This window comes from Neisseria sp. P0001.S005, assembly GCF_051963715.1.
Genome location: NZ_JBQCTZ010000001.1, coordinates 75,677 through 124,139, shown reverse-complemented (window position 1 = coordinate 124,139; position 48,463 = coordinate 75,677). Strand labels below are relative to the sequence as shown.

Annotated in this window: 56 protein-coding genes and 1 pseudogene; 14 read left to right on the top strand and 43 right to left on the bottom strand. The window is 50.1% G+C overall.

Annotated features, from left to right (window positions below; genetic code table 11):
• Both ACTHSP_RS00720 and ACTHSP_RS00715 read left to right on the top strand, forming a co-directional pair.
• Positions 1-1,260 (top strand): SLC13 family permease (locus ACTHSP_RS00720; RefSeq protein ID WP_440345450.1); only part of this gene is annotated, 1,260 nt, incomplete at its 5' end.
• Positions 1,261-1,377: 117 nt separating this feature from the next.
• Positions 1,378-1,887 carry a peptidylprolyl isomerase gene (locus tag ACTHSP_RS00715; RefSeq protein ID WP_440345449.1) on the top strand — a complete coding sequence of 170 codons (510 nt, stop codon included), beginning with the start codon at positions 1,378-1,380 and terminating at the stop codon, positions 1,885-1,887.
• 76 nt (positions 1,888-1,963) lie between these two features.
• Here the strand turns inward: ACTHSP_RS00715 and ACTHSP_RS00710 are convergent, their stop codons facing one another.
• On the bottom strand, positions 1,964-2,461 hold the full coding sequence (locus tag ACTHSP_RS00710) for a YbhB/YbcL family Raf kinase inhibitor-like protein (RefSeq protein WP_002232090.1): 498 nt from the start codon (positions 2,459-2,461) through the stop codon (positions 1,964-1,966).
• Positions 2,462-2,648: 187 nt separating this feature from the next.
• Between ACTHSP_RS00710 and ypfJ the strand changes: the two genes are divergently transcribed.
• Positions 2,649-3,488 (top strand): KPN_02809 family neutral zinc metallopeptidase, encoded by an 840-nt coding sequence (ypfJ, locus tag ACTHSP_RS00705; protein WP_107857149.1) that lies wholly within the window; start codon positions 2,649-2,651, stop codon positions 3,486-3,488.
• A gap of 121 nt (positions 3,489-3,609) precedes the next feature.
• Positions 3,610-4,992 (top strand): phosphomannomutase/phosphoglucomutase, encoded by a 1,383-nt coding sequence (locus ACTHSP_RS00700; RefSeq protein ID WP_440345448.1) that lies wholly within the window; start codon positions 3,610-3,612, stop codon positions 4,990-4,992.
• 104 nt (positions 4,993-5,096) lie between these two features.
• Here ACTHSP_RS00700 and rpe read toward each other — a convergent pair whose 3' ends face one another.
• Positions 5,097-5,777 carry a ribulose-phosphate 3-epimerase gene (gene rpe / locus ACTHSP_RS00695; RefSeq protein ID WP_440345447.1) on the bottom strand — a complete coding sequence of 227 codons (681 nt, stop codon included), beginning with the start codon at positions 5,775-5,777 and terminating at the stop codon, positions 5,097-5,099.
• Positions 5,778-6,054: 277 nt separating this feature from the next.
• Between rpe and ACTHSP_RS00690 the strand changes: the two genes are divergently transcribed.
• Positions 6,055-6,483, top strand: a complete 429-nt coding sequence (locus ACTHSP_RS00690; RefSeq protein ID WP_049351356.1) for a Spy/CpxP family protein refolding chaperone — start codon at positions 6,055-6,057, stop codon at positions 6,481-6,483.
• 65 nt (positions 6,484-6,548) lie between these two features.
• On the opposite strand, the gene ACTHSP_RS00685 is transcribed toward ACTHSP_RS00690, so the two are convergent.
• Complete coding sequence (locus tag ACTHSP_RS00685; protein WP_440345446.1) at positions 6,549-7,415, bottom strand: ATP-binding protein; 867 nt, start codon at positions 7,413-7,415, stop codon at positions 6,549-6,551.
• 17 nt (positions 7,416-7,432) lie between these two features.
• Positions 7,433-8,047, bottom strand: a complete 615-nt coding sequence (locus ACTHSP_RS00680) for a riboflavin synthase subunit alpha (protein ID WP_049351358.1) — start codon at positions 8,045-8,047, stop codon at positions 7,433-7,435.
• Positions 8,048-8,172: 125 nt separating this feature from the next.
• Here ACTHSP_RS00680 and ACTHSP_RS00675 point away from each other — a divergent pair, with 125 nt between their 5' ends.
• The 3 genes from ACTHSP_RS00675 to ACTHSP_RS00665 all read left to right on the top strand — a co-directional run bounded on the left by ACTHSP_RS00675 (position 8,173) and on the right by ACTHSP_RS00665 (position 10,544).
• Complete coding sequence (locus ACTHSP_RS00675; RefSeq protein WP_440345445.1) at positions 8,173-9,018, top strand: 23S rRNA (adenine(2030)-N(6))-methyltransferase RlmJ; 846 nt, start codon at positions 8,173-8,175, stop codon at positions 9,016-9,018.
• Positions 9,019-9,148: 130 nt separating this feature from the next.
• Positions 9,149-9,502 (top strand): hypothetical protein, encoded by a 354-nt coding sequence (locus tag ACTHSP_RS00670; protein WP_049329677.1) that lies wholly within the window; start codon positions 9,149-9,151, stop codon positions 9,500-9,502.
• A gap of 67 nt (positions 9,503-9,569) precedes the next feature.
• Positions 9,570-10,544, top strand: a complete 975-nt coding sequence (locus ACTHSP_RS00665; protein WP_049329678.1) for a class 1 fructose-bisphosphatase — start codon at positions 9,570-9,572, stop codon at positions 10,542-10,544.
• Between the two features lie 143 nt (positions 10,545-10,687).
• Here ACTHSP_RS00665 and waaF read toward each other — a convergent pair whose 3' ends face one another.
• Complete coding sequence (gene waaF / locus ACTHSP_RS00660) at positions 10,688-11,707, bottom strand: lipopolysaccharide heptosyltransferase II (RefSeq protein WP_049329679.1); 1,020 nt, start codon at positions 11,705-11,707, stop codon at positions 10,688-10,690.
• A 274-nt stretch (positions 11,708-11,981) separates the two neighbouring features.
• Positions 11,982-13,445 (bottom strand): IMP dehydrogenase, encoded by a 1,464-nt coding sequence (guaB, locus tag ACTHSP_RS00655; RefSeq protein WP_003678893.1) that lies wholly within the window; start codon positions 13,443-13,445, stop codon positions 11,982-11,984.
• Between the two features lie 189 nt (positions 13,446-13,634).
• On the opposite strand from guaB, the gene ACTHSP_RS00650 reads away from it, so the two are divergent.
• Positions 13,635-14,060, top strand: a complete 426-nt coding sequence (locus ACTHSP_RS00650) for a DUF4124 domain-containing protein (protein ID WP_049329680.1) — start codon at positions 13,635-13,637, stop codon at positions 14,058-14,060.
• A gap of 70 nt (positions 14,061-14,130) precedes the next feature.
• Here ACTHSP_RS00650 and ACTHSP_RS00645 read toward each other — a convergent pair whose 3' ends face one another.
• From ACTHSP_RS00645 to ACTHSP_RS00465, 37 genes and pseudogenes are all read right to left on the bottom strand, one after another.
• Positions 14,131-15,459: an anaerobic C4-dicarboxylate transporter family protein gene (locus ACTHSP_RS00645; protein ID WP_440345452.1), complete on the bottom strand. Its 1,329-nt coding sequence runs from the start codon at positions 15,457-15,459 to the stop codon at positions 14,131-14,133.
• 222 nt (positions 15,460-15,681) lie between these two features.
• A complete protein-coding gene (locus ACTHSP_RS00640) occupies positions 15,682-17,256 on the bottom strand; it encodes a glycosyltransferase family 2 protein (RefSeq protein WP_049329682.1) in 1,575 nt (524 codons plus the stop codon).
• Positions 17,257-17,529: 273 nt separating this feature from the next.
• A complete protein-coding gene (gene lysC, locus ACTHSP_RS00635; RefSeq protein ID WP_440345451.1) occupies positions 17,530-17,724 on the bottom strand; it encodes an Rz1-like lysis system protein LysC in 195 nt (64 codons plus the stop codon).
• Positions 17,681-18,025: a hypothetical protein gene (locus ACTHSP_RS00630; protein ID WP_440345444.1), complete on the bottom strand. Its 345-nt coding sequence runs from the start codon at positions 18,023-18,025 to the stop codon at positions 17,681-17,683. Before ACTHSP_RS00630 ends, lysC begins: the two co-directional genes overlap by 44 nt.
• On the bottom strand, positions 18,006-18,167 hold the full coding sequence (locus ACTHSP_RS00625) for a hypothetical protein (protein ID WP_440345443.1): 162 nt from the start codon (positions 18,165-18,167) through the stop codon (positions 18,006-18,008). Before ACTHSP_RS00625 ends, ACTHSP_RS00630 begins: the two co-directional genes overlap by 20 nt.
• Positions 18,167-18,709 (bottom strand): NlpC/P60 family protein, encoded by a 543-nt coding sequence (locus ACTHSP_RS00620; protein ID WP_440345442.1) that lies wholly within the window; start codon positions 18,707-18,709, stop codon positions 18,167-18,169. The genes ACTHSP_RS00625 and ACTHSP_RS00620 overlap by 1 nt, the downstream gene beginning before the upstream one ends.
• A gap of 61 nt (positions 18,710-18,770) precedes the next feature.
• The gene (locus tag ACTHSP_RS00615; protein ID WP_440345441.1) at positions 18,771-22,085 is read right to left on the bottom strand and encodes a hypothetical protein; all 3,315 of its coding nucleotides are present in this window, start codon (positions 22,083-22,085) and stop codon (positions 18,771-18,773) included.
• Positions 22,069-22,449: a hypothetical protein gene (locus ACTHSP_RS00610; protein ID WP_440345440.1), complete on the bottom strand. Its 381-nt coding sequence runs from the start codon at positions 22,447-22,449 to the stop codon at positions 22,069-22,071. Before ACTHSP_RS00610 ends, ACTHSP_RS00615 begins: the two co-directional genes overlap by 17 nt.
• A 1-nt stretch (position 22,450) precedes the next feature.
• On the bottom strand, positions 22,451-22,771 hold the full coding sequence (locus ACTHSP_RS00605; protein WP_440345439.1) for a hypothetical protein: 321 nt from the start codon (positions 22,769-22,771) through the stop codon (positions 22,451-22,453).
• Positions 22,772-23,075: 304 nt separating this feature from the next.
• Entirely contained in the window at positions 23,076-23,504 is a 429-nt protein-coding gene (locus ACTHSP_RS00600) for a hypothetical protein (RefSeq protein WP_440345438.1), read from the bottom strand.
• Positions 23,505-23,517: 13 nt separating this feature from the next.
• Positions 23,518-23,829 carry a hypothetical protein gene (locus ACTHSP_RS00595; protein WP_440345437.1) on the bottom strand — a complete coding sequence of 104 codons (312 nt, stop codon included), beginning with the start codon at positions 23,827-23,829 and terminating at the stop codon, positions 23,518-23,520.
• Positions 23,830-23,877: 48 nt separating this feature from the next.
• Positions 23,878-25,836: a hypothetical protein gene (locus ACTHSP_RS00590; protein ID WP_440345436.1), complete on the bottom strand. Its 1,959-nt coding sequence runs from the start codon at positions 25,834-25,836 to the stop codon at positions 23,878-23,880.
• Positions 25,820-26,167, bottom strand: coding sequence for a hypothetical protein (locus ACTHSP_RS00585; RefSeq protein WP_440345435.1), 348 nt, complete (start codon positions 26,165-26,167; stop codon positions 25,820-25,822). Before ACTHSP_RS00585 ends, ACTHSP_RS00590 begins: the two co-directional genes overlap by 17 nt.
• Positions 26,168-26,170: 3 nt before the next feature.
• Complete coding sequence (locus ACTHSP_RS00580; RefSeq protein ID WP_440345434.1) at positions 26,171-29,221, bottom strand: host specificity protein J; 3,051 nt, start codon at positions 29,219-29,221, stop codon at positions 26,171-26,173.
• A 10-nt stretch (positions 29,222-29,231) separates the two neighbouring features.
• Positions 29,232-30,023, bottom strand: a complete 792-nt coding sequence (locus ACTHSP_RS00575) for a tail assembly protein (protein WP_440345433.1) — start codon at positions 30,021-30,023, stop codon at positions 29,232-29,234.
• A complete protein-coding gene (locus ACTHSP_RS00570) occupies positions 30,020-30,769 on the bottom strand; it encodes a C40 family peptidase (protein WP_440345432.1) in 750 nt (249 codons plus the stop codon). The genes ACTHSP_RS00575 and ACTHSP_RS00570 overlap by 4 nt, the downstream gene beginning before the upstream one ends.
• Entirely contained in the window at positions 30,766-31,485 is a 720-nt protein-coding gene (locus tag ACTHSP_RS00565) for a phage minor tail protein L (RefSeq protein WP_440345431.1), read from the bottom strand. The genes ACTHSP_RS00570 and ACTHSP_RS00565 overlap by 4 nt, the downstream gene beginning before the upstream one ends.
• On the bottom strand, positions 31,482-31,814 hold the full coding sequence (locus tag ACTHSP_RS00560) for a phage tail protein (RefSeq protein ID WP_440345430.1): 333 nt from the start codon (positions 31,812-31,814) through the stop codon (positions 31,482-31,484). Before ACTHSP_RS00560 ends, ACTHSP_RS00565 begins: the two co-directional genes overlap by 4 nt.
• 18 nt (positions 31,815-31,832) lie before the next feature.
• Positions 31,833-35,036, bottom strand: coding sequence for a phage tail length tape measure family protein (locus ACTHSP_RS00555; RefSeq protein ID WP_440345429.1), 3,204 nt, complete (start codon positions 35,034-35,036; stop codon positions 31,833-31,835).
• On the bottom strand, positions 35,029-35,331 hold the full coding sequence (locus ACTHSP_RS00550) for a DUF1799 domain-containing protein (protein WP_231992126.1): 303 nt from the start codon (positions 35,329-35,331) through the stop codon (positions 35,029-35,031). Before ACTHSP_RS00550 ends, ACTHSP_RS00555 begins: the two co-directional genes overlap by 8 nt.
• Positions 35,332-35,348: 17 nt before the next feature.
• On the bottom strand, positions 35,349-35,666 hold the full coding sequence (locus ACTHSP_RS00545; protein ID WP_440345428.1) for a phage tail assembly chaperone: 318 nt from the start codon (positions 35,664-35,666) through the stop codon (positions 35,349-35,351).
• A gap of 71 nt (positions 35,667-35,737) precedes the next feature.
• Positions 35,738-36,286: a phage tail protein gene (locus ACTHSP_RS00540; RefSeq protein WP_440345427.1), complete on the bottom strand. Its 549-nt coding sequence runs from the start codon at positions 36,284-36,286 to the stop codon at positions 35,738-35,740.
• A gap of 161 nt (positions 36,287-36,447) precedes the next feature.
• Positions 36,448-36,786, bottom strand: coding sequence for a hypothetical protein (locus ACTHSP_RS00535; RefSeq protein WP_440345426.1), 339 nt, complete (start codon positions 36,784-36,786; stop codon positions 36,448-36,450).
• Positions 36,767-37,288: a hypothetical protein gene (locus tag ACTHSP_RS00530; RefSeq protein ID WP_440345425.1), complete on the bottom strand. Its 522-nt coding sequence runs from the start codon at positions 37,286-37,288 to the stop codon at positions 36,767-36,769. The genes ACTHSP_RS00535 and ACTHSP_RS00530 overlap by 20 nt, the downstream gene beginning before the upstream one ends.
• On the bottom strand, positions 37,272-37,604 hold the full coding sequence (locus ACTHSP_RS00525) for a phage head closure protein (protein WP_440345424.1): 333 nt from the start codon (positions 37,602-37,604) through the stop codon (positions 37,272-37,274). Before ACTHSP_RS00525 ends, ACTHSP_RS00530 begins: the two co-directional genes overlap by 17 nt.
• 54 nt (positions 37,605-37,658) lie before the next feature.
• Entirely contained in the window at positions 37,659-38,279 is a 621-nt protein-coding gene (locus ACTHSP_RS00520; protein WP_440345423.1) for a hypothetical protein, read from the bottom strand.
• A gap of 53 nt (positions 38,280-38,332) precedes the next feature.
• Positions 38,333-38,734: a DUF3310 domain-containing protein gene (locus tag ACTHSP_RS00515; protein ID WP_440345422.1), complete on the bottom strand. Its 402-nt coding sequence runs from the start codon at positions 38,732-38,734 to the stop codon at positions 38,333-38,335.
• Positions 38,735-38,736: 2 nt separating this feature from the next.
• Positions 38,737-38,958, bottom strand: coding sequence for a hypothetical protein (locus tag ACTHSP_RS00510; RefSeq protein WP_440345421.1), 222 nt, complete (start codon positions 38,956-38,958; stop codon positions 38,737-38,739).
• A gap of 207 nt (positions 38,959-39,165) precedes the next feature.
• Positions 39,166-39,483, bottom strand: coding sequence for a head-tail connector protein (locus tag ACTHSP_RS00505; RefSeq protein ID WP_440345420.1), 318 nt, complete (start codon positions 39,481-39,483; stop codon positions 39,166-39,168).
• Positions 39,480-39,779, bottom strand: coding sequence for a hypothetical protein (locus ACTHSP_RS00500; protein ID WP_440345419.1), 300 nt, complete (start codon positions 39,777-39,779; stop codon positions 39,480-39,482). Before ACTHSP_RS00500 ends, ACTHSP_RS00505 begins: the two co-directional genes overlap by 4 nt.
• Positions 39,780-39,867: 88 nt before the next feature.
• Positions 39,868-41,093: pseudogene (locus ACTHSP_RS00495) on the bottom strand (phage major capsid protein).
• Positions 41,094-41,105: 12 nt separating this feature from the next.
• Complete coding sequence (locus tag ACTHSP_RS00490; protein WP_440345418.1) at positions 41,106-41,951, bottom strand: head maturation protease, ClpP-related; 846 nt, start codon at positions 41,949-41,951, stop codon at positions 41,106-41,108.
• Positions 41,923-43,164, bottom strand: coding sequence for a phage portal protein (locus ACTHSP_RS00485; protein WP_440345417.1), 1,242 nt, complete (start codon positions 43,162-43,164; stop codon positions 41,923-41,925). The genes ACTHSP_RS00490 and ACTHSP_RS00485 overlap by 29 nt, the downstream gene beginning before the upstream one ends.
• Positions 43,165-43,172: 8 nt before the next feature.
• Complete coding sequence (locus ACTHSP_RS00480) at positions 43,173-44,756, bottom strand: terminase large subunit (protein WP_440345416.1); 1,584 nt, start codon at positions 44,754-44,756, stop codon at positions 43,173-43,175.
• A 98-nt stretch (positions 44,757-44,854) separates the two neighbouring features.
• Entirely contained in the window at positions 44,855-45,442 is a 588-nt protein-coding gene (locus tag ACTHSP_RS00475; RefSeq protein ID WP_440345415.1) for a terminase small subunit, read from the bottom strand.
• Positions 45,443-45,628: 186 nt separating this feature from the next.
• Entirely contained in the window at positions 45,629-45,889 is a 261-nt protein-coding gene (locus ACTHSP_RS00470; RefSeq protein WP_440345414.1) for an HNH endonuclease, read from the bottom strand.
• 208 nt (positions 45,890-46,097) lie between these two features.
• A complete protein-coding gene (locus ACTHSP_RS00465) occupies positions 46,098-46,478 on the bottom strand; it encodes a hypothetical protein (protein WP_440345413.1) in 381 nt (126 codons plus the stop codon).
• Between the two features lie 259 nt (positions 46,479-46,737).
• Between ACTHSP_RS00465 and ACTHSP_RS00460 the strand changes: the two genes are divergently transcribed.
• From ACTHSP_RS00460 to ACTHSP_RS00440, 5 genes are all read left to right on the top strand, one after another.
• Positions 46,738-46,956 carry a hypothetical protein gene (locus tag ACTHSP_RS00460; protein WP_440345412.1) on the top strand — a complete coding sequence of 73 codons (219 nt, stop codon included), beginning with the start codon at positions 46,738-46,740 and terminating at the stop codon, positions 46,954-46,956.
• A gap of 49 nt (positions 46,957-47,005) precedes the next feature.
• Positions 47,006-47,347, top strand: a complete 342-nt coding sequence (locus ACTHSP_RS00455) for a hypothetical protein (RefSeq protein ID WP_440345411.1) — start codon at positions 47,006-47,008, stop codon at positions 47,345-47,347.
• A gap of 155 nt (positions 47,348-47,502) precedes the next feature.
• On the top strand, positions 47,503-47,706 hold the full coding sequence (locus ACTHSP_RS00450; RefSeq protein ID WP_440345410.1) for a hypothetical protein: 204 nt from the start codon (positions 47,503-47,505) through the stop codon (positions 47,704-47,706).
• Between the two features lie 43 nt (positions 47,707-47,749).
• Positions 47,750-48,109, top strand: coding sequence for an anti-CRISPR protein AcrIIC2 (locus ACTHSP_RS00445; RefSeq protein WP_440345409.1), 360 nt, complete (start codon positions 47,750-47,752; stop codon positions 48,107-48,109).
• Positions 48,102-48,311 carry an XRE family transcriptional regulator gene (locus ACTHSP_RS00440; protein ID WP_440345408.1) on the top strand — a complete coding sequence of 70 codons (210 nt, stop codon included), beginning with the start codon at positions 48,102-48,104 and terminating at the stop codon, positions 48,309-48,311. Before ACTHSP_RS00445 ends, ACTHSP_RS00440 begins: the two co-directional genes overlap by 8 nt.
• Positions 48,312-48,463: the final 152 nt, after the last annotated feature.

Genomic DNA, 48,463 nt, shown 5'->3' with positions numbered 1-48,463 from the left:
GCCAACAAAGGTATCGCGCTGTTGATTTTCGTTGCGGCACTTTGGTTTACCGAAGCCGTACACATTACCGTTACCGCACTGATGATCCCTATCCTTGCCGTTGTACTCGGTTTCCCGGATATGGACATCAAAAAAGCGATGGCCGGTTTCTCCGACCCGACGATTTACATCTTCTTCGGCGGCTTCGCGCTTGCAACCGCCCTGCACATGCAGCGTCTCGACCGTAAAATTGCCGTCAGCCTGTTGCGCCTATCCCGTGGCAATATGAAAGTTGCCGTGTTGATGCTGTTTGCCGTTACCGCCTTCCTGTCTATGTGGATCAGTAACACTGCGACTGCCGCGATGATGTTGCCTTTGGCAATGGGCATGATGAGCCACCTCGACCAAGAAAAAGAACGCAAAACCTACGTTTTCGTCCTGCTCGGTATCGCCTACTGTGCCAGTATCGGCGGTTTGGGTACCGTGGTAGGTTCTCCGCCGAACATGATTGCCGCCAAAGCGCTGAACTTGGACTTCGTCGGCTGGATGAAGCTCGGCCTGCCGATGATGCTGTTGATTCTGCCGCTGATGCTGTTCTCCATGTACGTCATCCTCAAACCTAATTTGAACGAGCGCGTGGAAGTTAAAGCCGAATCTATCCCTTGGACTTTGCACCGCGTTATCGCGCTGTTGATTTTCTTGGCAGCCGCCATCGCTTGGGTATTCAGCTCCAAAATCAAAGCCGCATTTGGCATTTCCAACCCCGATACCGTTATCGCCCTGATTGCCGCCGTTGCCGTCGTCGTATTCGGCGTGGCGCAATGGAAAGAAGTTGCCCGCAATACCGACTGGGGTGTATTGATGCTCTTCGGTGGCGGTATCAGCTTGAGCGCGTTGCTGCAATCTTCCGGCGCATCTGAAGCTCTGGGTCAGCAAGTTGCTTCCACGTTCTCCCACTCTCCTGCATTGCTGGTGATTTTCGTGGTTGCCACCTTCATCATCTTCCTGACTGAGTTCACCAGTAACACAGCTTCCGCCGCCCTGCTTGTGCCTATTTTCGCCAGCATCGCCGCGCAAATGGGTCTGCCCGAACAAGTCTTGGTATTCGTCATCGGTGTCGGCGCATCTTGTGCCTTCATGTTGCCGGTTGCCACACCGCCTAACGCGATTGTGTTCGGTACAGGCTTGATTAAGCAACGCGAAATGATGAATGTCGGCTTATTGCTGAATATCCTCTGCGTGGTATTGGTTGCTCTGTGGGCTTATGCTGTACTGATGTAAACCATCGACTAAGTAACAAGGCCGTCTGAAAGAATATTTTTCAGACGGCCTTGAAGTTTCTCGTTCAGACACAATTTAACGAATGATTCAAAACCGGATTCTAACGAAAGGAAACCCATGATTATCCTGCACACCAACAAAGGCGACATCAAAATCGAACTCGATTTCGACAAAGCCCCCGTTACTGCTAAAAACTTCGAGCAATACGTTAAAGACGGCTTCTACGACGGCGTAATCTTCCACCGCGTCATCAAAGGCTTCATGATTCAAGGCGGCGGCATGGATGAAAACATGAACGAAAAAGAAACCCGTGATCCGATTCAAAACGAAGCGTCCAACGGTTTGCCTAACGAAAAATACACCATCGCCATGGCGCGTACTTCCGATCCTCATTCTGCCAGCGCGCAATTCTTCATCAACACTGCCGACAACGCTTTCCTGAACTTCCGTTCTAAAGAGCTGTACGGCAAAACCGTCGTTCAAGACTGGGGCTATGCCGTATTCGGTAAAGTCGTTGACGGTTTTGATGTTGTCGATGCCATCGAAGGCGTTTCTACTAAACGTCACGGCTACCACGACGACGTACCGAGCGACCCTGTTATCATCACTAAAGCCGAAGTGGTTTAATTGACTTGATTTCCCATAAAAACAGCCTGTCCGAATTAAAACCGGACAGGCTGTTTTTCAATAATGACGCATACCATCACACATCATAAGTACCAACCACGCATGCCGAATCCAACACATGACCCTGCATGGCAAAATGCAGCTCATTAAAGCGGAAACCGCGCGGCAAATCCAAAACGGTATCCAGCGCGTACACAATCAGTTCATAACGATGGCGGTTGTTCGGTGGTGCCATACCGCCGTAAAACGAGGCCTCTTCGATTTCAAATTTACCCAACGCGCTCGCCCAAGTGTTCGCACCCTGCGTAAAATCTGTTGCAGAAATACTTTCATTTTCTGCCACGGAAGTACGTTTCAAATCCGAAATCAACCAATGTGTCCATACGAAACCCGATGCCGAAATGGCATCTTTGTCTTCCAACACCACGGCAAACGATTTTGTTCCTTCAGGTGCATCTTCGATCTCAAAAGGAATCGAATAAGAAGGCATACCGCTCGGGCTGAACTGGCTGCCGCGCTTGCCGTATTTGTCTTCAAATTCGCCGTTGACAATAGCTTTACTGCTGACTTTCATCTTAATATCTCCCAATAGTAGGTTTATTCATTCTAACCAACACCAAGGCCGTCTGAAAGATACTGCCGTTTTCACTTTCCCGATGTCGCATTTTCAGACGGCCTCAAGCAATATTCACAATTCGATCAAACACATTTGACATTCCATAGTATAATCCGCCGCATGAAAACTACACAGGATACGCATTATGGATTGGAAAGGTCGTGAACAAAGCCAAAACGTCGAAGATCGCCGCGGAAGCCGTGGCGGTGGTGGCGGCAAAACACCGGGCATACTCGGCATTATCGTGGTTTTGGTCGGCGCATATTACGGCGTGGATTTGAGCGGTTTGGTTGGCGGCTCATCTTCGATGGGCATCCCTACCCAGCAAGCCTCCCGACTTGACAGCCAACAAGAAGCCGAATTGAACGAACTGTCCCGCGTTGTCCTTGCCGATACGGAAAAAGCATGGAGTAAATATTTCCAGCAGCACGGCCAACGCTATACGCCGGCAACCATGGTGTTGTATGAAGGCGGTACGTCCACCGCCTGCGGTACGGGCCAATCTGCCATGGGTCCGTTTTACTGCCCGGGCGACCAAAAAGTTTATTTGGATTTGAGCTTCTACGAAGACATGCGCACCAAACTCAAATCTGCCAGCGATGCCGCATTTGCCTACGTTATTGCCCATGAAGTCGGCCATCACGTTCAAAACCTGCTCGGCATTCTGCCTAAAGTCCACAAAATGCAACAACAAGTCGGCAAAAAAGAGGCCAATGCCCTTTCCGTTAAACTCGAATTGCAGGCCGACTGCTTCGCCGGTATTTGGGGACACTACGCCGTCAACAACAACATCTTCAAAGCAGAAGACATTCAAAAAGCGATGCTGGCCGCCGAATCCGTCGGCGACGACCGCTTGCAGAAACAGGCTCAGGGCTATGTCGTTCCCGACAGCTTTACCCATGGCTCGTCCGAAGAACGCATGACTTGGCTCAAACGCGGCTTGGAAAGCGGCGATATCAACCAATGCAACACTTTCAACAATTGATTCGTCCAAACAACACTGTTCTTTGATGTAACGACAAAAGGCCGTCTGAATTCTTCAGACGGCCTTTTAGCCGTGTTAGAATAACGCCTATTATTTTCCCTTAAATTCAAAGGAAATCCACATGGCAAATATCGCCCGCGACATTTTCAAAGCCTACGACATCCGGGGTATCGTCGGTAAAACCCTGACCGACGAAGCTGCCTACTTAATTGGCAAAGCCATTGCCACCAAAGCCTCCGAAAAAGGCATTACCCGTATCGCACTCGGTCGCGACGGCCGTTTGAGCGGTCCCGGCCTGATGGCACAAATTCAACGCGGTTTTACAGACAGCGGCATCGATGTCCTCAACGTTGGCATGGTTGCCACCCCTATGCTCTACTTCGCAGCCATCAACGAATGCGGCGGCAGCGGCGTAATGATTACCGGCAGCCACAATCCGCCCGATTACAACGGTTTCAAAATGATGCTCGGCGGCGACACGCTCGCAGGCGAAGCCATTCAAGAGCTTTTAGCTATTGTTGAAAAAGACGGTTTTGTTGCCACCGATAAACAAGGCAGCGTAATCGAAAAAGACATCTCCGGCGAATACCACAACAACATCGTCGGCCACATCAAGCTCAAACGCCCGATGAAAATCGTGATTGACGCGGGCAATGGTGTCGGCGGTGCATTCGCGGGCAAACTCTACAAAGGCTTGGGCAACGAAGTGACCGAACTTTTCTGCGAAGTAGACGGCAATTTCCCTAACCACCACCCTGATCCTTCCAAACCGAAAAACCTGCAAGACCTCATCGTCGAGCTTAAAAACAGCGATGCCGAAATCGGCTTGGCATTTGACGGCGATGCCGACCGCTTGGGCGTGGTCACCAAAGACGGCAACATCATCTATCCAGACCGCCAACTGATGCTTTTCGCGCAAGACGTGTTGAGCCGCAATCCTAAAGCCAAAGTGATTTTCGACGTCAAATCCACCCGTCTGCTCGCCCCTTGGATTAAAGAACACGGCGGTGATCCCGTAATGGAGAAAACCGGCCACAGCTTCATCAAATCCACCATGAAAAAAACCGGCGCACTGGTTGCCGGCGAAATGAGCGGACACATCTTCTTTAAAGAACGCTGGTTCGGCTTCGACGACGGTATGTATGCCGGCGCACGCCTCTTGGAAATCCTGTCTGCCTTCGACAATCCGTCCGAAGTATTGAACAAGCTGCCACAAAGCATTTCCACTCCGGAACTCAACATCGACCTGCCCGAAGGCAGCAACGGCCACAAAGTGATTGAAGAGCTGGCTGCCAATGCCAAGTTTGAAGGTGCGACCGAAATCATCACCATCGACGGCTTGCGCGTTGAATTCCCCGACGGCTTCGGCCTGATGCGTGCTTCCAATACCACACCGATTTTGGTGTTGCGTTTTGAAGCGGATACGCAAGAAGCGATTGAACGTATTCAAAACCAATTCAAAGCAGTCATTGAAAGCAATCCTGCATTGAAATGGCCGCTGTAAGGGTTTAGGCTAAAACAAAAGGCCGTCTGAAAATTATTTCAGACGGCCTTTAATATTAAACATTGATTATTTAAAGTTTGGAAACTAAGAATATCCCGGCTTGGTTATCCGACTTGCGCCAACTGTTGGCGCATTTCATCGATAACGGCTTTGTAATCCGGTTTGCCAAAAATCGCCGAACCGGCGACAAACGTATCCGCACCCGCCGCCGCAATTTCAGCAATATTGTCTGTTTTCACGCCGCCATCGACTTCCAATGCGATATGGCGGCCGCTTTGCCGTTCATACTCGTCCAACATCTCGCGCACTTTGCGGATTTTCACCAGTGTATTCGGGATAAAGCTTTGTCCGCCGAAGCCCGGGTTGACCGACATCAGCAACACCATATCCAGTTTGTCCAAAACGTTTTCCAGAATATTGACCGGCGTGGCAGGATTCAATACTAAGCCTGCCTGGCAGCCGTATTCTTTAATCAAACCCAAGCTGCGGTCGATGTGGCGGCTGGCTTCAGGATGAAAGGTAATGATATTGGCACCGGCTTTGGCAAACGCATGAATCAAATCGTCAACCGGCTCAACCATCAAATGCACATCGACCGGCACGGTTGCATACGGTTTCAAAGCCGCGCAAACCATAGGGCCGAAAGTCAGATTCGGCACATAATGATTGTCCATCACGTCAAAATGAATCAAATCCGCACCGGCGCGGATCACTTCGGCAACCTCTTCGCCCAAACGGGCAAAATCAGCGGACAAAATACTGGGTGCAATACGGTAGTCGGCCATGTTTATTCTCCTAAAGTGTGTTCCTTTGTCATTATCGCATTTTTAACCCTATGTTGTATGCTGCCGACAATATCTCTGCCGTCATTTTTATGAATTTACATTTCATATACATTAATGAAACTTATAATCACATAGTAAGGCTTTGAAAATAAATTATTAGATTACATATATGTGCAAAAAAATCTAACATCATTAACAAAAGTTAACTGCATTGATACTGCCTTTCACACGCTTATCGGTTATATTTCCAAACCTGATGAAACATTAGGAAAACACCGTGTCTGTTGCACTTTCCCGCTATCCGACTTTTATTTTCTTAGCACTCGCCCTACTCTGTTCCAGTCTGCCTGCACATGCCGATCCGTTTCTGGCCACTTTGAACGACTTCCACCCGAATTGCGACATCCGACAGCTCAATTTATCCGCCGACCAACACGCCGCCCTGCGCCGCCTGCGTACCGACTTCAAACAAATCAACGATAAAGCCTACCGTAAAACCGTACGCTCCGACCGCAACCGCCGTCAAACCATCATCAAAATCCTCTCCGGCGACTCATTCGACTCAAACGCCACTCGCGATTATGTTGAAAACCGCTACCTCTCCAGCATGGACTATGCGGTGGATGAAATGGAAATCCAATACCGCTTCTATCATCTGCTCAATCCACGCCAACGCCAGCAATGGTTGTCTTCATGCTTGCGCTAATAAATCAATAAAAATACAGAAAGGCCGTCTGAAACCATATTCAGACGGCCTTTGTTTTTTCAACCTTAATCCAGCACTCTTTCTTCCGACAACCGGCCTGCCCAGTCGCAGGCAAACTGCCATGCCGAACGGCCTGAACGGCTGCCACGCATTTGCGCCCATTGCAACGCGGCTTGGCGCGCTGTATCGTCAAAAGGCACATTGAAATCGTCCAACCAGTTGGCTACGGCGGTCAAATAATCGTTTTGATCGAAAGGATAAAAACTCAGCCATAAGCCGAAGCGGTCAGAAAGGGAAATTTTCTCCTCGACGGCCTCTTTCTGATGGATTTCTCCGCGAATGCCCGTAGTACCGCCGTTTTCATCCATGTATTCAGAAATTAAATGACGGCGGTTGGAAGTGGCATAAACCAAAACATTGGTGCAACGTTGCGACAGTCCGCCGTCTAAAGCAGTTTTCAAGGCTTTATAGGTTTCATCACCAGTTTCAAACGACAAATCATCGCAGAAAACGATAAATTTCTCGGGACGTTCGGACAACAGCGTCAATAAAGCCGGCAAGCTGATTAAATCGCTTTTATCCACCTCAATCAGTCGCAGGCCGCGCTCGGCATATTCGTGCAACAACGCTTTAACCAAGGAAGATTTGCCCGTACCGCGCGCGCCGGTCATCAAGACATTATTTGCCGGACGGCCTGCCAAAAATTGCTCGGTATTGCGTTTCAGCCTGTCGGTTTGCGAACCGACTGCCGCCAATCTGCTCAAAGGAAAGGTATGCGGACGCGGCAGGCTTTCCAAAATGCCTTTTTTGCCCACGCTGTGCCAACGGTAGGCCAAAGCGCGCCAGTCGGTTTTACCGGCTTCGTCAGGCAGGATTAAATCAAGACGGTTTAAAACGGAATTAGCTTTTTTCAAAAAATTGGATAATTTCATTTCGGCTTTCTTTTTTTTCAGACGGCCTTTTGAGCCAATACACGCATCACGGTATCGACAACGGCTTGGGTTTGCGGATCGATTTCAATATTGATGGGGTCGCCTTCTTTGCGGCTGCCAAACAGGGTACGCTCCAAAGTCTCCGGAATCAGGTGTACGCAAAATTCGCTGTCGCTGACTTCGCCTATGGTCAGGCTGCAACCGTCCAAACCGACAAAACCTTTGGTCAGGATGTAGGGTTTGAGGTTTTCCGGCAGCTCAAACCAAACTGTGCGGTTGAACTCGCTGGATTCAATACGGGAAATTCGGGTAACCGCCATCACATGGCCGCTCATCAAATGACCGCCGATTTCATCGCCAAACCGCGCCGCGCGTTCCAAATTGACACTGTCACCGACTTTCAAGCTGCCGAGATTGGTTTTGCGTAAGGTTTCGTCCATCAAATCAAAGCTGACTTTGTTGCCGTCGATTCGGGTAATGGTTAGGCAACAGCCGTTGTTGGCGACAGAGGCGCCGGTTTGCAGATTGTCGGCGATTTCGGGGGGCAGCTCGACAGTGTGGGTACGAAAGTCGGGCGAAGGTTGGGCGATGTCTGTAATTTTGCCCATGCCTTGTACTATGCCTGTAAACATGATGTCTTCTTTCCGATGGTACAATAAGGCGGATATTGTAGCATTTTCCAGGCACAAAGGCCGTCTGAAAGCAGTGATGGCGATGGTTTGGGGTATAATCGGATTTTTATTTCCGCAGCCCGATCATGCTCAGCTACCGCCACGCCTTCCATGCCGGCAACCATGCCGATATGCTCAAGCACTTTACCCTCTTTCTCGTCCTCGAATATTTCAACCGTAAAGACAAGCCCTATTGGTATATCGATACGCACAGCGGTGCCGGTTTGTATGATTTGAGTGGCGATGAAGCGCAAAAAGTCGGCGAATACAAACAAGGCATTGCGCTCTTGGAACAAGCTGACAAGCTGCCTGCCGAATTGGCCGAATTTGTAGGCCGTCTGAAACAAATACTGCCGCAAGACAATCTTTACTGCGGCTCGCCTTGGCTGGCACAGGCACTCACGCGCGACAGCGATAAAATGCGCCTCTTTGAGCTGCATCCTGCCGATTTTGTCCATTTGCAAAACAATATGCGTGAAGTCCGTCCTGCGCGTAAAGTACAGCTCAGCCAAGCGGACGGTTATCAAGGCTTGATTTCATTATTGCCTCCTCCGCCCCGCCGCGCCACAGTCTTGATTGATCCGCCCTACGAAGAAAAACAAGACTACCGCCGTGTCGTCCAAGTTTTGAAAGATGCTTTAAAACGCTTTGAAACCGGCTGCTACATGGTTTGGTATCCCTGCCTGAGCCGCGAAGAAAGCCGCAAACTGCCGGACGAACTCAAAAAAATCGCTCCCGACAATTATCTGCATGCCGAGCTCCATGTCCATACGCCACGCAGCGACGGCTTCGGTATGCACGGCAGCGGTATGTTCGTCATCAATCCGCCCTATATGCTTGCCGAACAGCTGCAAAACAATCTGCCCGAACTTTCCAAAATTTTGGCGCAAGATGCCGGCGCGCATTATGTATTGGAAAGCAAAACGAAATAAACGCTGTCGTCTGAACGCATACCCAAGCGCTTCGATGTTTCCGCCAGACCTGTTCGGACGGCCTTAACCCTTTATACTTAAGCCCTTTTCCACTACAATTCACAACATAACAATTAACGGCCGTCCACTCATGAATATACGCACACCCCTAGCCTGCACGCTCCTGCTTTGCGCGTGCAGCGAATCAGTAAAAAACGAATTTAAAGAAGAATTTACCCAAAGTTTTCGCACCGAATTTGTCCGCTCGGCAACCGAAGCCTGTGTAGAAAAAGCTTCCGGGAAAAGCCCGTTTGATTCCGCGACTACTGAAAAAATCTGCCGCTGCATCGGCGAAAAAACAGTCGACCAAATCAATCCTGAAGAAGCGACCTCTCTTTTGAGCGGCAGCGACTCCATGAGCGACGAGCTGAAAAAACGCATCAAAGACACCAGCATCGCCTGCACTAAAGAAGTTTTAGGCATGGCCGACAGCAAAACCAAATGAACACGCCGTTTTCAGACGGCCTGAAATTGAAAAATATTCGATTCAAACTTAGAAAAAGAGTAAAACCATGAATACATTGAACCAATTCTTAGCCCAACACCTGCCCGAACACAAACTGCCACAAGAGCTGGCGAGCGTACTGGAATCCGTAGCCGCCGCCTGTTTGGACATCAACGCCAAAGTCCGCCTCGGCGCGCTTTCCGGTGTTTTGGGCATGGCAGGTACCGGCAACATCCAAGGCGAAGACCAAAAGAAACTTGACGTCATCGCCAACAACATCATGATTGATGTTTTAAAAGCCAATGCCAACATCGCAGGCCTTGCCAGCGAAGAAGAAGATACCTATGTCGCCACACACGAAAATGGCGGCTATTTGGTATTGTTTGATCCGCTGGACGGCTCTTCCAATATCGACGTCAACATCTCCGTCGGCACCATCTTCTCCATCTTGGCGAAACCTGAAGGCAAATTAACTACCGAATCCTTCCTGCAAAAAGGCCGCGACCAAGTGGCTGCAGGTTATGTTTTATACGGTCCGCAAACCCAACTGGTACTGACTGTCGGTCACGGCGTATTCGTCTTCACTCTGGACGATGCCAACCAATTCCTGCTGACCAAAGAAAATCCGCGCGTTCCCGAATCCACTAAAGAATTCGCCATCAATATGTCCAACCAAAGACATTGGTTCGCCCCTGTTCAACAATACATTGACGAATTGCTGGCAGGCGAAACCGGCGTACGCGGCAAAAACTACAATATGCGCTGGGTAGCCAGCATGGTTGCCGAAATCCACCGCATCCTGATGCGCGGCGGCGTATTCATGTATCCGCAAGACAAACGCGACCCATCCAAACCGGGCAAACTGCGCCTGATGTACGAAGCCAACCCGATGAGCCTGCTTATGGAACAAGCCGGCGGCGCATCAAACAACGCCATCGAAGCCATGCTCGACATCCAACCTACCGGCCTGCACCAACGTGTTGCCGTATTCATGGGCAGCCGCGAAGAAGTGGAATACGTTTATAATCTGCATCAAAAATAATCAGATGTATTGATTTCAAACCCAAAAAGGCCGTCTGAAATATGATTTTCAGACGGCCTTTTGTTAAAAAATAAAAGAAACAAAAAATCAAAAGGGCAGATTCAAATCTACCCTTTGCTGTGTTCCATCTAATCTTTATTGGATTACGCCGAACGAGCCAGCTCTTCCGCCGCTTTTTGCACCCTATCCGGTGTCAGCTTGTTCAAACAATCCGTGTGCCCCAACGGACATTCGCGTTTGAAACAAGGCGAGCAATCCAAATTCAAGCTGACGATTTTTGCCTTTTTGCTTAGAGGCGGCGTATGGTCAGGGCTGGATGAGCCGTAAACTGCAACCAATTTCCGATCAAGCGCGGCCGCAAGGTGCATCAGACCACTGTCGTTGCACACGACCGTATCGGCGCAAGACAACAGATCAATCGCCTCCGAAAGATTGGTTTTGCCGCAAAGATTGGTACACAGGCCGTCTGAAAGTCGGTTGATTTCATCTGCAATATCAAAATCTTTTTGCGAACCAAACAGCCAAACCTGCCAACCCTCGGCCAAATATCGGCGGCCAAGTTCGGCAAAATGACGCGCAGGCCAACGCTTGGCCGGGCCATATTCAGCGCCGGGACAAAATGCCAAAATCGGTTTATCCGTCGCCAAACCATGTTTTGCCAAAGCGGCTTGACGGCTTTCGGGATCAATCGTGAAACAGGGATTATCAGAATGCCCGTTGAAATCCGCTTGGGTCGGATGCGCCAGCGCAGTATAGCGGTCAACCATCAGAGGCAATGCGGCCTTATCCAACTTGCGGATATCGTTCAGCAAAAAATAGCGCGACTCGCCGACGTAGCCCGTACGCTGCTTAATACCCGTAGCCAAGGCAATGATGGCGGATTTGAGCGAACCAGGCAAAACAATCACTTGATCATAGCCTTCTTTTCCCAATTCACGCCCGATACGCCAGCGTTTTTTCAATTCCAACGCACCATGTCCAAACGGATTTTCTATTACACGGTTGATTTCAGGCATACGCTCAAATACGGCCATCGACCATTTGGGCGCAAAAGCATCAATGGTGCAGCCGGGATGCAGCTCATGCAAACGGCGATAAAGCGGTTGGGTCATGACACAGTCGCCAATCCAGCTTGGGGTAATAATCAGGATTTTTTTGGACATAATGGAATGTGTTTTTAATTTTGGCTTATTGTAATACGATTTTTAAAAGGCCGTCTGAAACTCGGTTCAATCACCTTGAGCAGAACGTACTATTTGATACATGTCATTTCAGCGCGTGAAGCGTTTGTCTTCCCAATTTATCCGGCAAGTTTTGAAAATACCCAACCTGAAACACCAGACCAAACAGCGGTAAGCAATATTCTCTTCATTTTTAAAACCTTATAAAAACAGAAAGGCCGTCTGAAATATTTTCAGACGACCTTTTTATACTGGTTTAACGATGGTAGTTAGGCGCTTCTTTAGTGATTTGTACGTCGTGAACGTGGGATTCGCTCATACCGGCAGAAGTGATTTCCACAAATTCTGCTTTTTCGTGCATTTCAGCAATATTGGCGCAACCCAAATAACCCATACTGGAGCGCAGACCACCGGTCAGCTGGTGGATGATGTTCACAATCGGACCTTTGTAAGGAACGCGGCCTTCGATGCCTTCAGGAACATATTTGTCTGTGCTGTCGGTTTTGTCTTGGAAGTAGCGGTCGGCAGAACCTTGGCTCATCGCACCCAACGAACCCATGCCGCGGTAAGACTTGTAAGAGCGGCCTTGGTAGAGTTCGATTTCGCCCGGTGCTTCTTCCGTACCGGCAAACATACCGCCGAGCATGACGCTGTATGCACCTGCTGCCAGAGCTTTGGCAATATCGCCGGAGAAGCGGATACCGCCGTCGGCAATCAGGGGAACGCCTGTACCTTTAAGGGCTTCGGAAACATTGTGAATCGCAGTCAGTTGAGGCACACCCACGCCTGCTACGATACGGGTCGTACAAATCGAGCCAGGGCCGATACCGACTTTAACGGCATCCGCACCTGCAGCGACCAAATCCAAGGCGGCTTTGGCAGTCGCGATGTTGCCGCCGATGACTTGGATGTGCGGATAGGTTTCTTTGACCCAGCGCACACGATCGATAACGCCTTGGCTATGGCCGTGGGCAGTATCGACCACAATCACGTCCACACCGGCTTCCACCAATGCTTTGACGCGCTCTTCGGTATCGCCGCCGGTACCTACCGCGGCACCGACGCGCAGGCGGCCTTCGGCATCTTTGTTGGCATTAGGGAATTCGGTTGTTTTCAGAATATCTTTAACTGTAATCAGACCTTTGAGTTCGTCTTGGTCGTTCAATACCAAAACGCGCTCAACTTTGTGCGCATGCATGATTTCGCGGGCTTCATCGATGCTGGTACCTTCAGGAACGGTAACCAAACGGTCGCGAGGGGTCATGATGGCTGAAACCGGCAGATCGACACGGTTTTCAAAACGCAGGTCGCGGTTGGTCACGATACCGACCACTTTGCCGTTTTCAACAACAGGCAGACCGGACATTTTGCGTTTGCGTTGTGCGCGCATTTCTAAAACTTCGCGGATCAATGCGGTCGGCGCAACGGTAACGGGATCTTTTACCACGCCGCTCTCATGGCGCTTCACTTTGGAAACGGCACGCGCTTGCAGCTCCGGCGTCATGTTTTTATGGATAATGCCGATGCCGCCTTCTTGAGCCATAGAAATGGCCAGACGCGCTTCGGTAACGGTATCCATTGCAGCAGAAAGTAGAGGGAGGTTGAGCGTGATATCGCGGGTGAGTTTGGTTTGAAGTTTGACATCTCGAGGCAGCACGTTTGAGTGCGCTGGAACCAACAAAACGTCGTCGAAAGTATAGGCTTTTTCTACAATACGCATGATGCTCGGTCTTTCAGTTTGTGCAAGATGCACGGCATTATATCACACCGGCTTGATGCTAACATTGGCAATACATGTTTTAACGTTATTTTTTTACATCATTTGATCTGAGGTACAAAAATATGCCAACGCATTGCAGTTTCAAGTAAAATAGGTTCGATGAGAACATCATTTACATAAGGGAAACCCATGAAATCTTCCGTACTCAAAACCTGTCTGACAGCAGCCCTTCTCTCTTCCGCCGCCCTGACCGGCGCGGCCGAGGTTTACACTTGGAAAGGCACGTCGGGCAACAGCTATTCCGATACGCCAAACCGTCTGCAACCGAAGCGTTCCGGCGTGGTCAACATCCGCACACACAACGTCAAACCTGCCGTTGCGCCTGCTGTTTCGGCATCTGAACCAGTTGCCGAGCAGCCCAACGAACAGGTTGCGGAACAAAACAAACAAATTGAAGAACGCAATAAAAAAATCGAAGAGCAAAACCGCCAAAACAAGCTGGAAAACTGCAAAATCGCCAAAATCAACCGCCAAGTCGCCGAAAGCGCACGCTTGGCCAATCGCGACAGCCTGATTAAGCAATACCAAAACGACGTCAATAAATACTGCAATTAAGCTCTCGGATAACAATATCAAAAAGGCCGTCTGAAATTTAATTTCAGACGGCCTTTATTTTTTCAGCCTATCAATAATACAGCTGAACCAACAACAAGCCGATGGCTAAGCTGAATGCCATGCTCAACAGGCCTGGAATCATGAAGCTGTGGTTGAAGATAAATTTGCCGATTTTGGTCGAGCCGGTTGTATCGAAGTCAATAGCGGCAATAATCGGGCCGTAGTTTGGTATAAAGAAATAGCCGTTTACCGCAACGAATGTGCCGATAATGATGGGCGCTAGAATCCCCAGTTTGATGGCGATTGGGAAGAGCGTCGCCACTGTCGCGCCTTGGCTGTTGACCAATACCGACAAAATAAACAGGGCAAAGGCAAAGGTCCATGGTGCAGACTCAACCAAATGGCTGACGGTCGATTCCACTTCTGTTAAGTGGCCGTTCATCAAGGTATCGCCCAACCAAGCCACGCCAAACACCGCAATTACGGCACGCATACCGGCATGGAATACCGAACCTCGGGTAATCGCATCGCCATTGGGTTTACACGCCAAAATAATCAGCGCAGAAGCAGACAACATCACGATTTCAATCGTATGCGCCATACCCATAGGCTTGATCGCGCCATCGTGTTCAAAAGCCGGACGCAACTCAGGCAGCGCACCCATCACGACCACCAGCAATGCCGCAGTCAAGAAAATACCGACCGACAATTTGGCTTTCGGCGAAATGACGACATCGGTTTGTTGTTCCTCCACATCGATGTATTCTTTCACATAATTCGGATCTTGTAGCAAAGCCTGATAATGCGGATCGTCTTTCAACTCTTTGCCCAGTTTGTTTACGAACACGCAAGCCAAACCGATACCCAAAATCGTGGACGGAACGGTAACTTTCAACACGTCCGCCATCGTGATGTGCTGCGGCTCAAGCATGGTGACGCAGGCAACAACCGCGGCGGCAATCGGGCTGGCGACAATCGCAAATTGGGAAGCGATAACCGCCATCGTCAGCGGACGGGAAGGACGGATGCCATTGCGACGGCTGACTTCGGCAATCACGGGCAAGACCGAGTAAGCCACATGGCCCGTACCTGCCAAGACGGTAAAGGTGTAAGTTACCGCCGGCGCGATAAAGGTGATGTATTTCGGATTGCGGTGCAACACGCGCGTGGCAATCTTAATCATATAGTCCAAACCGCCGCTGGCCTGCATGGCCGCCGCGGCAGAGACTACCGCCATAATCATCAGCATCACATCAATCGGAGGGCTGGTCGGCTGCAGATGGAAACCAAAAGACAATACGGCCAAGCCGATACCGCCGAGCACGCCCAAACCAATACCGCCAACCTGCGCACCAATCAGGATACACAGCAGCACAATGGCAAACTGGATAAAAAACATAGTTGACATAACAACTCCCAAAATCCGGCCTTGACCGAAATAAAATTACAAACACTCGAATTATAGAGCAAACCCTCTGTCCTAACCATACTTTACCGAACTATACATACTGATTTACATCAAATAAATAATATTCTCATTTACCCGCTAGGTTTTTAAAAATACAAAAAAGGCCGTCTAAAGATTTTCAGACGGCCTTTATGATTTAAAAAGATGATACGGCTATTTTCCAGCTACTTCTTCATCTTTTATAAAATCCGATACGCCATGAACACAGCGGATTTTGCGTTCCGACAACGTTGCCTCCAATAAAGCATCGTTTTGCGGCAAAGAATCGCGTTCTGCCTCATTGTGCCAGAGGTGGTACGCAATACCGGCAAATTTCAGATTATGGCGTTTCATACCGTTATGATAGCAACGGGCGACAAATTCGCTGTCCTCCCTGCCCCAGCCGACAAAGCTATTGTCAAACCCGTTGACGGCAAGCGCATCGCTGCGGAAAAAGCCCATATTGCAAGTTTTGATGCCTTTGTGTTTGCGGTTGCCTTTTCGGCCTGCCAATTTGGCCAAACAACGGCAGCGCAGGGCGGACAGCCGTTTTTCTATTCCCGAGCTGAACATAGACAAGGCAGGCAAATCGCCTTCGTCCAAAATATCCTGCGTTTTATCCTCAGTCAAAATCACGCGGGAACCCTGTATCAGACGGCCTTTTCGGGCAATCTTCAAATGATCGGCAATAAAAGACGGATCCAAGACCATATCGCCGTCAATCAACACAATATAATCGCTTTTCGCCTGCGCCAGCGCACGGTTGCGCGATTCGGCGGCACGAAAGCCTCTATCGGGCTGCCATGAATGCTTAACAGGAATGCTTGTCCTACGGCGGATAAAATCAACCACTTCGGCGGTTTCCTGCCTTGAGCCGTCATCCGCGACAATAATCTCATCCGGCAGGCGGGTTTGCGATAAAGCCGATTTCAACACCAGCTCCAAAGCATCGGGGCGGTTGTAGGTGGTGATGATGAGGGAGACGGTTATCGTGCGGTTGCGCTCGTAGAGTTTGACATATTTGTAATACGAACCTTGCGCATTGGACACTGAAATCGTCAGCCCGTCCGCCCCATAAGCAAAACCGCGTTTGAGCAGATAATTCTTCACAAACGATACGCCGCCATGCAGCAAAGCCTTAAACGGCGAACTGTCTTTCTTAAAGCGGTTTTCTTCCGCATACAGTGAGCTGTACTGCTGCATTTTCTGAATCAGCCCTTCGGCGTTTTCAAAAGAATAATGTTTCAGACGGCCATCAAGTTGTTTAACCTTGGCTTCCTGCGGCAACACCAAAGACTCATGCACCTGACGGTCGGAAAAACGGGTAAATCTGCGATGGTAAAGGCGCGGAATAATATCCGGATACCAGCCGCAGCCTTTAATCAGTCTGCCGTGGTAATGGTTCAAACGGGAAAGCGAAAAGATGTGTTCCTTCTCATTTTCCAAAACGGCCGCACGAATGGATTCGATTAAAGCTTCATCCGCCACTTCATCACTGTCTATGCTGAAAATCCAATCGTTTTGCGCCAGTCTGGCCGCCAGATTTTTCATCGGGCCAAACCCGATAAAGTCATGCTTGTAATAGCTGGCATTCGGAAAGCCCTTGGCAATTTCAAAAGTACGGTCGGTCGAGCCGTTGTCCAACAACAGGACTTCGTCAAAGTCTTTCAGCGCACTCAAAACTTCTGAAAGATAACGTTCTGAATTTTTTACCAACATGGCGGCGGTTGCCGGAATTGTGTGCATCATAAAAAGGCCGTCTGAAAAAGGAAGCTGTATTTTAACCGATATACCGCTACAATATGTCCTCCTTTTTTCAGACGGCCTGACTCATGCAGCTTATTCTTGCCCCCATGCAGGGTAATATAGAATTTTATTAAAGTAATTTAAAAATCAGGTATTTGAATAAACTTTAGAAAAAATGGTGCAAAAAAGGTGCAAATAAAATAAAGATATTTTCAAAACCTCTTGCAATACCGCGTATTGAGAAAAAGGCCGTCTGAAACTTAGACGGCCTTTGTTTTATTTGAGCGTGTCAGATAACGCCTTATGCCGCGCTTTGCAGTCATTGTATAGCCCAATGACTTGCAACGACCACGGCAACACGTCCGCGCCTGTTCCGCCCTCAAGCTTAGGCAGGTTCGGGCATGGTTGCACCAAGTCGGCCGGCGGTTTAATTGCCGTCGGCAATGGCGGCGTTGATGACTGACAGCCCATCAGAATCAAGACAGACATTCCGGTAGGTAGTTTTTTCAATAATTTTAGGTACTTGGACATAGCGCACCCTTTCCTTTTCTTCACGCACGGCTTTGCCGGTCTGATATGCATCGGACAATTCACGGTCTTGCTTCGCCTTTTCAATCGCGGAATCTTTCAGACGGCTTGAAATTTCAGCCGCCATTGATTCACGTCCGCGCTTGTATTGGGCGGCATGGTCGTATCGCCACGCGCCCACAATCAGCACAAAACAAACCGCGATCAGAATCAGCTTCCAATTTTTAAGTAGCAGGCTGTTCATAGGTTTTCAACATCGCTTGGTAGTTTTTAATTTCGCTTTCGGCAAGCTCAAACGCTTTCAGGTCTGCTTCTTCGCTCGCCTGTTTGCGCTTCTCTTCCCATTCGGCGATACGCGCTTTCAGAAACTCGACAGGATTCATCATCACGCCTCGCTTGCACCATGCGCGGCGGTTGCCGTAATAGATGGCAAAACATAACGTTCGGGCGTGGGGCTTGATGGCACCGCCTTGCCATCAACCAATTTAGACGGCCAGTAGTAGCCATCAATGTCTGCGGCGTTAAATGGCACAACAGACACGGTATTGCCTTGGTTGCCACCAAGTCCCAAAATCTGACCTTTTGCATTTTTGCCGACCACAAAGAACACATGGCCACCGCCTTTTCGGGATTTGACCGCAATGCAACCATAAGCAGGTTTTTCCAGCTTCGTTAGCCCAGCACTTGCCCACGCTTTGGCACGGTACCAATCCTTAATGACCGCGCGGCCACTCTTGCCTAAGCAATAACCAACAAACAAGCCACACCACGGCGTTTCATCTTCAAAGTACCAAGACTTTGCCGCGCCGGGAAATGTCACCATATCTTTCAGCCATTGAACGATTGTCGGGTTATGCGCTTTTGTGCCGACAACTTCTTTCAAGCCGATGTGTTTTCTTGCTTCTTTAATCCATTCCAACTCTTGCATTTTTCGTTCTCCAAATAAAAAAGGCCGTCTGAATTTCAGACAGCCTTGTTAGGTTTAAAAATTAAGATGTAGCGATACCATACTCAGTCATCAGCGCAGTAACTTTTTCTGAGACTTTGCTGATATCCCCCTGAACAAACTCGATGCCTGCACCAATAATGACATTACGTCCTAGATTTCCGGCATGATTCATACCGAAACGAATCTTATTGAACGCTTTATCAGCACCTGCTTTGACGGGGATGACCGCAACGTACCACTTGTTGTACGAGTACACCTGAGTAGCGGAAATTGGCTTACCATCGATGGTCGTACCCTCGAATGAGCGCAACTTGAATCCCGCCTCATCGTTTGTACTTACTAAGCCATCATTAATAATACTTCTATCGTTCAGGATGACTGCTGAGAACCCTGAACCCGCGGCGCCGCCCGAAAGCTGCTTGAATGGGAACACAATCGCGGAATCAGACGAACCATCAGAAGTCAGCCCCTCAGACTCAATGAATCGAATACCTTTACCCTCACCGGCAACCAAGGAACGCATGATTTTATGACCACCGTCCTCACCAAACGCACCAGCCCAGTCTAATGGCTCCCCGGCTCTTTCTGCATTATTCAAGGTTTTCAGCTTGGCAATATTATTGCTGCCAACAGCCTCCGCCGCCGTCGCTGCCAATCCATCAAATGTGAACTTGACGGAAGTTGTAGATTTGGCAGCAGGCGGTTGAGTTGCAGGCTGACCATCTCCCTCTGTTTTAGGAGATTCGGCAGGGTTAGCGGGCTTAGTATCTGTCGCCGTACCACTACTTTCGCCCTTACCGACATTCAGCTTGGCAACAGCCGCTGCAACGGCGGCATCAATAAGCGCCTGAACTTCAGTTTTCGTCAGTCTGACATTCGCCACCGCAGTGCCGTTAGCAGTCGTAGTATTACGGAAAACATGGTCAGTAAATGCCCCTGTTCGTTGATCCCATGTTTTATTGTTGTCGTGACAACAATCGGTATGCGTACCCGTTTGATAGAATCCCTGGCTTGCTATACCGCTACGATGAACATAGGCGACATCTGAGACATAAGGCTTCGCGGGAGTATCCCCCTTGGTATAAGGCGTAGTATCCAAACGGTTGTCTCGAACGGTACAACCCGTCAGGTTGCCCGTCAAAAACTGGCGGGCATAGTTACCATCAGGGCTATTTCTGGCAGTATTATTTGTAAAATAGCTGCCATCGATTGTACCGTATCTGTTTTCTGCACCTATCATATAGGCATAGGTCGAATCATTGACGAAACCTTCAAATACCGCACCACTACCGCTTCCAGATGGATCGATGGCCTCTATTCTCAGGCTTTTCTCATCGGAATATTTCGTCCCACTGGCGGTAATACGAATACCCGTAATCACACCATTTGCGACCGTGCAGATTGCCGCCGCGCCGCGCGCTCCTTCGCCGCCGCCTGTAATCACAATCTTGGTATCCGCACTGTATCCGCTGCCGCCATTTTTGATAGAGATATTGCTTAAATAGCGGAGGCCGAACGCCTCACCAAACGGCAGGGCAAAGGTGCAGGAATTATCCGAAATCGTGAATCGGTTGTGACCGAAATTACACGGCACGCCGCGCGGAGCATAAATGCGGTTGTTTTGGACAGTGATATTGGCACGCAACCACCACAAATCATTATCTTTTCTGGCTTTTACCCCTGTCGCACCGTTAATCAGGAAAATACCATTCATGCCGCTGATAAATTCATTGTCTTTAATGACAATATTGGATTCCTGATATTTAAAGCTGCTATTGTCTGCGCGACCGCCCTTAGTGGTGTCTTGCGCAAAGGTTTCCTCGATGACGACACCCGCACCGTAGTAAAGGCACGATCCACTATTGCCGATGATTTGGATATTATTGCCGGTATGGGCGTCAACAACTTTACGCGCTGCGAAACCGAAGTGGTTGTTAATGAAGCGGATACCAATTTGCGGCAGGTATCGGCTCGTCCACAACCAATAGCCCGGGTCAACGGTAACTTGACTGTTGTCGCGGGAATGCTCTACCGAAGCATCCGGATGTCCGACACGACCTTGCAGACAGTTCATACCTTCGACAGTAACACCAACGCCACGAACAACGCCAACACCGCCGATATAGTTGTCAGACATGAAGCCGCCATAAACTTTGCAGTCATAGCAGACCATTTTTTCGCGGATAGCAGTATCAATGTCTCCACCGTCCACATCACGACAATCTCTGGTAGAGTACAGCCCAAACTGCACCGCATTACCCGTCATACCACGAACGTCAAAGTCCCAGATGACCAAGTGGTAAGCATCATAAATCAACCAGCCGTTTGCCGAAGACCCGCGCTGACCGCCGCTCCATTTCCCCCACTTCTCAGACACAGTGCCGTCTTCCTGCGGGAATTCATTTTTTGTACCGTCGGCGTTCCAATAACCACCGACACCCAAATCAACTTTTTTTGACTGTTGACGTTCGTATTCTTTGATTTTTGCCCATGTCAAATCATCAGGTTTTTTAACATCCTGTACTTGAGCAGCATTATTACGGTAACGGGCGAGGTCATGTAAAAGGCGTGTGGTATTGAAACCTAAGTCATACAACCCCTTATCCGCATATCCATAGCCAATATGCGGATTTTCGGGCGTCCATCCATCAATCGGCGCAAACAACCCCTGACGACCACCGACATAGCCTTTTTCCATCCAACGGCGGGTACGGATAACACCGCCATGCATAATAACGTTACCTTCGCCGCCGTCCATCTCGAACACGTTGACGCCAAAGGATTCGGCAATAAACATGACGCCACGGAAGTCGAAGTAACAATTAGACTTATTGCGGATATAGATACACGGCTGCGCGCCGTCAATAGTCAGAGTCATACCTCCGACCGTGACTTTTCGACCGTCTGCACCAAAAACGTCAGGCTTATAACCCACGTTTTTATCGACGCTAAAAACCGACCCCTGACGAGCGGTAATATATGACCCATTGGGGATACGGTCGATGTATTCGGTAACGGCGCGGCTGATTACAGCAGCTTCGGCAGGAGTCTGTTTATTGGTTTTGAAGAAGCCAGACAAGACTTTTTCGCGCAATTCTTCAGTCAGCGCGTCTTCGAGGTAGTACACGCCGCGCTCGACCGCCAGCTTCATACCTGTTTCGTGCTTGGCTTGCAAAGCCGCCAATTTGGCAGCAGTCTCAACTTCGGATAGCGCGCTGTTTACGGCAGTGGTGATTTTGGCGGGAGCGGCCATTTCTTTCGCTTCTGCCGCCGTATCCTTCGCCGCCTTCGTACCCTTAGCAATCGCCGATAACGCCTTTTCCAAATTATTCAATTCTTTAGCCATTTGTTTCACCTAAATCTTTCAAAATATCCGCCAACGCATCGTTGCTAACCCCACTATTGTCTGTTGCCGGTTGTGTTGGGGCAGGAGTGGGCGTTACCGCCGCACCGTTACCCGTGCCAGCCTGATTGCCGCCTTGGTTTGCCAAGCCAAGACGTATCAGTTCGGCAGATACCGTTGCCGATACGATTCTTTTGACTTCTTCGTCCGAAACACCGACCGACAACATGTCCAAAAACTGCTCGTAGGTCATCCCTTCCGGAAGAGTGCCGTTTTTCAAACCCTCTTCGTAGATACTTTGGCGACCTTCAATCACGATGGGCAGGTTTTGCACCACCGCACCAACGACCGTACCGCCCGTCTGTTTAATCGTCATATCAAACCCCTAAATCAGCCGCCAGTTTCAGACGACCTTCAAAAATCACTTTCACCACGCCGCGAACGCTGACCTTGACCTCATAATCGGCAACAGACCATTGCAGCGGCTTGGTATCAGACGGCTTCAAATTCACAGACAACCCATCATCCGTGACCGCCAAATCAAACCGCATCGGCAATCCATAAATCGGTCGGATATTCAAAACCGCCGACTCAATAACGGAAAGCTTTAAAAGCTTGCCCGACGCATCCACAGGGCGAAATAAAAGCGGCTCCGAAGTGCCGCGTTTTAGCTCGAAATCAACCTTGGTAATACTCATGGGAACACCTAAAAAAAGCCGTCTGATTTTCAGACGGCGTTTTGTTTACTATGCCAAAATTTCCACTTCCGGCTTCGCCAAGTGCGTTGCCCGAAATACAAGCAAATGCCGATATCCAAGAATTGCTTGCCCATCGTCGGCGACATCCCGACCGAACATGCCTTGTAAAACGTCCAAATAGACCCGCCCAAAATAAACAAAAAAGCCCAGCCTTCAAAATCCCAAACGCTGCGCTTTCGCTCGTTTAATCGGCAAATCATCATATACGCGGCCAAGGCCGCAGGGACAACTGACAAAACCAACATCATTTCTTCTTCCTCCGCGTCAAACGGACGCTCAAAATCCAATCGACAATCTCGTCGGCGTGCTTCTCAAATGACGGCCACAACACCCGCATCACCTTCAAAACCAACTGCCAGCACAAACCGACCACGACCGGCGCGGCGACATGCGCCAATGGCGTTTTTTGTTCCGCCACTGCCGGCATTTCCGCCGCTGCCGTACCAAGCACGATATGCGTCAACACAGGCGCGAGCGCACCGCCCAACAAGCCGCCGATAACGGTATAGGATACCGCCATCCATCGGCTTTGAGGCGCACTGACCATCGTTACCGCCGCCGAAGCCATCGCCCCAAGGACGACAGCGTCAATCGGCATACCCAAAAAATGACCTGCCGCGACCGTACCCCCTAAAGTGTACATAGCGACAGGCGTGACCAAGGGTTCGGACATTTCCCCACTCCCGTTATTTACTTTCAATAAGCTCTGCCCCTGCATAAGGGCTGTTTGCATTTTCCGCCGATGCGACAGACGTCAGCGCCCAGTCAATAAAATCAACCCCGCGCGGCGGTGCGCCGCTCAACGTCAACTGCAACGAACTGACTGCACGTTTACCTTGCTCGAAACAAGCTTTGTCATACCAACTTCCGATTGTAACGGAATAAATTTTGTAGGCGTAATCTAAAGACATAGACGTCACTGTATGAAATTCAACCGGCACTCCGGTTTGTTCGTCTGCCATGCTCTTTAGAATTCCAACCAACTGTTTTTCAGCCATAGGGATCTCCTAAAAAAATACCGCCTAAACCATTTAGACGGCAATACATTAAAAATTAGGCGACTGGCACATCACCCAATTCTCAGGTGCAGGTTCGCGGCTCATATCTCCATGATTGGCTGCCTGAGGAATTAAAATTTCTAACGAATGATCAGAATGTCGGTATCCGCAACCACCCCAAAAAACAGCCTCACCATATCGACTGGTATTGTAGTTCAGCAGATTTCCCAACTGATTCATCAATGCAAAAGCGCTTTGGAACTCATTTTCCTGTCGCTGCGCCCATTCATTTCCCATTTGCTCATACCATGCGCCCGCCGCATTACTTCTTGCCAAAGATTCAGTTTGCAACTCTTTGGCCAGAGCATCTTCAGCCTTCTGAACATGCTCCTGATAATACTGAGTCTCAGAAACAGGATTTGCTTTACTATAAAAAACAACATCACCTGCACGGACGACCTTTGAAATTTCGAGCATCTTATTATATTGCCGATAAGAAACCGCCAAATTTTCCGACATCCGCGCATTAAATGCCGACAACAGTCCGACATTAAAAGACTGCCATCGAGTCAACCCAAACCTTGGATCACCATCCCAAGCATCCTTTAAATAGTCAGAATATTTGTAATTCAAAATCGGCTGATACCGAGGGATATTATCCAAATTCCAACGAAACACCTCATCAGGAGTAGGCGACGGTGTGCGGATTCCATGAGCCTGCCAAAGGCTATGAACACCCGCGCTCATACCTGGTTTAATTTTCTGACCAAGCAAAGCGTCCACAGACTCAAAGCCCATTATTCCAACAGGCTGACAGACACGGTTGAACAAATAACCACCAGTAACAACATATTTGTATCCGCCCCCGGACTCGATCTTCTGAATTGCACTCATTGCGGGATTCACATTCCCTAACAACTTTAAAGGCTTCATACTGCTGTTGTACTGCTCATACTTCAACTCGGCGTCATGAGTGCCCTCCAAATAAGCCGTCAACTTTTGGCGCAAAGACACATCCTCGCCGCTTGTCAGTGTGCCAATCATATTAAACACACTATCGCGCGGCTCATTTTTATTGATGTGCGAAGTAAAAAACCATCTTGCCCGCTCAATCTGACCCGTTATCAAATCAGATGGGCGGGCAGGCAGTCCAAAAGCCTCTGCCGTTGCCGCCGAATCCCCCTTCGCCATCACATAATTGAGCAAAGGCGGCGAAGGGTTATACATATCAAGGCCAAACTCATCATATTGCATCACTGTCGAGCAACGGCACAAATACTGGTATGGCAAGCCGGCTGTTTCATAAAAAAATATCTCCAATTCCGTGCCGCCAGTCATCTCAACCATCAAATATCCGGCACCCAGCGAAACATTGCTATATCCGCTATGCTCATGGACGACAGTTGCCTTACTGCGAAAAGACATGGTAACCGGCATCCCAGAAACAGCATTCTGCCGCAACTTGGATTCTCTCAACACAAAATTTCGCTTTTCATCATCAGATAACTGACCCTGAATATGCTTTCTCAACAATGCCGCATTTTGAATATCCCCGCCGGACTTCAAAGCATGGCACATCAATTCCGCCATCTCCCATTTTTCAGCATCATACCCACTGCCCCATCCGTGGATAACTGACGGGATAATACCTTTCGCATTACGCAATAAACCAACACCGCCATACAACGGCAATAAAAAGCGAATGCCCTGATTGAGCGAGTTATAAAACCCCGACGACAAAATCGCGCCAGTAGGACGGTCAAACCGAATCGGCTCAATTGCGCCCAAATGCGCTGCAAACGGCAAATTTTTACTACCGTCCCCAATGGTCAATTCTCGACCATCTTCGGCAACAACCCTAAGCAAAGACGGATGGACACCCTGATTAAATGGGTAACGCAATTTCAGACGACCTATATATCTCGGTACAAACACACCGTAATTACATAAATCAACCCCGCTGTCGTTATAAATCGACAGCCCCCAGTCATCAGTTGAAATAGCCATAAAGCAAATTCCGTCCAGCAAACGCACCGCCGCCAAAATACATATCAGGCCAGTTGCGAGAGTGATAAAAATTATGCGCCCAGCAAAGCATCCCGTTTTTGATATAAACAGGCGACAAATGCTCGACATCCGCAGGACCGTTTGAATGCGACTGAGGCATTAAAAAGATACCTTTAAAAAAATGGCGGCGAGGGAAAAGCATATCGATAGGAACCATCCCCGTCTCAGCATTGCCAAGATACAGGATACCTTCCACAACCAAAGACGATTCCAAATTCAAATCAATCTGATTACCCTCGCTATCGAAGCAAAATAACCCATAGTCAGTCATAAACTACCTTAATCCGGGTCGATACCCTAAAAGAATACGCAACCCGCCCGTACTGTCTCGCGCGACAAACCCATGTTGATTCATGATGACGCTACCGCCGCCCGCAGAGACGGAAGACTGAAATCCGCCGTCAGGATTGACGGCAAAAGTCCCCATCCGCAGCGTACCGGCAATAATAGTCGGAGATTGAATCGTCTGACTTGCCGCAATATGCCGCCCATGAATCGTACCGTCTGCAATCAAATCGCCGTTCAAACCAAGCGTAGAGCGTCCGTTTTTTACCTCAACAACCATTGCAGGCACAATCTGATTACTGTTTGGATCGACAAACATAACCTTATCGGCCATCATCATGATATGACCTTCGGCGGTCTTGCTGTCCGCACCTACCGCAATACCGGAAATCGCCCGCCGACCATTGCCGAATGCTTGAGTCTGTAACGAATACAGGCTCTTCATATTGCCTTCCAAGTCACTGACGACCTTTTTAACCTCGGTAACGACTGCCGTATCAAGTTGCAGCGTTTTGACTTCTTGCTTGACCTGTTCGGAAATTGCCCGACGGTCTGCCTCGCCCAAACCTTTCGGCTGATTGACCAAAGCAAACAAATCACGCGACAGCTCGTCTTGAGTGATGCGACCACGCATCTGCGCCAAAATCGGAGCAGGGTCAGGGTCAGAACGACCCGACACAGCGGCGGAAAACTCCCCCGTATTACCGGCATTATCGACAATACGCACCCAAAAATAAAAAGCGTCTGTTACCGAAACACCTGCAAGCGTGTAGGTCGTTTGCGGATACGCAACCGTCGCCAATTTTGTTGCGGCTTCAAAATTATTTTCCCGCGCATACCAAATTTCAGACGACACATTTTTCATGACCGTATCGGGCAGATACCAGTCGAGCTGTACCGCGTTCATCTTAGCCGTTGCCCGAACGCCGCTTACCGTGTAATCAACACTCCAGCCTTTCTCAATCGGCTCAGACAACACCCCGCGCGCATTCCGCCCGCGGATTTCAGCCCGATATTGACCGTTTGGCAAGTTTTCAAGCGAAATTTCAGCCGTCTGAGCATCAGGAATATGCCGATACAGCTTATTATTGCGATAAATCTTAATATCATAAGATAAAACACCGCCGTCAGCAGTTAAGTTATCCCACGAAATTAACAACTTATCTCCGTCCGACTTCACATCAGGCAAAGACAGTTTCGGCACAGCTCCGTGAAGCGTCGTAACATCTGCATCAAACCGCGCGCGGTTATCCACAGCCTTGTATTTTTTCGGGTCGTGCAAAATGCCCGAAACCTCGAAAGTGCCGTCATCGGCATTTTCTTTTGTCCCGATAACCCGATACAGGCGCGGTTTGACGCGCCCCATCAATATCCAAGTACCGCCCGCCTCAACATCGACAGCCTCGGCAAGCTCCAAGCGGTTTTTCTCAGGCTGCGCCATCACTTTCAGCGACTTGATACCCGCCGCCGTCTCGACAGACAACTGCTTACCGACCGCATCATCGACATCACGGTCAAGCGTGACAGACAGCCCCGAAACAGCGACCAAACGGCCCGATACTTCCGCGCCCGCATAATCATTGTCCATAATTTGTACAACGTCATACGGCAAATGGCGCAAGCCCTCACGTCCGACGGTAAACTTGATTGCCGACTGTTGCCGCAATTCCGTTTCCAACATCCACGCGCCGTATCGCGCCGCCTGACCGCGCGAATCGCAGCCAAACGCCGTAATTTGCTTGATGTTCAAGCCGTAGCGTTTGATTGCCTGTTGGTCCTCGACGTATTCCGTTTTCGTGCGGTATCCGTCGTATTTGTCCACATACTGCACGATGACCGCCGTCGTAACAGACTTGTACGGAACGCCCGAATACGCAAACAGCCCGTCTTTGACATTGCTGTTGTTATACATGGCAACCGGATCAGAATCAGCGTCCATCACCAAAGAAAAACGGCTGCCATCCCAAACAGGCAGTCCGCGGAACACGCTCGCCAAATCCAGCAGGAACTCGCCCGCTTGACGGCGATTGGTAATGTAGGCATTACAAACAAAACGCGGCTCCTTGCCGCCGAAGCCGTCATCGACCAACTCATCGCAATATTTCCCGACTTGGTATAGCGTCCATTTATCAATATCAGCAGATTTGAGACGGCGCGCCAAAGTCGAGTAGCGCGGCTGCGTCAACACATCATAAAAAACCCAAGCCGGATTGTTCGTCCAAGCCTTTTTAAACGAGCCGTCCCAAACCGTCCCCGAATACGTCCGTTTATCAGGGTCATAGTTAGACGGCACATTAACCAACATCCCGTCAATCAGATAATTTCGGCGCGGATTGTTGCTGCCGAACTGATCCGAATCCATCGCCAACGCCGCCAAAGCCGTATGCGGATAGCTCAATTTCGCATCGATAATCTCGACATAGCTGGCGAAATACGTTTTATTGACGACCTTGTCCGTCGTACTGTCGGGAGTAGGGCGCGAAACGCGAATATTGAACGGTGCAGACGGCAAATTTTCAAACAACACATCCTGATAATATATGCCGCTTGATTTTTCAGCAAATTCAACCGTCTTAGACGCATGAACACCCTTATTGTCAATAACTTCAACAACCATAGCCGTTTGCGCCGGATTCGTATCGCCGTTGTCCTCGACGCGGTAATTTCGCTCGACGCCGACCGTTACCCGCAGGCGGCTGACCAACTCATCAGACACCGCCCGCACCACCTGCGCGCGGTTTTTGACCTCGACCGACACAGGCACGGCACGCTCCGAAGCATCAAAGCCCGGAATATACGTTTGGTCGGGCGTACCGCGCTGAAAGAAGCCAACCACGCCCTTAAAATTAAAAGACCCGTCAGGATTCTGCACGGGCGTATCATCAAAATAGACAGACTTCCACGGCTTATCGTTGCCATTGGCGAAACCTCTGATTTCGCCCTCACAAATCGCATCGATAATCCGTAAAGACTGCGCCGAATTCAACGTATTCGGAGCTTCATACGGCGTAGATGCGCCGCCACCTGATTTACCGCCCATTCCAAAATCCTCAATCTACCGTATAAACCGCCTCGTAATTCATCGCGCGGACGGAGTCGTTTTCAAAATCCGTATTGTATTTCTGACCGTTCGGCGCAGTTGCCGCAATGCCAGTAACAAAAGTTTTCTTCATGCCCAACGTCAAATCCACCGCCATCGGGTCGGAATTGCCATTAGGATTTTTGATTTTCGCCGCATCAAAAACCATACGGACGACGCTGTTGCCGTTTGCCGCCGTACTGTTGCCCTCAATCCGTCGAGATTCGATACCCTGCGACACCACGCGGCTGCCACAATAAATACGGCCATAGGCAAGTGGCATCGACTGCCCTTGAGCCGCCGTATTGCTCAGATTCGAGAACGAGCTGTTCCGGCTGCTTTCAACGCCTTTTCCCTGTTCAAATTTCGGCGGCTTAGTCAGCATTTGAGCCACGCCGCCAGCAACCATACCGACACCCGCCACAACAAGACTCGCACCGCCCGACCAACTCGTCAGCGCACCGACAACAATCAGCGCCGCGCCTAAAACCGTCTGAATGATTCCGCCGTTTTTGCCCGCGCCTTGAACGCGCGGCACAATATGCAGAACACCTTCGGCAGGCTGACCGAATCCGCTTTTCAATTCGCCCTCAGACCAATCGCGCCGACCGAAACGCACCTGATAAAACCCCTGCCGCAGCTTTTGCCGCAACGCTGGAATCTGCACCGTCAGCGCGTGAACCGCCTCAGCAGGGCTGGCAACCTGCAAATCAAAACGGCGGCCGCATTCGCGCAAACCGCCGTACAAACACACTGTAATCATAAATCCACCGAATGCAGCAAATCATTTTCAACCGCCTGCAACATTTCAGGCTCAAACTCAGGAAGCCGCCAAACGCTATCAATACGCTCAGACCACCACTGATTGAACGGCTCGCGCCGGCTCAACTGGTTATAAGCATGATGCAGGATTTGCCCATCGCCCAAATACAAAGCCGCGTGGTTCGCATGACCGCCATAACTGGTCAAAATCACATCCCCGCCGCGAAGGCCGTCTGAAACACGGACAAACCCGACACGCTCGAAATGTTTGCGCAAATACTCATGCTCAGCATCATCATCAATATCGCCGCGCTTATGGTCGGGAAACTCCACGCCCATCAACATAAACGCATCACGAATCAATGCCCCACAATCAGCCTTGCCGTACTCAAACACACGACCGCGCAAATGCGGGCAACAGCGGAACTGCTTCAGACGGCCTCCGACCGCCAAAATCCACGGCAACCCCGTCTGAATCTGCATCTGACGGTCAGCACCCGATAAAAACGGCTCGCCGTTTGGATGGGAGTGGACAATGCCAATGATTTCGCCGTATTTTGACGCAGTCTCCAAACCATCAGGCTGAATAACAAATGTTTCATAAGGATTGTCAGCAACATTCCGAATCGCGAAAAACCAATTTCCGTTATAAGACGTGTCCGCAATAACCCCACACATTTCCATTGGATAATCAGAAGCAGCCTGTCCCAAAATCAAATTCTGAACCTTTTCAGAAAGCTCAATCATGACATCACCTTATCCGCACTCGGAAACCCGCCGAACGGCAACACCGCCGTCGCGCCGAACCGCGCCCGACAGCCCATCAACGTCCCGCTGCAAGCATCCTTTTTAATATCATCCGTCGGCATATCCAAACGGTCGGCAACCGCACGACCCGCATAACCGCAGCCCTCGCCGCGATACTGCCAAATACAGGTATTCGCCATCATAATCCGCGACGGAATGACCGAGCCGTCCGATTCAGACGGCGCAGCAAGTTCAAAGACCGCCCATTCCGCCGTCAGGCTCGTCATCTGCTCAATGACGTACTTCCCGATAATTTCCTGATTCGGGTCGGCGGTCGGATTACCGTCTTTAAAGTTTGCCGCGTCCAAAAACTTCGCATACGTCAGACGGCGGACGACATCCACTCCGACCAATTGGTTATACTGGTCAGCCGCGCCGGTCACAAACCCGAGCAGGTTTGAAACCGTCAACGTCGGACGGTTGCCAGCACCCTGCGAAGTCATCTCAAACCCCTCAGCCGAAATAGGACAAGGCGTATATTCCTGCCCCTTCCAAACGACCGCCTGGTTCAATTCGTTAAACTGATTGCAGAAACGGAAAACTTCCCCACCCAAAGCGCGAAAATCAACTTCCCACATCTCAACCAACGCATCCTGTTGCGTAGCCGACAACGCCTTGAGCATCGTTCCAGACATCGCCTTCATTCGCGCATTCATGCCATCACCTCCTCAAATTCCGTCGAAAGCTCATACACCTTGCCGCCCTTCGGCGTTTCCGTGTACTCGACAACCTTGACCAACAAACGCTCACGACCCGGCGGAGTCCAGAAAAACGGCTCCACACCGCCGCACGAATCAAAAAAGCCCTTGATTTCCTCAATCAAAGGCTTCATACCCACAATACGGATTTGCCAAGTCTGCATTTTCGGCTTCAGCGTCAATTTCTGACGTTGCTCATACCCATTGCCGAACTTGACCGTTCGAACATTAAACGAGTGTTTCGCCGTACTTTCCGACGTAACCTGCCATTTAAAAACCTTAGCCATAAAACCTCTTAGACCGAATCAACGGCTGCCGTGATAACGACCGCCGACCCGAACCACATTATTGACAAACCAATTTTCAATCATCGCAGGCAGAGCCGCACCCAATTGCTTCGCCATCTCAACATCACCGTCAACCGACGAATCAGACGACCCGTCACGGTTAATCGTAATGTTTACCGTCATGCCGCCCGTTCCGCCGCCCAAAGCAGCGACCTGCGGCGCAACGCCGACCACCCCGCCCGAAGCGTAGCGGTTTTTATTGATGGCCTCCAGCAAAGCACGATGACGGCGCGTGGACGCCGCATTGATGACAAACTCGCCATTAGACAACATAGCAGGGATACTGTCGCTCGTCGCCGTACCCGCGCCCCACACCGCACCGCCGTTGGAGAATTGCTGCACAAAGCCGCCGTCTTTGAATCCGCCGCCGCCCCAAGCACTCATCGCCGCCTTCATTGCGTTAAACAACGCCATCTTAATCAGCATCTTAGACAAATCTTGCAGAATAGAAACAGCCAAACTGCGAAAATCAGCCTTGCCGGTTGCCACGAAATCAGCCAACGCATCGGACATCTTACCGAGCGACCCCGACACGACATCCGCCATACCCTCACGCATCGACTGGAAGGAATCAGCATAATTCCTCATGCCGTCTGAAATACCGGCCAGCCAATCGTTACCGAAAGCCTCTTTGGTTTCCTTCGCCAAGCGTAATTGCTCTTGCAGACGGCCATCGTTGTCAAGCTTCGCAGTCTGCAAGCTCTTAATGACATCAGCACTAGCACCCGAAGCACTAGCCTCAGCAATCAGCTTGTCGTACTTCCGCGCAGCAGTCAGTCGCTCGACTTCCTCGCGCGTTTTGCCAAGCAACGACAACTCAAACAACTGATCGTCAAAATCACGTTGCCCTGCCGCCTCAAGCTCACGCAGCGCATCCGCGTATTTCTTCGCCTCTTTCGTCAAATCTGCCTGATTGTCGGCTTTAACCGCCAAATCCATAGCCGCCTGACGCTCCGATGCCGACCATTTTTCAAAGGTCGGGTCAGACAGCAACCGAAGCTGCTCCGCATAAATCTTATTGACATTGGCGGCAGACAAAGAAAGCTCCGCGTTTACCGCAAGCTGCCGTTTGTTGAAATCCTGCTGCCACTTTTGGTAATCGGTAAGCTCAGGCTTACTTTTAGAAGCGGAAGGGCGGTAAAACTCACGACGTGGATCATCAACAATTTCGCCACGCCCGCCGTTCAACCAGTTTTGCCGCGCCAACACCTCCGGCGCATACTTCCTGCCAATAGGGCCGATACGCCCCTTATTTACATTACCTTCGCCGCTATGATAAGCAGTCAACGCTTTGACAATATTGTTGTCATACCGTTTCAGCAAATCGCGTAAATAGCGAGCCGCACCGTCGGCAGAAGAAGCAACACTTCGAACGTCAACGCCGTACTGCTTCGCCGTTGCAGGCATAAACTGCATCGTACCGCGCGCACCAACCGGCGAAATTGCATTCACATTACCGCGCGACTCCTGCATAGACAAAGCAGCCAGCAGGTTCTTAGGCAAACCGTAGCGTTTTTCAAGTCCTGCATAATCATATTTCGCCGCCTGCTCCAAAACAGCACGGTTTACGGTATATTTTTCCTTGTTTTGCTTGGCTTCTCGCTGAGACCGCTTCGCAGCGCGCGCCGCCTCAGCCGCCAATTCCTCTTTGTGCTGCTGACGCAACCGGGCAAGCACCTTTTCCGCATCGGCAATCTGTTGATTACTGCCATGCTTTTTAAGTGCATTAAGCTTTTCCTGCCATTGCCGCTCTTCGCGCGCAAATTTTTCAGCCTTGCTCTGAGTCTGCTCCTTCAGACGGTCGAAATCAGCGACATATCTGACCGAATCAGCCTGCTCTTTTCGGATAGCCGCTGCCTGCTTCTGCGCCTCATCACGCATCTTGATTTGCTTTTCCAACAAATCAATTTCGCGCTTCGCCGCGTCAATCTGCGGCTGCGTGTATGGATTCTCAGGAATTTGTTGCAAAAACAGCCGTTTTTCAGCCAACCGGCTCTCAAGCGTAGCTTCTCGCCCGATGGACTTCATGTCCTCCCAAGCTTCCGACGCCGCCTTCTTAACCGCATTCCAGCCGCGCTCAATCGCGCCTAGATTTTCCAGTACGCGCTCAGTCATCTGCTGAGATTCGTCCGCGAACTTGCCTTGTACCAAAGCCACAGCTTCCTGCTGTCTGCCCTGTTCAATCAAAGCACGCGCCTGCTCATAGACATCCGCATTCAGCGTCTGATAAACGCGCGAAAACTTGACGACCGCCTTCAACGGGTCGTCCGCGATTTCCTCATAGACGCGCGCCAAATCCTCCACGCTCTTGCCCGTCGCCTTAGACTGCAAGACCACAGATTCCGCAAACCGACCATAGTTTTCAGCCGCGACCGAGCCGCTCTCAACAAAAGCCAATATCGCCGAGCGCGCCTCAGACCATCCGCCCGTCGCATTGCCGACCGAATCGGCAATCGACATCAACTTACCCGATGCCGCGCCCGCGCTACCGCCGGCAAAGATGACCGCAGCAGAAAAACGCTTAGATTCCTCCGCCCCGTCGTAATACGCCTTACCGACAGCCCCTAATCCGGCAACCAAGCCACCAAGAGCCACCGTTGCAGGATTGATACTCGCCGCCAATCCCTTGAACATATTGCCGAAGCCGCCGAACGAATCACGAAGCTGACCGCCCTGTTGCAGCGCAATCAAAAACGGATTCTGCCCGCCGGCCAACTGCGTAAAAATATCCGTAAACTGCGCCGGAACCATCCGCATCGCATTGTTGTACTGCCCTACGGAAATATTATTCAGCTTCAGTTGACTCTCTTGCCGCTTCAAAGCCTGCGTAATCTCGCTGATTTTTGCAACATCCGCACCACGTTGACGCGCCAGCAACTCATAATAAGCCGCCGTACCGCGCCCGCCAGACTCACGAACAGCAATTTCACGCTGTACCGCATTAATAATGGACTGAGTAGCACGCTCCTGCTTCTTCGCCAGCCGTTCCGCTTCCTTCGCAGCCTTATCATAGCCCGCCGCCGTCGCCGCCGCGCCAGCCGCCGATTGCTGACCCGCGTCCTTCGCCGCCTTGCCGATACTGCGAAGCGCAACGCCCGCCTTTTTCGCGCCGGATTCGATATCGCTGACATCTAAACCGGCCTTAATCGTATTCTTAGCCATCTTTCTTCTCGCCCATTATCGACAACGCCTCACGCTCCATCACGCGCACAAACTCAAACAACTTCTTCCGCCGCCGCTTCTTAATCCCCATCAAATCCATAGCCGCGGCGACCGCCTTATAATCCAGCGCATACGCCCCCGCCATACTGACGCGCCACTGACCGCAGACCGACGAAAACAACTGCACAGCCTCCCAATTGTTCGGCCACACCTCCACCTCATCCGCCGTCACATCATCCGCATCAAAGCCGAAGAATCCCAACGACGAGACCGTCTTCTCGTCGTCAGAAAACATCGCGCGGACGGCGGCAATCAGTTTTTTTCGCGCGCGCCGTTATACGCCTGATAGAAAGCACTCAGAATTTTCATGCCCGCCGACGGATATTCATCCAGCAGATACGCCATATTTTCAGCATTTAATTCATCCTCGAAGCCCCAAGACTTCGTGATTTTCAACACCAAATCAGCATCGCTCAGGTCTTTGCGGTCACAATCATCCGCGAATTCAACCATAGCCTTACGGCTCAGCCAAACAAACTCAAATTCCACCGCAACCGGCTCGCCGGCAGGTGTCGGAATCTTCACTTCAGTTTTAAAAGTCGGCGCATGCGCCAATTTCAATTTAGACATCACAATTTCCCAAAAAAATACCGCCCCGAAGGGCGGCAAAGTTACACAAGTCCACCAAAGACCAGACGAAATTACAAATAGCGGTTAAACAAACCGGACAGCGAATAAGTCATATCGACCGCCATCGCCTCGTTACGGACGAGTTTCGGCATAGGACTCATACTCACATAGCCGTTGTACACGACCACCGATTTATTTTTCAGAATAATACGCATCGGCGTCAGCTTACCGCTGTCGCTTGCCGCCTGCGCCGCCTTATATCCGGGCAGATTCGGGTCGTCCGCAATCTTGAACGTCATCGAATACGCAGATTGGGTCGTCGGCAGCTTACGCTCGAAGTCATCTTCCAAGAAGCCGAATTCAACGAACTGCTGCTCGCCGCCCGAACTCGACACTTCCATAATTTGCGTGACCTGTTGCCACGCCTCGACCTTCTGAAAACTGCCCGCGCCCGAACCGGCAGGGAACTTGTTTTCATCGCGCGTATCGATGCCGTCCAGTTTAAAACTGTTCGCATCAACGCTCGTCACACGGAAGACACGTTCATTCAAAACGCCCCAACCGGAAAACAACACCACATAATCACCATTCTGCAAACCATGCGCCGTAGCAGTACACACCGCCTCAGCCTCATTAGAGATTGCCGTGACCTTCTTCTCAGTCACCAGCTTCGTAGCAATCTGCACGATCGAACCATTAGCCAAAGTTACAGCCATATCAAAATCCTTAAAAAACCAAATAAAAAAGACCGCCCAAACAGACAGCCGCCAACAAAAACCGCCTAAGCAGTCATAAAAACAAAATCCTGCACCATCCCGCGCCGGCCATCGTCCAAAACGACCGCATCCGCCGCCGACAGCGCATAACCTTCCAACGAATCCAACACCGACCGCTCCACCGCACGGCTCTTCTTCACCGCCCCCAAACGGTCAACATCCCACACCGAGATAGAAAATCGCACCTCATACCCATCATCGTTATGGTCTAAAAACAAACAGCCCGCGCCGCCGACCCGCTGCACAATCACCAACGGAAACTCAGCTTCTTCCGGCGCGAAGTCATGATAAACATCCACATCAGGCAGAACACGGCTAATCGCACTAATCAGAGATTCTTCCACGCACCACCTCCAACACAGCATCCAGCATTACCGCCTCCATCTTCGCCCCCTGAATCTTCAAAGCACGGGACAAAAAAGGACGCGGCGCAATCGACTTACCATTTTTCCGACGCACCCCGTTATGCACCATATAGCCATAAGGGACGGCCTTAAGCGAACCTCCCTCATACCGGCCACGGCTGCCCTCTCTATCACGCCAACCGACCTGATACACAGCACGACGGCCGTCAACCGAATCCGACTTATCATAAAAAGCAAAAACCGAGCGTCTCAAATCGCCCGGCTCAAAATCATATCGCCGCTTACTCCCATCAGCATTGCGGCTGCCCTTACTATAAAAATAATGCCGCTTATGATGGCGCGGAGCCTGAATCTTAATCTCCTCGCGCAATAAGCTCACACCCTGAAACGCCGCCCAACGCAGCTTCTCGCCCACCGCCTCCGGCAAACTCTCAAACCGCGCAATCGCATCGGAAAAATCCGCATCAATTTCCACTTTCATCAGGCAGGCTCTCACACGTCAAATCCAAAAACTCACGGCGGCGCAAATCAGGAATCACCGCACGGATAACATAAACCCCATTCTCCGTCCGAACCCGCATATCCGCCGAAATCCCAGCCCGCCAGCGGATACGCACCGAAGCCCGCACCGAAGCCGACAACACATCATGCCGCATCGTCTCCGACCCCGACACATGCCGAACATCCGCCCACACCCTACACAACAGACGCCATACCATCACAGTCGCGCCCGACTTATCCTTTTCCTTCACACGCTGAAGAATCTCGACCCGATGCCGCAACTGACCAGCATTCATACCCGCCCCAAACAAAAAGGCCGTCTGAAATTCAGACGACCTCAAATCAAAAAACTACTTCCGATGAACCACAGCCAAGCCGGGCCACTTATCCAAAGGCTGTAACCCCGACACATCAAACACAAACTGCGTCGGACCACGACCTGAAATATCGACCTCCACAACCATCTTCCGACCGTCGAGAAGACTATAAAACAACGCCGAATTCTCAATCATACAGCCAGTAATGCCCATCTCCTCGACCGTCCGAGCCGAACAACCCATAATACTGCCCGAATCGGCAAGATATCCCGAAATACCCAACACCGCGCCATCATCAACCCGATACTCGACCTTGCAGCCGTCAGACCCGCACTCAGCAAACTCCCCGTCAGACAACCTAAACAACGCAATCGGGAAATCATATTCCTCATAACCGCCAAAAATCAAATCAAGCCCGACATCACCATGACCGCCGCCAATATCGACCCGATTGACCGACCGCAGCTTCGCCATATAAGAAGTCTTACCCCGCATTTCATCAACGACCCCCGAATAAACCCATCCCGAACCATCAGGCAGTGCAGGGGACGAAGCCGCACCGACTGAAGAAGCCGAAGGCACAGCGTCCACACGCTCACCGCCGCCACATCCCGCCAACGCAAGCAAAACAGCAGACAACAACAAAATCTTCATACATATTCCCTTTAAAAAATAGTATCCGATATTATCCGCCGCCTAATAAGCCGTCAAATTCCTACTTCGTCACATTCAATGCGCTTAATAAAATCATCTAATATTTCAATCGAATTTGATAAAGTTTTGCTATCTTCACAAAAAGAATAGGACAAGATGCCGACCAGCAAAAGATATTGCCCAACTACGAACTTTCCGTAACGCCTGCACTCCTCCAATTTTCGGCTCAAGTCTTTACAAAGTTCTAAACCCAACAGCGAATACAATGGCGAGCATTCCAACTGTCTTTGCAGGTACCACCGAGCTTTTTTCAAATCTTCAGTACCGTTCTTATCCTGATACCGCCAAATATACTTGAACGCATTGCCCAAGTTGAAATTCATATTTTCCGTAAACTCGATGCACTCATACGGCTGCTGGCGGTAATGTGCCGGATTGATATTGTCTTTTTCCATCTTCACGCCTCCTCTTTAACTTCCACAGGGTAAAACACCGAAATTCCACGATAAAAACGCTCGCTGACCAAACCCTCGTCGCAAAGCGCATTAATATCGTTTCGCGCAAAAATCCAACCGCTCCAACGCCATTTGCCAAACACCTCATTAGCAACAGCCGTCGCCGTACAACCCGGATTTTTTCGGATATACGCTAAAACCGCTTTCTTATTTGACGTTTCCATAATCTGTAATGCGTAAAATCGAAAAACCGCCCGAAATCTGCCGTTCGGACGGTTTTTCATCTTGGCTCGCACTCAAAAAGTCAGCCGCAAGCCTTAGCTGCACCCAAAGAAGTCGGGCAACGCCGTATCAAGCCCTAATCAGAATAAAATAAAGCAGAAGAGCGTTTTGGGGCGTACGGTTTACGCTTAACCGATCTAGAAACCCGACTACACGCCGGGCAAATTGCGAAACGGCTCCAACAGCCGCCGAGCGGCACGCGGCAACCCGACCGCGCCATCTTCGCGGGTAGAATACAAATACCCGACCGTCAGCAAAATAGCATTGCGGATAGAAGAATTCAGCACTACACCATCCGCCTTACCTGCTTTAGCAGCTTCACTTGCCGCCGCCTCATCTTGATACAAAGGGCGGTTCAAATAAGCCGCACAGTCAGACACAGCCGCTTCGTAATAAAGACGAATCAAATCGTCCTCATCCTCGCCGTCAACGCGAAGATGAAGCTTGACCAATTCGAGGGTTATCATTGCTGCTCAGTCTGTTGACTGCCCTTATCGCCGTCTTGACCCTCGTCCTGACCTTCGCCTTGACCTTCGCCTTCGCCGGTCTGCTGAGTATCGGTTTTATTACCCGCACCACCATCCTGCTTATTGTCGGACGGCGGGTCTTCAGGCTGCTTCGAATCGCCTTTCTTACTGCTGACACAGCCTGCTTCTTTCGCAGCATCCAGCAACTCAGCCGGAACCTCATCGCCTTTTTCATACTGAACGGGATAAATCTCCCCATCGGGAACGCCTAAAAACGATTTAGTAAATTTTGCCATGATTATTACCTTTCAAAATAAGGCCGTCTGAAAACTAAACGCCGCTACCCATACAGGCGGAAGCTCGTTTTCAGACGGCCTGTTCAAATTAAGCCGCTACTTTCAGCAACACGCAGGCTTCAGGATTGTCCACACCGCCGCCGACGCGTTTAGTTGTGTAGAACTGAACGAACGGCTTATTCGTATATGGGTCACGCAGGATGCTCACGCCCTTGCGGTCAAGAATCATATACGCACGGCTGAAATCGCCAAAGCGATACACAGCGCATTCGCGGCAACATCAGGCATATCGGCGACTTCATAAACCGGATAGCCGCACAACGTGGACGGTTGGTCTTGCTGATAGCTCGGCTGCCACAGGTAATTACCCTGACCGTCTTTCAGTTTGCGGACGGCGGCAAGCGTTTTTCGGTTCATCATAAAGCCCGCGCCTTGCGAGTATTCGGCAGGCAGCGAGTAAACCAAATCAATAACCGAATCAGCAGTAACCGCCGCCGCATTGCCGGATTTGACAACCTTGATTGCGCCCAAAGGGTGCTTGGTTGCATTGGTGCCGCCCTCGGCATAGGTCAGCAAGCCGGTCGGTTTGCCTTTTTGACCGTCACCACTGATAAAGGCTTTGTTTTCGGCAACGGCAAACTCAGTTTTCACTTCATCAGCAAGGAAGGCTTCGAGATTGATTTCGGCATCGTCCAACATTTGCTGAGTAGCAGCCGGATTCGCATAAATTTCACCTGTTTCAAAATCCAAAGATTTGAAAGTAGGCGTATCGGTTTTGGTGCGGGCATCTTCTTCACCCACCCAGCCACTGCCCGCGCCGTGCATATTGTACAGTTTGCTGAATTTCGGCTTCGATGTCGTCTGAACCTTAAACAGCTTTCGCAGCGGCGATACGGTACGCAGCTTATCGGTGATGGTGCGGTCCCATTCCTTCGGCACCAAATAGCCGCCGTTTGAATCGTCCGATTTTTTCAAATCCGCGCGTACTTCGCCGGACTTCATAAACGACACAGTAGCGTCAACCGCCGCCTGCGCTTCCTTATCCAACTTACCCGCACCGCCGTTCATTTGCGCGGCGGCCATTTGTACAGATAAGTCGTCGATAGAGGCTTGGAGTTTGGAAATTTCGGCTTCGGTTTTGGCTGAAGAAGCTTTGGCTTCTTCACTGCCTTGCTGCAAAGCGGCAATTTCTTTTTCTTTGCTGTCTTTGAATGCGGCAAAGGAACTGTTCAATTCCGCCAGCAACGCGCCCACATCGGGCGCAGTATTGCCGGCATCGGCAAAAGCGGCAACCAAGCCGCGGGCAATTATCATTTTTTTCATGGTTTAACCTTTCATGGTTTGAATTAAAGTCTGCAAGGCTTGCGCCGTCTTCAAATCGCCGCCAGCGCACGGCTTGACGGCAGGTTCGGCAGCGCGGGGCGTGCCGTGGAATAAGTTGTTGAACACATCGCGGCGTTGGGCGCGGCTGTATCCCTGTTGCGCGAGGCTTGACTCAATCAAAGCCATCGCCTTCTTCTGCTCACTGTCGCCGGACTGTTCGATTTCCTTCACATCGATTTCGCCGTCGGCAAAACCATCCTCAAGGGCTTTCGATTTCCCAATCCAGCTTTCACGATCCATCATGCCGACGATTTCCGCCTTCGACAGGCTCGAACGCGCGGCATACAAATCAGCCATCGCATCATCAATCTGCGCCAGCGTCTCAATACTGCCCGCCAAATCGTGACGATTGCCAATAGCAAGGCTCCACGCGTTGTGTATCATCAAAAATGACCCTTCGCCCATCAGAATCTCATCGCCCGCCATCGCAATCATGGAGGCGGCGGAAGCGGCAAGGCCGATGATTTGGACGGTTACCTTCGCCGGATGTTGCGCCAACAGGTTGTAGATGGAAATACCTTCGAAGTAGTCGCCGCCCGGACTGTTGATGTTGACGACGACCTCTTTGTCGCCGATAGCGCGCAGCGCGGCGGCAACGCGTTTGGCCGTTACCCCCTCGCTCCAAAAGCTTTCGCCGATTTGGTCGTACATCGTGATGACATTGTCGGTTTCGGTTTTCGCCTTGACCCCGCTGTCCCAACGGTTCGCCGCATCAGGGCGCATATCAAAAGACAGCGATTTCGGCATAGCAGACAACGCACTAATCTGCGGCAGTTTTTTCAGGCTCATAATTCTTTCCTTGTTGCGCCTGCCGCAAAGTATCGGCAGACTTATCTGTTGATTTCGGCAGGTCGGAAATTTCGCGCACTTCGTTTTGCGTCATCCATGCTCCATGACCGCCACTACCCAAAGCTTTGGCAAAAAATTCCGCCTGATTCTCCAAGCTGCCGCGCAACAGCGCACCGGCATTAAACTTGAATATCAAGCGGTCTTGCTCAGCAGGCGTAAGCAGAGATCGCGTCAACGCCTGCTCCCACATCGTGAACCAAGGCAAAAGTCCGTATTTCAGGAAAAACACACCCAATTCACTGATACCGCTACCCCACGACGTGTCATCCATCATCAGCAGCGGGCGCGGCACACCAAACATCCGCGCAATTTCCTCTATTTGATGGTTTCGGTTTTCAATATGCTGCGCGTCAGAAGCAGTATTGCCCCACTTCTCAGCCTTCAGACCCTCTTCCAAAATCATAAAACGGCCGGCATTCGCTTTGCCGCTATACCGCTTATGCAAGGATTCCTGAAGTTGGTTGTACGCCTTATCGCTCAACGCCTTGTCCGTTGCCAGATAACCGCCGGCCATCACCCCTTCCGAGAAAATACGGCTTGCCGCATCCTCCGCATCGAAAGCAATTCCCAATGCCCGTTTCGCTAACTTCACGCGGCTCATGCCCTCCAAGCCGTCGTCGGTCAAATCGCGCAGGTGCAATACATCATCCGCCTCGAAATCCAGCAAACCGCCGTCTTTTCGCGTAACCACATAATGCACGCTCCAGTCGTCACGCTGCTTAACCTGCACCGCAGTCGGATGAATCGGCACAAGCTGGATGACCTGACCGCGCGAACGGATAATGCGTGCATACGCATTGCCATATTGCAAAACATGGCTTTGCAGCAGACTTTTGAACTCATAGGCCGTCTGAAACTTATTCGGCTGCCGTTTCAGCAGTTTCCAGACAGGATGCTCCGTAGCAGTTTCACGCCCGTCATCGTTATGCAGCACATTCAACGGCAGCATCCCGATACTTTGGCTGATTAAGGTAATACACCGATAAAGTGCGGCATTGCACAAAGCCTGCCGACCATCAATCCCCACGCCGCCGCCGATTTGGCCGCTGCGGATAAATTCCAACAACGCGGGGTCGTTCAACCCCTCAAAAACCAAGCCGCCCGAGTCAGCACGCGGGCGGCTTTTGTTTTTGGCTTTCTTCTCTTTCGCCATATCCTATCTCACAACATTCTGATTCCGCGTGTTTCATAAACCGACGCACCACGGGCTGTCGGATTCAGCGACAAAAGCGACACCGCGTCAAACATCGCCATCAACGGGTCGATTTTCGCCGAACCGCTCGCCTGCTTGGTAATTAAAATACCATTGGCGCGAGGCTCGACGCGGGCATTACCGACCACCCAATTCATCATCGCACTGCCGCTATGGATAAAACAGCCTTCCGCAAGCTTGCGTTCCGCCGTCTTAATCGCCGCGCCCAATTTCCAGCCCTGCGACACACCAACGACCGCATCTTCCGGAACGCCATATTCCAACATCGCGTCCAAAATCGCACCGACCCCGTGCGGGTCAAGCCCACATTTATCCAGCAAACCGCTCTGATAAACCCGAGCCACAATCCCAGCCACCTCATCGCTGTCATCGCCGATGCGGTGGACAATCGTCAAATCCCCCTGCTTGGCAAAATCCAACAAAACAGGCGCGATTTCCTTTCGCCGCTCCAACACCGACGGATGCGCCCAAGCATGAAACCAAGCCGCCCACATCCGCGGATTGTCTTTCAGACGGCCAACGGCAGAAATACCCAACAAGTCATCCAAACCGCCACCGTCAACACCAATGTCGATGACTTCGCAGTGCTCGAGCATCCAATCCAAATTGATTTCGGGATTTTTTCCACTATCCTCCCAAAATTCCGCTCCTGCCCAATAATCAGCAGTCAGAGACAAGGCAATCTGCACATTCAAATGCTTCGCCATGAATCGGCGAAGCGCGATTTCTCCGTCCGCCTTGGCTGTTTCAAATTCCCCCATCAGGTAGGCTTCTGAAACTGAAGCACCAATATTAGGGTTCGTGACATAAAAGTTTTCAGGCAGACGGTAGGTCCCGTTATCCAACATCTCCTGCGGGTACTCATACAAGACCGGCAACATACGGTTATCAACACGCTTACCGTCTCGGACTTCACGCGCTCGCTTGAGTAAGTCTGCGAATACGCCTGCCGGTGCCTCATCGGACATCGTTGAGAGGTAAATCACAAAGCCTTCCGGACGACTGGCCAAGCCACCTTTAGCCTCGGTAAACATATCAGCCGCTTTTGAGCGTTTGCCAAACAGCCAAACCTCCTCGATTAAAACGCCGGTGCCTTTGATACCGGCAACGGTATCGCTTTCAGCAGCAAGAATTTTCAGCGTTGCCCCAGTCGTTCGGTGCGTGATCGTCCGCGTATGGTCTTGCACCTGAAACAAGGCGGAAAGCTCTTCATCAGCCCGTATCATCGCTTTCGCAGGCTTAAAGCTATTGTTTGCGACCTCAACAGTAGGAGCGATAATGAAAAATTCAGCTTCACGCCGCCAATTCAGAACCAGCGCAGTCAACATTACCCCGGCAGCCAAGGTAGATTTCATGTTTTTCTTGCTAATCAGCAAGAAAAACTCCTGAATCAACCGCACACCGGAATCAGGGTCGTATGCGCCAAAAATGGCCGCAACAAAGTCATATACCCATTCGCGCGTGACTTCGCCCATCATTGGCTCACCAGGCACATCCACCAAGCGCAACTGCTTGAAAATGCGCAACGCCATTTCGGCAGGCTCCTGATACAACGGAGGAAACGGAATCAGGCTTTTCCTGCCTATAATTCGTTCTTTCCAATCAGGGCAAGCGGTTGACCAAGCTTTTTTCAACATAATCTACCCTGCACCGGCTCAGGCGGCCTCATCGGGCTGAACTTACCACCGGCAACATCATGGGCGCGTTCGCGTTCGACATCCTTTTTGCCCTGATCTGCAACTTTTCCGTGGAAATATCCCAACAACGCCTTGGCAGCATCAATCTGCTGCCGGTTTAAAGAAATCACGCCCAAAGAACACAGAATCAACTGGTCTTTCGGGTCGGTTTGCTCATAGGAAACACCATCCAATTCAATCGTAGTACCGCGAACGATGGCACGCTCCCGCGCCGATAATGCGATACGGTCTAAACTCTCCGATGTTTCAACAGACCTTTCTGCCACTGGCACCGCCTGAGCCGGCTGCACATCAGGAACAACCGACACAGAAGCTGGCTCAACAACAACGGACACTGGCTCCGTCGGCTGAATACGCTTCAGGCGTTCAATTTCCGCCAAAACATCAACATCTTTTGCCAAACGACTGCCGCTTGCGCTGGCCGTCTTTTCGCTATACCCCGCCGCAATCGCAGCCTCTCGGTTCGACAACCCTCGCAATTTCGCTTTGGCAAACAACTCCTTTTGTTCATTCATTGCCATAGTGAAATTCCAATAAAAAAAGCCGCTTTTTCAAGGCGGCCTTTTGTAGCATAAAATGCTAAAAATTCAATGTTAATCAACCTGTTAAAATATCGCTTTAACAGTTTCACAGGGGAAAAAATTCTGCAAATGGGAGGGCGGGGGGTTTCCGAGGGGAAGCCCTGTGAACTTTTGACACCCCCTACCCTACCAGCCACGATTTCGCCGGCGATTTTCGGCGGCGGATTTTTCGGCATGGCAGGTTTTGCAAAGTGTTTGCAGGTTTTCCGCTTCATCTTTGCCACCATCCGCCAGCGTAACGATGTGATCGCACTCGGCATCTTTTGGAAGCACAATGCAACCGCATTTCCGGCATTGATATTGGTCACGAATCAACACGGATTCGCGCAGTTTCATCCATCCTCGCCCGCGCATACGCTTTTCCGCCGTCTTTGGTGGATGCTTCACGGCGATTCTGTTTTGCTCAACAGGTCGGAGCCGTGAAGACATTTGTTTTAATCGACCCATATAATTCTTTCCAAACGCAAAAGCCCGCCTGAATCCTGTTCAGAGGGGCTATCCGCGCTTTTTTTGACTGAAAAATGAAAAAGCTGCGTTAACCGTACATACAGTTAAACACAGCTTGCCATAATTTAAACAAAAATCCCCCAAGACGTCAATAGCGTTTTAACAACTTTTTAACAGCTACATCAGCCATCAAGTTCAAACGGGCATTTGCCAGCCGGCGCTCATACGCTTTTTGTGTGATACCCAACGCCTTGGACTTTGCGTATTGAGTCCCTATGCGCCTGTATTCTGTCTCGACTGCTTGCTTGCGATTAGGATTCAGCCGACAAATCGCCTGATCCATCACACTTGCTATTCCATCGCCGTCAACGCCGTAAGGCAGGATAGCCACAAATTCCGTTCGCGGCGGAAGCTCACCTGCCGCCATCAACCGATTGAACCGGCTACAACCGAAGCCTAAGCCGTTATCCTCTCGCTTGGCAGACCAGTCAGCCCACCATTTTAAAAGTAAATCAAGTTCAAATTTCATTTTCAGTCAGTTTTTGTTTCACGCTGACCATCCCTAGCCGCTGTCGGAATCCGCAGGGCTTTATTTTTAAAGAGATATTATATCAAAATCATAAATTTAACTTCGAAACTTATTCATATTTTTATTCATAATATTCAATGTGTTGAAAAAAAATCCATAATTATGTATTGCAATACCGCATTTAATGCGGTATTATAAACACATAGGCAGACAACAAAGACGGCCGAAACGGATTAACAAGGGCAAAAGGAAAAATATCATGACTACCGTAAAACTTACCGTAACCGCTAAAATTTTTGATGGCGTACAAACTACTGAACAGCAGGTTGAGCGAAAATATACCATCGATTGGCACAAAGGATATGCCGGCATCCGCAACGAAGATGGCTACTTTATACAGGACATCTCTTTAAAAGGGCTGGAAAATAAAGAAGAACGTCTGCAACACGTTGTAGATACCCTAAAATCTTGGAAATAAACCAACCACGCCGCGCCCCGGGATAACAGGGGCTTATAGGAGAAAAAAAATGAAATTCTTAATAAACGTCATCAAAACTGAAAAAGTTGAAGTAAAACGCCAATATGAAACTGTTACCCGAATCAATCGAATCAATACCGGCGAAACAAAAGAAGTAGAGTTCAAACCTGAACAAAATCTTTTAATTGTAGATGGTAAAGAGTTTAAAGTGCATGAAGTTTCAGCCATACAAATCAAAATTGGAAATGAAGACGTTAAAACAGCTCAAATCATGACATACAAGAACGGGGAGCAACATTTATTCTATTCGCTTGATGTTCCTGCATTTTGGGATATGTTCGATGATTTAAATTGGGGCAAAAAAGTTTTCGGTGGTTATATCGCAAATTAACCAAAAAGGCATGGCAACGGTATCGGATTTTACAAAAATTGACAAAATAGTCCTTGCATTACCGCATTAAACGCGGTATTATATACACATGGAAAGGCACCAAGCCAACCACCGCCACCTTGACGGCCTCAAGGATAAATCGAAAGGAAATCAAAATGGAAATCATCAAAACTGGCTCATATCACCTGGAAAAACTGTCAGGAAACACTTATAAAGTGTATCGCCATCAATATGATATTGGCTCTTTGACAGAATATGGCGAAGTTGAGCTTTCAGATGAAATCATTAAAGGCTATGCAAAAAAACCTCATAGTGGCTATTGGATTTCAGAAATTGAAAAAATCATTAAAAACAGATAAAAGACAAGCCACCGAATATGGTGGCTTTTTTTGAAAGGTCAGAATGAGTAAAAATAATATTTTCAACCGATACCCGGCAATAATTCACGGAGAATCGCGATCAGAAACGGACGAATTTATCGTTCATACTCGATATCCTAGATTTTTGGCTCGGAAATCTTTTGACGGCGTTTACACTGGAATTTTACCGACGAAGCCTATCAGTGGCGATTTAGTAGAAGATAGCAAGACAGGCCACCTTGCCTACCGCTCAAATATAGGGCTTTGGTTGTCTGATTTTATATTTTTGGATAACAACCGCCCTGAAGTTACGGCGGAATGGTTAGACAGCTTGAAAAAAGTCTGCGACCAAATCACGGCAGACGATTTTATGTTGGCAGAAGATGGGGATTTGTATGATTGAGAATTTTGAGCTTGGTTACACACCGGCAAACCTGAAAGCCCTGCGCCAACAGCACGGGCTGACACAACAGAACGTTGCCGACATCACGGAATCAACACTAAAAACAGCCCAAAAATGGGAAACAAGCCCAAGCATGAGCAGTTTCGCAAACATGCCTCATACTAAATGGCTGAAATTGTTGGAATATTTGAAGAATAAATGAGAAAAAGGCCGTCTGAACTCAGACCAGTCCCGTGCAAAAGGCCGTCTGAACTCAGACCAGCCCCGTGCAAAAGGTCGTCTGAACTCAGACCAGCCCCGTGCAAAAGGTCGTCTGAACTCAGACCAGCCCCGTGCAAAAGGTCGTCTGAACTC

Excerpts from the sequence above, each read along its gene's own strand:
- ACTHSP_RS00680 (WP_049351358.1), bottom strand. The coding sequence starts at position 8,047 with ATGTTTACAGGCATAGTACAAGGCATGGGCAAAATTACAGACATCGCC.
- ACTHSP_RS00460 (WP_440345412.1), top strand. The coding sequence starts at position 46,738 with ATGACTACCGTAAAACTTACCGTAACCGCTAAAATTTTTGATGGCGTA.
- ACTHSP_RS00650 (WP_049329680.1), top strand. The coding sequence starts at position 13,635 with ATGAAATCTTCCGTACTCAAAACCTGTCTGACAGCAGCCCTTCTCTCT.
- ACTHSP_RS00605 (WP_440345439.1), bottom strand. The coding sequence starts at position 22,771 with ATGAGTATTACCAAGGTTGATTTCGAGCTAAAACGCGGCACTTCGGAG.
- ACTHSP_RS00450 (WP_440345410.1), top strand. The coding sequence starts at position 47,503 with ATGGAAATCATCAAAACTGGCTCATATCACCTGGAAAAACTGTCAGGA.
- ACTHSP_RS00455 (WP_440345411.1), top strand. The coding sequence starts at position 47,006 with ATGAAATTCTTAATAAACGTCATCAAAACTGAAAAAGTTGAAGTAAAA.
- ACTHSP_RS00620 (WP_440345442.1), bottom strand. The coding sequence starts at position 18,709 with ATGCAAGAGTTGGAATGGATTAAAGAAGCAAGAAAACACATCGGCTTG.
- ACTHSP_RS00475 (WP_440345415.1), bottom strand. The coding sequence starts at position 45,442 with ATGGCAATGAATGAACAAAAGGAGTTGTTTGCCAAAGCGAAATTGCGA.
- ACTHSP_RS00555 (WP_440345429.1), bottom strand. The coding sequence starts at position 35,036 with ATGGCTAAGAATACGATTAAGGCCGGTTTAGATGTCAGCGATATCGAA.
- ACTHSP_RS00505 (WP_440345420.1), bottom strand. The coding sequence starts at position 39,483 with ATGATAACCCTCGAATTGGTCAAGCTTCATCTTCGCGTTGACGGCGAG.
- lysC (WP_440345451.1), bottom strand. The coding sequence starts at position 17,724 with ATGGGCTGTCAGTCATCAACGCCGCCATTGCCGACGGCAATTAAACCG.
- ACTHSP_RS00630 (WP_440345444.1), bottom strand. The coding sequence starts at position 18,025 with ATGAACAGCCTGCTACTTAAAAATTGGAAGCTGATTCTGATCGCGGTT.
- ACTHSP_RS00520 (WP_440345423.1), bottom strand. The coding sequence starts at position 38,279 with ATGAAGATTTTGTTGTTGTCTGCTGTTTTGCTTGCGTTGGCGGGATGT.
- ACTHSP_RS00710 (WP_002232090.1), bottom strand. The coding sequence starts at position 2,461 with ATGAAAGTCAGCAGTAAAGCTATTGTCAACGGCGAATTTGAAGACAAA.
- ACTHSP_RS00625 (WP_440345443.1), bottom strand. The coding sequence starts at position 18,167 with ATGATGAATCCTGTCGAGTTTCTGAAAGCGCGTATCGCCGAATGGGAA.
- waaF (WP_049329679.1), bottom strand. The coding sequence starts at position 11,707 with ATGTCCAAAAAAATCCTGATTATTACCCCAAGCTGGATTGGCGACTGT.
- ACTHSP_RS00670 (WP_049329677.1), top strand. The coding sequence starts at position 9,149 with ATGAATATACGCACACCCCTAGCCTGCACGCTCCTGCTTTGCGCGTGC.
- ACTHSP_RS00485 (WP_440345417.1), bottom strand. The coding sequence starts at position 43,164 with ATGGCGAAAGAGAAGAAAGCCAAAAACAAAAGCCGCCCGCGTGCTGAC.
- ACTHSP_RS00480 (WP_440345416.1), bottom strand. The coding sequence starts at position 44,756 with ATGGCGTTGCGCATTTTCAAGCAGTTGCGCTTGGTGGATGTGCCTGGT.
- ACTHSP_RS00465 (WP_440345413.1), bottom strand. The coding sequence starts at position 46,478 with ATGAAATTTGAACTTGATTTACTTTTAAAATGGTGGGCTGACTGGTCT.
- ACTHSP_RS00530 (WP_440345425.1), bottom strand. The coding sequence starts at position 37,288 with ATGAAAGTGGAAATTGATGCGGATTTTTCCGATGCGATTGCGCGGTTT.
- ACTHSP_RS00510 (WP_440345421.1), bottom strand. The coding sequence starts at position 38,958 with ATGGAAACGTCAAATAAGAAAGCGGTTTTAGCGTATATCCGAAAAAAT.
- ACTHSP_RS00665 (WP_049329678.1), top strand. The coding sequence starts at position 9,570 with ATGAATACATTGAACCAATTCTTAGCCCAACACCTGCCCGAACACAAA.
- ACTHSP_RS00595 (WP_440345437.1), bottom strand. The coding sequence starts at position 23,829 with ATGGCTGAAAAACAGTTGGTTGGAATTCTAAAGAGCATGGCAGACGAA.
- ACTHSP_RS00545 (WP_440345428.1), bottom strand. The coding sequence starts at position 35,666 with ATGTCTAAATTGAAATTGGCGCATGCGCCGACTTTTAAAACTGAAGTG.
- ACTHSP_RS00685 (WP_440345446.1), bottom strand. The coding sequence starts at position 7,415 with ATGAAATTATCCAATTTTTTGAAAAAAGCTAATTCCGTTTTAAACCGT.
- ACTHSP_RS00715 (WP_440345449.1), top strand. The coding sequence starts at position 1,378 with ATGATTATCCTGCACACCAACAAAGGCGACATCAAAATCGAACTCGAT.
- ACTHSP_RS00645 (WP_440345452.1), bottom strand. The coding sequence starts at position 15,459 with ATGTTTTTTATCCAGTTTGCCATTGTGCTGCTGTGTATCCTGATTGGT.
- ACTHSP_RS00515 (WP_440345422.1), bottom strand. The coding sequence starts at position 38,734 with ATGGAAAAAGACAATATCAATCCGGCACATTACCGCCAGCAGCCGTAT.
- ACTHSP_RS00585 (WP_440345435.1), bottom strand. The coding sequence starts at position 26,167 with ATGACTGACTATGGGTTATTTTGCTTCGATAGCGAGGGTAATCAGATT.
- ACTHSP_RS00610 (WP_440345440.1), bottom strand. The coding sequence starts at position 22,449 with ATGACGATTAAACAGACGGGCGGTACGGTCGTTGGTGCGGTGGTGCAA.
- ypfJ (WP_107857149.1), top strand. The coding sequence starts at position 2,649 with ATGGATTGGAAAGGTCGTGAACAAAGCCAAAACGTCGAAGATCGCCGC.
- ACTHSP_RS00445 (WP_440345409.1), top strand. The coding sequence starts at position 47,750 with ATGAGTAAAAATAATATTTTCAACCGATACCCGGCAATAATTCACGGA.
- ACTHSP_RS00565 (WP_440345431.1), bottom strand. The coding sequence starts at position 31,485 with ATGAATGCGCGAATGAAGGCGATGTCTGGAACGATGCTCAAGGCGTTG.
- ACTHSP_RS00700 (WP_440345448.1), top strand. The coding sequence starts at position 3,610 with ATGGCAAATATCGCCCGCGACATTTTCAAAGCCTACGACATCCGGGGT.
- guaB (WP_003678893.1), bottom strand. The coding sequence starts at position 13,445 with ATGCGTATTGTAGAAAAAGCCTATACTTTCGACGACGTTTTGTTGGTT.
- ACTHSP_RS00440 (WP_440345408.1), top strand. The coding sequence starts at position 48,102 with ATGATTGAGAATTTTGAGCTTGGTTACACACCGGCAAACCTGAAAGCC.
- ACTHSP_RS00580 (WP_440345434.1), bottom strand. The coding sequence starts at position 29,221 with ATGGGCGGTAAATCAGGTGGCGGCGCATCTACGCCGTATGAAGCTCCG.
- ACTHSP_RS00525 (WP_440345424.1), bottom strand. The coding sequence starts at position 37,604 with ATGAATGCTGGTCAGTTGCGGCATCGGGTCGAGATTCTTCAGCGTGTG.
- ACTHSP_RS00575 (WP_440345433.1), bottom strand. The coding sequence starts at position 30,023 with ATGATTACAGTGTGTTTGTACGGCGGTTTGCGCGAATGCGGCCGCCGT.
- ACTHSP_RS00590 (WP_440345436.1), bottom strand. The coding sequence starts at position 25,836 with ATGGCTATTTCAACTGATGACTGGGGGCTGTCGATTTATAACGACAGC.
- ACTHSP_RS00550 (WP_231992126.1), bottom strand. The coding sequence starts at position 35,331 with ATGTTTTCTGACGACGAGAAGACGGTCTCGTCGTTGGGATTCTTCGGC.
- ACTHSP_RS00490 (WP_440345418.1), bottom strand. The coding sequence starts at position 41,951 with ATGAGCCTGAAAAAACTGCCGCAGATTAGTGCGTTGTCTGCTATGCCG.
- ACTHSP_RS00675 (WP_440345445.1), top strand. The coding sequence starts at position 8,173 with ATGCTCAGCTACCGCCACGCCTTCCATGCCGGCAACCATGCCGATATG.
- ACTHSP_RS00570 (WP_440345432.1), bottom strand. The coding sequence starts at position 30,769 with ATGATTGAGCTTTCTGAAAAGGTTCAGAATTTGATTTTGGGACAGGCT.
- ACTHSP_RS00500 (WP_440345419.1), bottom strand. The coding sequence starts at position 39,779 with ATGGCAAAATTTACTAAATCGTTTTTAGGCGTTCCCGATGGGGAGATT.
- ACTHSP_RS00560 (WP_440345430.1), bottom strand. The coding sequence starts at position 31,814 with ATGGCTAAGGTTTTTAAATGGCAGGTTACGTCGGAAAGTACGGCGAAA.
- ACTHSP_RS00600 (WP_440345438.1), bottom strand. The coding sequence starts at position 23,504 with ATGTCCGAACCCTTGGTCACGCCTGTCGCTATGTACACTTTAGGGGGT.
- rpe (WP_440345447.1), bottom strand. The coding sequence starts at position 5,777 with ATGGCCGACTACCGTATTGCACCCAGTATTTTGTCCGCTGATTTTGCC.
- ACTHSP_RS00640 (WP_049329682.1), bottom strand. The coding sequence starts at position 17,256 with ATGATGCACACAATTCCGGCAACCGCCGCCATGTTGGTAAAAAATTCA.